The sequence below is a fragment of the Clavibacter sp. A6099 genome, from assembly GCF_021919125.1.
Classification (GTDB): domain Bacteria; phylum Actinomycetota; class Actinomycetes; order Actinomycetales; family Microbacteriaceae; genus Clavibacter; species Clavibacter seminis.
Genome location: NZ_CP083439.1, coordinates 782109 through 839239 on the forward strand (window position 1 = coordinate 782109; position 57131 = coordinate 839239).

Here is a 57131-nt window from a genome sequence, read left to right on the forward strand (position 1 = left end):
GGCGATCCTGATCGTCTACATCATCATGGTGGCGACGTTCCGGAGCCTCATCCAGCCGCTCGTGCTCCTCGTCTCGGTGCCGTTCGCGGCGACGGGCGCGGTGCTCCTGCAGGTCGTGACGGGGATCCCGCTGGGCGTCGCGTCGATCATCGGCCTGCTGATGCTCGTGGGCATCGTGGTGACCAACGCGATCGTGCTCATCGACCTCGTGAACCAGTACCGGACGCGCGGCATGGCGCTCCGCGAGGCGATCCTGCAGGGCGCCGGTCGACGGCTCCGGCCCATCCTCATGACGGCGCTGGCGACGATCTTCGCGCTGCTGCCGCTCGCGATCGGGCTCACCGGGCACGGTGGGTTCATCTCGCAGCCGCTCGCGATCGTGGTGATCGGCGGCCTGCTGTCGTCGACCGTGCTGACGCTGCTGGTGCTGCCGTCGCTGTACTCGCTGGTGGAGCGCGCGGCGCTGCGGATCCGGGCGCGCGGTGAGCGGAAGCGGGCCGAGCGCGGGCTGCCGGCGGGCGGATCCGCGACGACGACCGAGGCCGGCGCCGCGGGCTGATCCGCGCCTCACGACCCCGCCCGGGGGCGCCGCGTGGCGCGCCCGGGCGGAGCGCCGCCCTGGTGCCCGGGGCGCGCGTCCGGTAGTGTGCTCCAGTCGGCTCTTGACACCGCTACCGGACCATCCATCCGGGCGGATGGATTTGTCAGTCAGGTGGGCCGGTTTCCCCCTCTCGTTCCGCAGAGGGGTACGTCACGCGATGACACGGCCCCCGGTCGACGACTGCCCGGGTTGAGAGCAGCTCTGCGCACCCTGATCCTGTAGCGCGCTGCTTCGAATGAGCATTGTCATGCACTCGAGCAGAACGAGGAATCCCTCATGCCCTACAACAACGACTCCCCGCGCGGCGCCAAGCGCGCCCCCGCCGGATCCCGCAGCCCGAACCACCGCGGCTACAACTCGGATCCCGCCCCCAAGAAGCAGCGCTGGAACGCCGACGAGCGCGCCCAGCGCTCCGGCCAGGACGACCGCCCCCAGCGCGGCGGCGCAGCCCGCCCCGCGCGCGGCGGCGACCGCCCCAACTGGGAGCCCCGCGCCGAGCGCCCCGCCGGTCGCGGCGAGCGTCCCGCGTACGGCGACCGCCCCAACCGCGCCAACGCGCGCCCCGAGCGTGGCGGCGACGCCCGACCGCAGCGCGGCGAGCGCCCCTCCTACGGCGGCGGGAACGACCGCGGCCAGCGCAGCGAGCGCCCCTCGTACGGCGCCGAGCGCGGCCAGCGCTCCGAGCGTCCGTCGTACGGGAACTCGCGTCCCGACCGTGGCGGCGAGCGCTCCGAGCGTCCGTCCTACAACGACCGCGCGCCGCGCAACGACCGTCCCTCGTACGGGAACGACCGGCCGCAGCGGTCGGAGCGTCCGGCCCACAACGACCGGAACGAGCGCCCCTCGTACGGCGATCGCGCCCAGCGTTCCGAGCGCCCGTCGTACGGCGACCGCGCCCAGCGTTCCGAGCGTCCCGCGTACAACGACCGCGCCGAGCGCCCGTCGTACGGTGACCGCGCCCAGCGTTCCGAGCGTCCCGCGTACAACGACCGCCCGGCTCGCACCGAGCGTCCGTCGTACAACGACTCGCGTCCGGCTCGCACGGAGCGCCCGTCGTACAACGACTCCCGCCCGGCGCGCACGGAGCGCCCCTCCTACGGCGACCGCGCCGAGCGCTCTGAGCGTCCCGCGTACAACGACCGTCCTGCTCGCACGGAGCGCCCGTCGTACGGCGACCGCCCGCAGCGGTCCGAGCGTCCGTCATACGGCGACCGCCCCCAGCGCAACGAGCGCCCGTCCTACGACGACGCCCGCCCCAAGCGCGACAGCGACTTCTACCCGAGCAAGGAGGGCGCCCCGCGCCACGCTCCGTCCGAGGACTTCGTGCTCGAGCGCCTCGAGGCCCAGGCCACCACGGCCAAGGACGTCGACGGCGTGACCTTCGCGGCCCTCGGCCTCGGCCAGAACATCGTCCGCGTGCTCGAGGAGCTGGGTGCGGCCAGCCCGTTCCCGATCCAGGCCGCCACGATCCCCGACGTGCTCGCCGGTCGCGACGTGCTCGGCCGCGGTCGCACCGGATCCGGCAAGACCATCGCGTTCGGCGCGCCCCTCGTGGAGCGCCTGCTCGAGAACGACGGCGCGAAGAACCGCAAGATGGGCCGCAAGCCCCGCGCGCTGATCCTCGCCCCGACGCGCGAGCTCGCCATGCAGATCGACCGCACGGTGCAGCCCATCGCCCGCTCGGTCGGCCTGTTCACCACCACGATCTTCGGCGGCGTGCCGCAGTTCAAGCAGGTCGGTGCGCTGCAGCGCGGCGTCGACATCCTCATCGCGACCCCCGGCCGCCTCGAGGACCTCATCGACCAGGGCCGCCTCGACCTCTCCGAGATCGTCGTCACGGTCCTCGACGAGGCCGACCATATGTGCGACCTCGGCTTCCTCGAGCCCGTGCAGCGGATCCTCCGCCAGGTGAAGAAGGACGGCCAGCGCCTCCTCTTCTCCGCCACGCTCGACAAGGGCGTCGCGACGCTCGTCAACGAGTTCCTGCCGAACCCCCGCGTCCACGAGGTCGCGGGCGAGGACCAGGCGTCGTCGACCATCGACCACCGCGTGCTCCTCATCGAGCAGCGCGACAAGGCCGCGATCATCGAGCAGCTCAGCTCGGGCGAGGGCAAGACGCTGATCTTCGCCCGCACCCGCGCGTTCGCCGAGCAGCTCGCCGACCAGCTCGAGGACGCCGGCATCCCGGCGACGTCGCTGCACGGCGACCTCAACCAGGCGCGCCGCACGCGCAACCTGCAGCTCCTCACGAGCGGCAAGGTCCGCGTGCTCGTGGCGACCGACGTGGCCGCCCGCGGCATCCACGTGGACGACATCGGCCTGGTCATCCAGGCCGACGCGCCCGACGAGTACAAGAGCTACCTCCACCGCGCCGGCCGCACGGGCCGCGCGGGCAAGCAGGGCACCGTCGTGACGCTGATCACGAAGGCACGCCGCCGCCGCATGGACGACCTCCTGGGTCGCGCCGAGATCAAGGCGACGACGGTCATGGCCGCCGCCGGGGACCGCGTCATCGCGGACCTCGCGCGCGTCTAGCGCTCACGCACGACCACGACGGCCGTCCCATCCCTCAGCGGGATGGGGCGGCCGTCGTCGTGCGTGGGGTGGCTCGGCGGTCTGGCATCCTCGATGCCGTGCCCGAACGGATCCGCCTGCTGACGCCCGACGACGCCCCCGCCCTGTCCGAGCTGCGCCTGCGCAGCCGCGCGTTCCTCGCGCCGTGGGAGCCGATCCGGCAGCCGGACCACGACACCCCCGCCGGTCAGCGCGCCGACCTCGAGGCGGCGCTGGCGCAGCACGCGCGCGGGCAGGGCGTGCCGCTCGCGATCCTGGACGACGACGGATCCGTCGCCGGCCGTCTCAACCTCGACGGCATCGTGCGTGGCGCCTTCGAGTCGTGCGCGATGGGGTACTGGCTCGCGGCGGATCGCACCGGCCGCGGGCTCGCGACCTCCGCGGTCGAGGCCGCGGTCGCCCTCGCGTTCGGCGAGCTCGGGCTGCACCGGGTCGAGGCCGGCACGCTCCTGCACAACGCCGCGTCGCAGGCCGTGCTCGCCCGCGCGGGCTTCACGCGGTTCGGGCTCGCTCCGCGCTACCTGCGCATCGCGGGGGAGTGGCAGGACCACGTGCTGTTCCAGCGGCTGGCGGACGACCCGGCCGTCTGACCCTGGTCGGCGGATCAGCGCGACCCGCCGTACGCCGCCGGCACCAGGTCCATGCGCGCGTCGCCGCTCGCGACGAGCGCGAGCACCGCAGGGGCGACCGTCTCCGGGGTGTCGAAGGTCGCGCCCGCGGTCATCGCCTCGGCCTCGGCGCGGCCCGCGCGGATCGAGGCCATGAACTCGGTCTCGGTCGCGAACGGGATGAGCGTCGAGACGACGATGCCCGTGCCGTCCAGCTCCGCGCGGGCGATCGCCGACAGGCGCTCCAGCGCGATCTTGGATGCGACGTAGCCGCCCGTGCCGGGCACGTCGGCGAACGTGGTGCCCGAGCTGACGTTGACGATCGCGCCGGTGCCCTGCGCGCGCATGGTCGGGATCACCGCCTGCATCGTCGCGAGGGGCGCCACGAGGTTGAGCTCGAGGACGGCGCGGAGGTCGTCGAGCGCCAGGGCCTCGACCGACGACTGGAGGCCCTGGCCGGCGTTGTTCACGAGCACGTCGATGCGACCGAAGGCGTCGAGGGCGGCCTGCGCCAGCGCGGCGACGTCGGACGCGTCGGTGACGTCGCAGCGCACGGCGATCGCGTCGCCGCCGATCTCCGCCGCCAGCTGCCGGATCCGCTCCTCCCGCCGGGCCGCGAGCACCACCCGCGCGCCAGCTGCGGCGGCCGCACGTGCCGTGGCCGCCCCGATGCCCGACGACGCTCCCGTGATGACGACGACCGCGTCCTGGATCTGCATGGCTCCTCCTCCTGCGACCGCGACGCGACCTGCGAGGAGGAACGCTACCCCCGAGTAGCGAAATGGGATGACGGGCCTATCCTGGTCGGGATGGACACGCCGGCCGCCGCACCCCGACCCCGCGTCGGCCGCCCGGTCGACCGCTCGGGCGACGCCGCGATCCTCGCCGCCGCCCTCGACCTCGTCGCCGAGCGGGACTACGACGGCATGGCCCTCGACGAGGTCGCCGCGCGCACCGGCCGCGCGAAGACCACGATCTACCGGCGCTGGGCGACGAAGGAGGATCTCGTGCTCGCCGCGATCCGCAGCGTCGGCCGCCCGCCGGAGGCCGAGGCCCTGCCCGACACCGGATCCCTGCGCGACGACCTCCTCGCCGTCGTCGACTCGGGCTGGCTCGGCGGCCCCGACCGGCGCGCGGCAGTGTTCGCCGGCCTCGCGCCCGCGATGCGCGGCTCGGAGCGCCTGGCGCGGGCGATCCGCTCCGAGGTCACGGATCCGTACGTCGAGGTCTACGGCCGCCTGCTGCGCCGCGCCGTCGAGCGGGGCGAGGCGCCCGCGCGGTCGGACGCCGCCGTCGCCGTGCTCGCCGAGGTCGTCCCCGCCATGAGCACGCAGCGCCTGGCGGCCGGGCGCGGCCCGGTGCGGCGCGCGTTCTTCGTGCAGGTGATCGACGAGGTGCTGCTCCCGGCCCTCGGCGTCCCGGATGCCGCCGGATAGCCTCGACCGCATGCAGATCCGCCCCGCGACGGACGTCGACTGGCCCCGCATCTTCCCCTTCTACCGGGCGATCGTCGACGCCGGCCGCACCTACGCGCTCCCGGCCGGGCAGTCGCTCGAGGAGGCGCGGCCGAACTGGATGGCCGAGGCGCCGGCCCGCACCCTCGTGGCGGTGGACGACGACGGCACGGTGCTCGGATCCGCCAAGGCCGGACCCAACCGCCCGGGTCGCGGTGCCCATGTCGCCACCGGGTCGTTCCTCGTGGATCCCGCGCACGGCGGCCGGGGCGTGGGTCGCGCGCTCGGCGAGCACGTGATCGCGTGGGCGCGCGCGGAGGGCTACCGGGCGATCCAGTTCAATGCGGTCGTGGAGACGAACCACGCGGCCGTGCACCTGTGGCGGTCGCTCGGCTTCCGGATCGTCGGCACCGTGCCCGCGGCCTTCGACCACGCGGATCACGGGCTCGTCGGCCTGCACGTGATGCACCTGCCGCTCGACTGAGCGGACCGGATCCGGCGTGCGGGACGATGTGCACATGTCAGAACATAGGCTACGTTGGACGGGCATCCGAACCGCCCCCGCCGAAGAGAAAGCAGCGCCGACATGAGCTCTGCCGAGAACGCAGCCTCTGCCGAGAACGCAGCCTCTGCCCCGACCCCGACGCACGACGTGATCACCATCGGCCGCGTCGGCGTCGACCTCTACCCGCTCCAGGACGGCGTGGGCCTCGAGGACGTCGAGACCTTCGGCAAGTACCTCGGCGGGAGCGCGGCGAACGTCGCCGTCGCGGCGGCCCGGCACGGCAGATCCGCCGCCCTGATCTCGCGCACGGGCGACGACCCGTTCGGCCGCTACGTCACGCGCGAGCTCGAGCGCCTCGGCGTCTCCGCGGAGTTCGTGACGCCGATCGACGACCTGCCCACGCCCGTCACCTTCTGCGAGATCTTCCCGCCCGACGACTTCCCCCTCTACTTCTACCGCCGCCCGAAGGCGCCCGACCTCTGCATCGAGGCCGACGCGCTCGACCGGGCGGCGATCCAGGGCGCGCGCGTCTACTGGTCCACCGTCACGGGCCTCAGCGAGGAGCCGAGCCGATCCGCGCACCACGCCGCGTGGGCCGCCCGCGCGCGCCGGCCGCTCACGGTGCTCGACCTCGACTACCGGCCGATGTTCTGGTCGTCCCCCGCGGACGCGACCCGCGAGGTCGGCCGCGCGCTCGAGCACGTGACCGTCGCCGTCGGCAACCGCGAGGAGTGCGAGATCGCGGTGGGGGAGACGGATCCGCTCCGGGCCGCCGACGCGCTGCTCGACCGCGGCGTCGAGCTCGCGATCGTCAAGCAGGGTCCGAAGGGCGTGCTCGCGAAGACGCGCGACGAGACCGTGGAGGTGCCGCCGTACCCGGTCGAGGTCGTCAACGGGCTCGGCGCGGGCGACGGCTTCGGCGGCGCGCTCGTGCACGGGCTGCTCGCCGGCTGGGACCTCGAGCGGATCCTGCGCTTCGCCAACGTCGCGGGCGCCATCGTCGCCTCCCGCCGCGAGTGCTCCACCGCCATGCCGACGACCGCCGAGGTCGAGGCCGTGCTGGAGCGCATCCGATGACGTCGGTCGACGCGACCCGGGCGCCTGCCGAGGCGCTCCGCGCGGGTGATCTGCCGGGCGCGCTCCAGGCGCTCCGCGACGTGCGCGCCACGGATCCCGACGCCGTCGCCCGCGCGCTCGCCGGCCGCGTCCGCCGCCCGCTGATCCGCGACGACGGCCGCCTGCTCATCGTCGCCGCCGACCACCCCGCCCGTGGCGCGCTCGGCGTCGGCGACGACCCCATGGCGCTCGCCGACCGCGACGAGCTGCTCGCCGGCCTCGCCACCGCCCTCACGCGCGACGGCGTCGACGGCGTGCTCGGCACCCCGGACATCGTCGACGACCTCGCGCTCCTCGGCCTCCTCGACGACAAGGTGGTCGTCGGATCCATGAACCGCGGCGGCCTCCGCGGCGCCGTCTTCGAGATGGACGACCGCTTCACGGCCTACGACGTCGCCGGGATCATCCGCGACGGGCTCGACTTCGCGAAGACGCTCGTGCGTATCGCCCTGGGCGACGCCGGCACGGCCGCGACCCTCGAGGCCAACGCGCGCGCGGTCGACGACGCGGTGCGCGCCGGCCTGCCGATCATGCTCGAGCCGTTCATGAGCGCGTGGCAGGACGGCCGCATCGTCAACGACCTCACGCCCGACGCCGTCATCACCTCCATCGCCGTCGCGTCGGGCCTCGGCTCGTCGTCCGCGCGCACGTGGATGAAGCTGCCCGTCGTCGACGACATGGCCCGCGTCATGGCCGCGACCACCCTGCCCACGCTGCTGCTCGGCGGGGATCCGCAGGGCGCGAGCGAGGACACCTGGGCCGGCTGGGAGCACGCGCTCGACCTCCCCGGCGTCCGCGGCCTCGTCGTCGGCCGCACGCTCATCCACCCGGCCGACGGCGACGTCGCGCGCGCGGTCGACCAGGCCGTCGACCTCGTGCACGGCCGCGCCCGCCCCTGACCCCGAAGACCGACCCGACCCGTCCACCACCCGCCACCGCCACTGCCACTGCCTGAGGACACCATGACCGACACCGCCCCGCTCCCCGTCGTCCCGCACTGGATCGACGGCGCCCGCTCGCCCTCGACCTCCGGCCGCACCGCCCCGGTCTACGACCCGGCCCGCGGCGTCGTCACGAAGGAGGTCGCGCTCGCGGACGCCACGGAGATCGAGCGCGCGATCGCATCGGCCCACGCCGCGTTCCCCGCCTGGCGCGACCTCTCGCTCGCCAAGCGGCAGGCGATCCTCTTCCGCTTCCGCGAGCTGCTCGAGGCCGAGAAGGGCGAGCTGGCGGAGATCATCACGTCGGAGCACGGCAAGGTCGTGAGCGACGCGCTCGGCGAGATCACGCGCGGCCAGGAGGTCGTGGAGTTCGCGACGGGCCTCGCGCACCACCTCAAGGGCGAGTACTCGGAGCAGGTGTCCACGGGCGTCGACGTGTACTCCACGAAGCAGCCGCTCGGCGTCGTCGGGATCATCTCGCCCTTCAACTTCCCGGCGATGGTGCCGATGTGGTTCTTCCCCATCGCCATCGCGGCCGGCAACACGGTGATCCTGAAGCCGAGCGAGAAGGACCCCAGCGCGGCCATCTGGATCGCCGAGCTGTGGAAGCGCGCCGGGCTCCCCGACGGCGTCTTCACGGTGCTGAACGGCGACAAGGAGGCGGTGGACGGGCTGCTCACGCACCCGGACGTGCGCGCGATCTCGTTCGTCGGATCCACGCCCATCGCGCAGTACGTCTACGAGACGGGCACGAAGCACGGCAAGCGCGTGCAGGCCCTCGGCGGCGCCAAGAACCACATGCTCGTGCTGCCCGACGCCGACCTCGACCTCGTCGCCGACTCCGCCGTCAACGCGGGCTTCGGCTCGGCGGGCGAGCGCTGCATGGCGATCTCCGTGGTCGTCGCGGTCGAGCCCGTCGCGGACGCGCTCATCGAGCGGATCACGTCGCGCATGTCGTCCCTGCGGGTCGGCGACGGCCGCCGCGGCTGCGACATGGGGCCGCTCGTGACCGAGGCGCACCGCGACAAGGTGGCCTCCTACATCGCCATCGCGGAGGAGGACGGCGCGCGCGTCGTGGTCGACGGCCGCGGCATCGAGGTCGACGGCGAGGCCGACGGCTTCTGGCTCGGCCCGACTCTCATCGACGAGCTGCCCACGAGCTCGCGCGCCTACACGGAGGAGATCTTCGGACCCGTGCTCGGCGTCGTGCGGGTGCGCACGTACGAGGAGGGCGTCGCGCTCATCAACCAGGGCGCGTTCGGCAACGGCACCGCGATCTTCACGAACGACGGCGGAGCCGCGCGCCGCTTCCAGAACGAGGTCCAGGTCGGCATGATCGGGATCAACGTCCCCATCCCCGTGCCCGTCGCCACGTTCTCGTTCGGCGGCTGGCGCTCGAGCCTCTTCGGCGACACCAAGGCCCACGGCGCCGAGGGCGTGCGGTTCTTCACGCAAGCCAAGGCCATCACCAGCCGCTGGCTCGACCCGTCGCACGGCGGCGTCGACCTCGGCTTCCCGCAGAACTGATCCGCACCCACCCCGCCCGGCCGACCGGGCACCCGACGACGACGACGGAGACGCGCATGACGACGAACGAGTGGCTGCACCCCCGCGGGAGCCTCGGGCGGGACGGCTGGGAGACCGTGGTCGACGGATCCCTGCCCGACTGGGAGCACACGGGCCTCCGCGTCGCCGTGCTCGGCGACGGCGAGGAGCTGGCGCTGCCGGCTGCGGGCGTCGAGCGGATGGTGGTGCCGCTCGCGGGATCCTTCGCCGTGCGGCACCGGGAGGCCGACGGCGAGGAGCGCGTGACCGACCTCGCGGGCCGCGAGTCGGTCTTCGCGGGACCCACGGACGTGCTCTACCTGTCGTGCGACGCGAGCGCGGTGCTCACCGGATCCGGCCGCGTGGCCGTCGCCGAGTCGCCCGCCACCCGGCCCGTGCCGAGCCGCCGCATCGCCCGCGAGGACGTGCCCGTCGAGCTGCGCGGCGCCGGCCGGTCGAGCCGCCAGGTGCACAACTTCGGGACCCCCGGCACGCCCGGATCCCTCGACGCCGAGCGCCTCATCGTCTGCGAGGTGCTGACGCCCGCCGAGAACTGGTCGAGCTACCCCGCGCACAAGCACGACGAGGAGAGGCCGGGGGAGGAGTCGGAGCTGGAGGAGATCTACTACTTCGAGACCGCCGTCGGTCGCGGGCTGGACGCTCCCGCCGACGCGGATCCGTTCGGCCTGTTCCACACGTCGTCCTCGCCCGCGGGCGAGATCGCGATCGACGCCGTGGTGCGCACGGGCGACGTCGCGCTCGTGCCCTACGGCTACCACGGGCCCGCCGTCGCGGCGCCCGGCTACGACCTCTACTACCTCAACGTCATGGCGGGCCCGGGCGCCGACCGCGCCTGGCTCATCAGCGACCACCCCGCGCACGGCTGGATCCGCGGCACGTGGGCCGGGCAGGAGATCGACCCGCGTCTGCCGTTCGCCCCCGACGCCGCCCCCACGCCCGCCGCGACCGCATCCGACCAGGGAGCCCCGACCCCATGACCGAGCCCACCACACGCATGACCGTCAGCCAGGCGCTCGTCGCGTTCCTCGCGAACCAGTGGACGGTCGACGGCGACCACCGCGAGCGCACCATCCCCGGCGTCTTCGGGATCTTCGGCCACGGCAACGTCGCCGGCATCGGCCAGGCGCTCATGCAGGCCAACGCGCAGGATCCCGACCTCATGCCGTACCACCAGGCCCGCAACGAGCAGGCGATGGTGCACCAGTCCGTCGGCTTCGCGCGCATGCACCGCCGCCTCGCCACGTACGCGAGCGCCGCGTCCGTCGGGCCGGGCGCCGCGAACATGCTCACGGGCGCGGCCCTCGCGACGGCCAACCGGCTGCCGGCGCTGCTCCTGCCGAGCGACACCTTCGCGACCCGGGTGGCGGATCCGGTGCTGCAGCAGCTCGAGCACCCGCATGACACCGGCATCTCGGTGAACGACGCCTTCCGCCCGCTGTCCCGCTTCTTCGACCGCGTGCAGCGGCCCGAGCAGCTGTACTCGATCGCGCTCGCCGCGATGCGCGTGCTCACCGACCCGGCCGAGACGGGCGCCGTCACCATCGCGCTGCCCGAGGACGTGCAGGCGGAGGCGCTCGACGTGCCGCTCGCGTTCCTCGCGCCGCGCGAGTGGCACCTGCGCCGGCCGCTACCGGAGCGCGGGCCGCTCGCGCGCGCCGTGCAGGCGATCCGCGACGCGCGCACGCCGCTGATCGTCGCGGGCGGTGGCGTGATCTACTCGGCGGCCGAGCTGGCGCTGCTGCGCTTCGCCGAGGCCACGGGAATCCCGGTCGGCACCACGCAGGCCGGCGGCGGATCCCTCGCCTGGGACCACCCGCAGTACGTCGGCGGCGTCGGCGCCACCGGATCCACCGCCGCGAACCGCCTCGCGGCCGAGGCCGACGTGGTGATCGGCATCGGCACGCGCTACTCCGACTTCACGACCGCGAGCCGCACGGCGTTCCAGCGTCCGGACGTGACCTTCGTGAACGTCAACGTCGCCGCGTTCGACGCCTACAAGCACGGCACGCAGCTGCCCGTCGTGGCCGACGCGCGCGAGACCCTCGAGGCGCTGATCGAGGCGCTCGTCGGCACGCGCGTCGACGCCGCGTACGCCGACCGCATCGCCCGCGAGAAGCGCGAGTGGGACGCCGCCGTCGACCGCGCGCTCGCCCCCACGGCCGGATCCCTGCCCGGCCAGCCCGAGATCATCGGCGCCGTGCAGGCCGCGAGCGACCCGCGCGACGTCGTCGTGCAGGCGGCCGGATCCCTGCCCGGCGACCTCCACAAGCTGTGGCGCGTGCGCGACGCCCTGGGCTACCACGTGGAGTACGCGTTCTCGTGCATGGGCTACGAGATCCCCGGCGGCCTCGGCGTGAAGCGCGGGGCGGAGGCGTACGGCGACGACCGCGACGTGATCGTCATGGTCGGCGACGGCTCCTACCTCATGCTGCACACGGAGCTCGTGACCGCGGTGGCCGAGGGCATCAAGATCATCGTCATCGTGATCCAGAACCACGGCTACGCGTCCATCGGCCACCTCTCCGAGACGGTCGGCACCGAGCGCTTCGGCACCCGCTACCGGGCGCTGGATGCGGTGACCCGCAACTTCGAGGGCCGCGAGCCGCTGCCCGTCGACCTCGCGGCGAACGCCCGCAGCTACGGCGTGGACGTGATCGAGGTCGCCCCCGGCCCGGACGCCACGACCGCGCTCGGGGCCGCCGTGCGGCGCGCGAAGGCGTCCGACCGCACCACCGTGATCCACGTCGAGTCCGACCCGCTCGTCTACGGCCCCGACGGCGAGGGCTGGTGGGACGTGCCCGTGCCCGGCGTCTCCGATATGCCGTCCACGCAGGCGGCGCACGCGGAGTACGTGGAGCGGAAGAGGGCGCAGCGGCCGCTGCTCGGCTGACGCGGTCGCGGTCGTCGCGGCCGCCCTGTCCGCGCGGATGCTATTTCCTATAGGATCTTGACCCCGGGCGTCCGGGACCCGACGACCGCGATGGAGCAGCATGCCGGACACCCCCGCGACCCACCCCGCGCCCGCCGACCGAATCGCACCGGCGTTCAGCGCCGCGGACTGGCCCATCGCCACCTGCCTGCACTCGTTCGCGACGGTCGGCCGCGACGGCACCGCCCTCCACGACGCCGACGTCGCCGTCTGGGATCGCATGTTCGCCGACATCGCGCGCGAGGGCTTCACCCTCGCCGAGCTCGCCGACAGCCACGTCCGGCCCGCCGACCTCGAGCCCGCCCGCCGCGACGAGCTCGTCTCCATCGCGCGGGACCACGGCGTCGGCATCCCGTCGGTGCACCTGCAGCGGCAGAGCGTGATCATGCCGGGCGCAGAGGCGCGCAACCTCGCCTACGCGCATCGCACCATCGACGCGATCGCCGAGATGGGCATGGAGGTCTTCTCGACCGGCCTGCACCAGCCGTTCAGCGTGGCGCAGCGGAAGGCGCTGTGGTTCTGGACCGCCGAGGGCCCGAAGGACCCCGACGATCCCGAGGTGTGGGACGCCGCCGTCACGCGCCTCCGCGAGCTCGGCCGGCACGCCGCCGACCTCGGCCTCCGCATGGCGCTCGAGATGTACGAGGACACCTACCTCGGCACGGCCGACAGCGCCGTGCGGCTCGTGGAGGAGATCGGCCTCGACAACGTGGGCCTCAACCCCGACGTCGCGAACCTCATCCGCCTGCACCGCCCGGTCGAGAGCTGGCGCGAGCTGTACGCGAAGACGCTGCCGTACGCCAACTACTGGCACGTGAAGAACTACATGCGCGACGAGGCGGCCGACGGCAGCTGGGCGACCAGCGTGCCCACGACCATGAAGGCCGGCCTCATCGACTACCGGCAGGTGATCCGCGACGCGGTCGAGCTCGGCTTCGACGGGATCATCCTCACCGAGCAGTACGGCGGCGACAGCCTCGGCGTCTGCGCGGAGAACCGCGAGTACATCCGCACGCTGCTGCCGCAGACGCGCGACGCATAGGAGAGGGCACCATGACCGACCAGCACAGCACCGCACGCAGCATCGCCATCGTCGGATCCGGGTACATGGGCGGCGGCATCGCGCAGGTGCTCGCGCTCGCAGGCGCCCGGGTGCGCATCGCCGACATCTCGGAGGAGATCGCCGTCGCCAACCACGCGCGCCTGCTGGAGGAGGCGGCGAGGTTCGTCGCCGACGGGCTGTTCCCGGCCGACGCCGTGGAGCGGATCCGCGCGGCCGTGACCCCCGCCGCGTCCATCGAGGAGGCCGTCGCCGACGCCGACTTCATCGAGGAGGCCGTGCCCGAGAAGCTCGAGATCAAGCACGCGACGCTGCGGCGGATCTCGGCGGCAGCGCGGCCCGATGCCGTCATCGGATCCAACACCTCCACAATCCTCATCGGCTCGCTCGCCGAGGCCGTCACGAACCCCGAGCGGTTCCTCGGCGTGCACTTCTCGAACCCGGCGCCGTTCATCCCGGGCGTCGAGCTGATCCCGCACGCGGGCACCGACGAGCGGGCAGTCACCATGGCCGAGGAGATCGTCGCGGCCACGGGCAAGGAGACCGCGCGCGTCACCGACTCCACGGGCTTCGTGCTCAACCGCCTGCAGTACGCGCTCTTCCACGAGGCCACGCAGATCGTGGAGGAGGGCATCGCGACCCCCGAGGACATCGACACGATCGTCCGCACGACCTTCGGCTTCCGCCTGCCGGTCTTCGGGCCGTTCGCGATCGCCGACATGGCCGGCCTCGACGTGTACGCGTTCTGCTACGCGTCGCTGCAGACCCGCTGGCCCGAGCGCTTCGCGACGCCCGCGTCGCTCCAAGAGCATGTCGACGCCGGCGAGTACGGCACCAAGACCGGATCCGGCTACCTCGACGTGCCCGCCGAGCGCACCGCGGCGCTCGTCGCGTACCGCAACAAGGCGTACGTCGCGATCAAGCAGCTGATGGACGAGCTGGGGCCGGCGCCGATCGGCTAGCTGCCGTGCGGTACCGGCCCGCGAGCGCCCGTGCCTCAGTGCGTCCGCTGCGCGAGCATCGCGAGGACGTCCGCGTGGCGGCCCTCGGCCTCGGCGTCGCGGAGGAACCGCACGCGCTGCACGAGCACCTCCTCCACGTCGCTCTGCCGCTCGAGGATCCCCATGACCTCGTCGCGGAACTCGTCGAGCGGCATCGCGGACTCCTCGTCCTGCTGCCCCATGAGGGTCGTCCGGACCGCGGGCGGCACCAGCTCGATCACCTGGAGGGGCGTGCCGGACCACTGCACGCGCAGGCTCTGCGTGAACGAGTGCACGGCGGCCTTCGTGGCCGAGTAGGTCGGCGTCGCGGGCAGGGGCACGGAGGCGAGCCCCGAGGACACGGTCATGAGCACGCCGTCGGGCTTCGCCGCGAGCCAGGGCCCGAAGGCCGCGGCCGTGCGGATCGTGCCGAGCAGGTTCGTCGTGATGGTCGCCTCCGCGACCTCGAGGTGCGCCGGGTCGCGCAGGTCCTCGGGGAGCATGACGCCGGCCATCGTGACGACCGCGTCGAGGTCGGGGTGCTCGCGGGTCACTCGTTCTGCGGCCGCGGCGATGGACGCGGGATCCGTGACGTCGAGCTCGACGGCGTGCATGCCGGGGTGCGTGGCGACGATGTCGTCGAGCAGCGCCCGGCGGCGGCCGGCGACGATGACGGTGTCGCCGCGGGCCTGCATGCGCTCGGCGAGGCCGAGGCCGATGCCCGACGTCGCTCCGGTGATCAGGACGGTGCTGCCGCTGGTCTTCATGGTGCCTCCTCCGCGGGGCCGTGCGCCCCGTCGTCGTCCAGCCTGCGTCGGACGCGGCCGGCCGGGAAGGGAGCGCGCATCGGGGGAGCGGCGGTCCCTGGATGAGCGGCGCACCAGGGGCGAGGATGGGGCCATGGACCGTCCCGCGCTCGCCGAGTTCCTCCGCGCCAGGCGCGAGGCGCTGCAGCCCTCCGACGTGGGCCTGCCCCCGGGCGCCCGTCGCCGCACCGCGGGCCTCCGCCGCGAGGAGATCTCGGCGGTCGTCGGCATGTCGGCCGACTACTGGGCGCGGCTCGAGCAGGGTCGGGGTCCGCAGCCCTCCGACCAGATGCTCACGGCCATCGCCCGCGGGCTCCGCCTCGGCCTCGACGAGCGCGACCACCTCTTCCGCCTGGCCGGCCACGGGACGCCGCGGCGGGCACGGCTGTCGCCGCACGTCAGCCCGGGCCTCATGCGCGTGCTCGACCGCCTCGACGACACCCCCGCCCTCGTGATCACCGAGCTCGGCGAGACGCTCGCGCAGAACCGCCTCGCCTCCGCCCTCTTCGGCGACGACGTGACCCGCACCGACCTCGACCGCAGCGGCGTGCACCGCTGGTTCGCCCACCCCGAGGAGCGCGGGCACTACCCGGAGCGCGACCACGAGCGGCAGGGGCGGCTCCAGGTCGCCCAGCTGCGGGTGGCGGCGTCGCAGGCGGATCCGGATCCGCTCGCCGCCGAGGTGCTCGCGAGCCTGCTCGCGACGAGCGCGGAGTTCCGCCGCTACTGGGACCTGCAGGAGGTCGGCAACCGGTTCGACGAGCGGAAGACCCTGGTGCATCCGGAGGTGGGCGAGATCGAGGTGCACTGCCAGGCGCTCTTCACGGAGGACCAGTCGCAGGTGCTGCTCGTGCTGACCCCGCTGCCGGGGTCAGGGGCGGCGGAGGCGCTCGCGCTGCTCGGCGTGGTGGGGGAGCAGCGGTTCGAGCGGTCCTAGCCCGTCGTCGTGTCGGCCGGAGGGAGGTCCGCTCCTCGGATGAGGGATGTGCGCCTCCCCGACGACGATTCTGCGCGTGCGCGGTGTCACGCTCGGACGCATGCCCCGTCGTGTCACCGTCGTCCTCCTCGCCGCGTCGGGATCGGTGCTCGCGCTGGCCGCCCTGTCCGCTGCCGTCCTCGCCGTGCACAGGGACCCGGAGCGGGTGCTCGCCGTGGGAGAGCTCGGGCCTGGGGCCCTGTGGGAGGTCACGTGGATCGGCGGCGGCCTCGCCTTCGTCGTCGCCCTCGTCGTCGGGACCTCAGCGGTCACCGCGCGTGCGCACCGCGTGATCCGCATCGGCGCGATGTCGATCGCGGTGGCGACGGCCGTCGGGGTGTCGCTCCTGCTCTGCCTCCACGTCCTGTTCTCGATGCTCGGCGCCGTCCGGTACCTCGATGTCGGCACCGTCGACGGCCAGATGGTGGCTGTGGCCGAGGGGTCGTCGCTCGCGGGGGTGTCGGTCTCCGTGGGCCGTCGGGAAGGCTGGTCCTTCGTCCCCGCGCCGTCCTCCGCTCCGGACCGATCGCCCTCCTCGATGAGCGTGGACGGCGGGCCGCCGCCGTCGAGCGACGGCGGCTACCGCGTGCGGCGTGACGGCGATGACGTGGTGGTCACGTTCTCGATCGCGGGCGAGGAGCACGAGCTCCGCGTCAGATCCGCGTCCGGGGACGACGGCGAGGAGGCGGCCCGCGCTCGATGAGGGGGCGTCACGCCGACGTCGCGTCGTCCGCGTCCCGCCGCGACCTCTCCCGCACCCGCTCGATGTGCGCCCGCATCGCAGCGGCGGCAGCCTCCGGACCCTCGGCGACCGCGGCGATGATCGCGCGGTGCTCGTGCACGGCGTCGTCCGCGTCGTGCACGCCCGTGCGCATCGTCTGGCGCATGCGGTGGACGCGGGTGGAGATCGCCTCCGACATGTCGAGGAGGAACGGGTTGCCGGTCGCCTCGAAGATCCGGTGGTGGAAGTCCCAGTCGACGACGAAGTACTCGCGGATGAGGCCGACGGGCATCTCGCCGTCGCCGGTCGCCGCGCGCACCCGTCGGGTCGTCTCCTCGTGCGCGGCGAGCGCGTCCTCGAGCGCGGGGACCAGGCGCGCCGGATCCGCGGCGGCCAGCGCCGTCGCCCCGCCCTCGAGCACGAGCCGCGCGTCGAACAGCGCCTCCAGCTGCTCCCCGGCGATCGGCGGTGCGACCCGGTAGCCCTTGTGGGCCTCGCGCGCGACGAGCCCGGTCCGCTCCAGCTGCACGAGCGCCTCGCGCACGGGCGTGGGGGAGACGTGGAGGTCGCGCGCGATCTGGTCGATGGCGAGGCGGGAGCCGGGCTCCATCGCGGATCCCATGAGCATGTCGAGCACGAGGTCGTAGACGCGGTCGCGCAGGCCCTGCCGGGCGGGCATGGAGGTCGCGTCGAGCGGGAGGCCGGTGGTCACCAGGACAGTCTGCCGTCAGCGCGCGGCGTCGGACGCCGGGCGGGCCGCGGCGCGCGCGTGCACCTCGTCGAGGATCGACGTGACCGCCCGCGGGTCGTGCGCGAACCGGCCGAGGAACAGGCCGTCGACGTCGTCGCCGATCCGCGTGAGGAGGCCGGGCCCCGCGCTGCCGCCGTAGATGACCGCGGATCCCGGGTGCGCGTCGAGCGCCCGCACGTGCGCGCGCAGCTCGCGGCAGACCCCGCGGATGTGCGCGTCGGAGGCGGGCTCCGCCGCGCCGATCGCCCACTGCGGCTCGTACGCGACGACGACCCGCCCGCCGTGCCCGGACTCCCGGGCCAGCGCGAGCGCGTCGTCGAGCTGGCGGACGCACTCGCGGGCTGCGTCGGTCGGATCCCGATGCGTCTCCTCGCCGACGCAGAGGATCGGCACGAGCCCGGAGCGCAGCGCCTGGTCCGCCTTCCGCCGCACGACCCCGTCCGTCTCGCCGAACAGGCGCCGACGCTCGGCGTGCCCGACCTCGACGAAGGCGCCGCCGAGCTCCCGGATCTGCCCGCCCGACACCTCGCCCGTGAACGCGCCGGCGTCCTCCGCCGCGAGGTCCTGCGCGCCCACGGCGGCGAGCCCGTCGAGGATCCCGACGGCGGCCGGCAGCGACAGGTACGACGGCAGCGCCACGAGCTCCGCCTCGCCGCCCGTCGTCGCCGGATGCGCGCGCGCGATCGACGCGACGGCCTCGCACCACGCGATGGTCTCGGCGTGCCCGAGGTACATCTTCAGGCTCACGCCGATCACGCCCGGCGACGCGGCCGGCCGCGGGGTCACGCGCCTACTTCGCCTCGTACGCGCGGATCTCGTCGACCTTGTCGTTCGACGGGCTCGAGCTGTCGAACTCGTACGTCAGCCACTCGCGCACGTTCCGCCGTGCGAGCTCCAGCCCCACGACCCGCTGCCCCATGCAGAGCACCTGCGCGTCGTTGGACAGCACGCTCCGCTCCACCGAGAAGCCGTCGTGCGCGGTGACGGCGCGGATCCCGGCCACCTTGTTCGCCGCGATGGCCATGCCGAGGCCCGTGCCGCAGATCAGCACCGCCCGGTCGGCCTCGCCGCGCGCGACCATCTCGGCCGCCGTGGTCGCGACGGTCGGGTAGGCGGTGTGGCCGTCGGCGTCGACGCCCACGTCCACCACCGAGACGACCAGGCCGCTCGCCTCGAGGTCGGCCTTGATCGCCTCCTTGTGGTCGTATCCCGCGTCGTCCGCGCCGACGACGATGCGCCAGGTCCTGGTCATCCGGTCCTCCTCATGGTGGTGCTGGTGGTGGTGTCGATGGATCTCACCGCTCGGCGAGCGTGCGCCCGACGGCCGCGGCGATGAGCGCGAGCGAGATCGCCCCCGGGTCGGCGGTGCCGACGGAGCGCTCGCCGTGCGACCGCGCGCGCCCGATGCCGGGCTTCATCGCGGCGGTGGCGTCGGCGGCCTCCTGCGCGGCGTCGCTCGCGGCGGCCCACGCGTCGGCGAGCGGGGCGCCGGATCCCACCCGTCCGGCCAGCGCCTCGGCGAACGGCACGAGCGCGTCGACCATGGTCTTGTCCCCGAGGGACGCCTTGCCGTGGCCCATGACGGCGTCGCGCGCGTCGCCCACGCCGCGGGCCACCGCGTCGGCGGTGACGGGATCCGCGTCCGCGTCGTCGAGCGCGTCGCCCAACGCCAGCAGGATCAGACCCCAGAGCGCGCCGGAGGTGCCGCCGCCCTTGTCCGACCACGCGTCGCCCGCGAGCCGCAGCGCGGTGCGCGCGCCGGCCCCCTGCTCCACCGCGGCGGTCGCCCGCTCGGAGGCCGCGCGGGATCCGCGGAGCATGCCGATGCCGTGGTCACCGTCGCCCGCGACCGCGTCGAGGCGGCCGAGCTCGTCGGCGTGCTCCGCGACGACCGCGTGCACGGCGTCGAGCGCCGCGGCGATGCGTCCGGCGGCTTGACGCGACGCGTCGCTCGCGTCCGGGATCGCGGCGTCGACCTCGTCGTCCTCGCGCGCGTCGACCGGCTGGAGGGCGGATCCGTCGAACGCGCCGCTGCGGAACGCCGGGGTGTCGGCGGGCGCGGTCCAGAGCCGCTCGAGCTCCTCGTCGAGCCAGAACAGCGTGAGGGACGCGCCCGCCATGTCGAAGCTGGTGCAGAACTCGCCGACCTGCGGATCCACGAGCGTGATCCCCGCCTCCTCGAGCAGGTCAGCGACGCGCGTGAAGACGACGAACAGCTCCTCGGTCTTCACGGATCCCAGGCCGTTGAGCACGGGCACGACGCGCGCGCCGCGCACCGACACGCCCTCCGGGATCTCGGCGTCGGCGAGCAGCTGCGTCACGAACAGCTCGGCCAGGCCGTCGGCTGACGGGATGTCGGTCTCGTCGATGCCGGGCTCGCCGTGGATCCCGAGGCCGATCGCCATGCGCCCCTCCGGCACCGAGAACAGCGGCTCGTCCGCGCCCGGCAGCGTGCAGCCGGTGAAGGCGACGCCCATCGACCGCGTGCGCGCGTTCGCGAGCCGGGCGACGCGCTCCGTGTCGTCGAGGTCGTAGCCCGCGGCGGATGCGGCGCCCGCCGCCTTGAACACGGTCAGGTCGCCGGCGATCCCGCGCCGCTTGGCCTGCTCGTCGGGGGAGGCGCTGAAGATGTCGTCCGTCACGACGACCGTGCGGCAGGCGATCCCGTCGCCCCGCACGCGCTCCTGCGCGTCGTCGAAGTGCAGCACGTCGCCCGCGTAGTTGCCGTAGAGGAGGAGCGCCCCGCGGCCCTGCTCGCTCGAGCGGATCACCGACTCCACCTGGTGCGCGGAGGGCGACGCGAAGAGGTTGCCCATCGCGGCGCCGTGCGCGAGACCCGGGCCGACCAGCCCGCCGAACGCGGGGTAGTGGCCGGAGCCGCCGCCGATGACGACCGCCACCTCGGGCTCGGTCGCGCGGGTGGAGCGGGAGACGCCGCCGTGCACGCGCCGGACCCACCGGCCGTTGGCGCGGACGAAGCCGTCCGTCATGTCGTCGGCGAAGTCCGCGGGGTCGTTCCAGAGCCGGGTCATCCGTGTGTCCTCCTCATCGAGCACGTGAGGAGATCCTATAGGATATTGGATCCCGTGGGGCGGGTCCCGGGACCCGCGGCTCAGTCGCGCGCCGCCCACTCCTCTGCGAGCAGCGCGTAGCCGACCCCGTCGATCCAGCCGAGGTCGCGGTGCAGCGAGTCGGCGACCGCGTACGACTCCCGCCGCATGCCGACGCGCTCGGCCAGCCGGAGCGACGGCGCGTTGTCGGCGAAGGCGCTCGCGACGACCCGGCGGACGCCGAGCCCCTCGAACGCGATCCGCAGCGCTGCCCGGACCGCCTCGGTCGCGAGGCCGCGTCCGCCGACGCCCGGATCCAGGGTCCAGCCGAGCTCCGCCTGCGTCCCGGTGGCGAGGTGCGAGACCTCGCGCTGCGCCCACGCGTCCTCGACCCGCACCATGAGGTCGCCCACGACGCGGCCGTCGAGCTCGAGCACGAGCTGGTCGCGGAGCATCCCCGCGCTACCGGCGATCCACGCGGCCTCGTCGACGGGCCGGGAGGTGACCCAGCGGGTGACCTCGTCGAGCCGCCGGTACGCCCACATCGCGGGCGCGTCGGCCGTGGTCATGCGGCGGAGGAGGAGCCGCTCGGTGCGGAGCGGCCACGTGACGCGGTCGAGCGGGGCGGCGTCGGGGTCGGCGTCGGGGATCATCCACCCATCGTGGCAGCGCACGCGTGCGACGCCGTCCGGGCGACCCGACGCGCTACCGGTCGACGAGCGTGATCTCGAACGAGTAGAGGTCGGGCCGGTAGCAGTGCTGGCCGTACTCGACGGCGCGGCCCGAGCTGTCGAACGCCGTGCGCGACATCGTCAGCACGGCGCCGCCGCGCGGCAGGTCGAGCAGGCGTGCCTCGGATGCGGTGGCCGCGCGGGCGCCGATGCGCTGCTTGGCGACCCGCATGATCACGCCGCGTCCGCGCAGCAGCTGGTACAGCCCGTGGGTGGCGAGGTCGTCGGGATCCAGGTCGACGAACGGCGCGGGGAGCACGTTGTCGAGGATCGCGAGCGGCACGCCGTCCGCCGTGCGCAGCCGCGTGAGGTGCAGCACCGGGCTGCCGACCTCGACGCCCAGCGCCTCGGCGACCTTCTCGTCGGCCTCGCCCCGGGACGACGACAGCATCTCGGTGCGCGGCGTCTGGCCCTGCCGCTCCAAGTCCTCGTAGAGGCTCGTGAGCTCGACGTTGCGGGTGACCCGCCCGTGCACGACCTGCGTGCCGATGCCGCGGCGACGCACGAGCAGGCCCTTGTCGACGAGGTCCTGGATCGCCCGCCGGATGGTCGGGCGCGAGAGCCCGAGCCGGGCGCCGAGCGCGATCTCGTTCTCGAGCCGGGCGCCCGCGGGGAGGGTTCCGTCGTGGATCGCCGTCTCCAGCAGGGTGGCCACCTGGTAGTAGAGGGGGACGGGTCCCGAGCGGTCGAGCGCGAGGAACAGGTCGGGCGGCAGGATCTGCTCCGGTTGGCTCACGTCGATCGCTCCCTCGTAGGTCAGGTCAACGCCTCATCCTGGCATGCGGCGGTTCAGCGGCCGGACGCCGGCGCTGCCTCCTCCGGGCCGGGATCACGCGCGAGCTCGTGCGCCAGCGAGTCGAGCTCGGCCCCACCCGCCATGAGGCTCGTGAGCTCGCCCAGCGTGATCTCGTCCTTCTCGAACGTGCCGAGGCTGGATCCGCGGTTCAGCAGCAGGAACCGGTCGCCCACCGGGAACGCGTGGTGCGGGTTGTGCGTGATGAAGACCACGCCGAGCCCCCTGTCGCGCGAGCGCGCGATGTACCGGAGCACGACGCCCGACTGCTTGACGCCGAGGGCCGCCGTGGGCTCGTCGAGGATCAGCACGCGCGCGCCGAAGTGCACGGCCCGGGCGATGGCGACGCACTGGCGCTCGCCGCCGGAGAGCGTCCCGATGGGCTGGTCCACGTCGCGCAGGTCGATGCCCATCTGCGCGAGCTGCTCGTGCGTGACGGCCTTCATGGCGGCCACGTCGAGCCGACGGAACGGACCCTTCCCCTTGGTGATCTCAGAGCCGAGGAAGAAGTTCCGCCACACGGGCATGAGCGGCACGACCGCGAGGTCCTGGTAGACGGTCGCGATGCCGGCCTGGAGCGCGGCGCGCGGGGATCCGAGCGTCACGGGCTCGCCGTCGAGCAGCATCGTGCCCTCGCTGGGCGCGTGCACGCCCGCGAGCATCTTGATGAAGGTCGACTTGCCGGCGCCGTTGTCGCCCAGCACGCACGTGACCTCGCCCGCGGCGACCACGGTCGAGACGCCCGTGAGCGCGTTGACCGCGCCGTAGCTCTTGCCGATGTCGCGGACCTCGAGGATGGTCGTGCCGGCGGGCGGCAGCGGGAGAGTGGGGCGTCCGCCGGCCTCCTCGGCGGCGCCGGGCACGGCGCCCGCGAGGGGCTCGGACGCGGCGCTCGCGCTCGGGGTCGTCTCCGTGCTCATCGTCCGCCTCCCGCCCGCGTGCGCACCAGGTTGTTGAGCAGCACGGCCGCGAGGAGCATCACGCCGAGGATCGTGCGGAGCCAGTTCGTGTCCCACTGGGCGAACGTGATGCCCTGGAAGACCATGCCGTAGATCAGCGCGCCGAGTGCCGCGCCGATGGCCGAGCCGAAGCCGCCCGTGAGCAGGCACCCGCCGACGACCGCGCAGATGATGTAGATGAACTCCTGGCCGACGCCCGTGTTCGCCTGCACCGTTGAGGTGCGGAACAGCGAGATCATGCCGACGAGCCAGGCCGCGCCCGCGGTGCCCATGAAGAGGCCGACCTTGGTCTTGAAGACCGGGACGCCCACCTGGCGGGCGGACTCCTTGGCGCCGCCGACCGCGAAGATCCAGTTGCCGGCGCGCGTGCGCAGGAGGATCCAGGTGGCGACCGCCGCGACCAGGAACCACCACAGCACCGAGACGTAGAAGTTGCCGCCGCCGATCTCGAGCGACGAGCCGAAGATCGGCTGTATGGCGTCGTACGACGGCACCTTCGTCATGCCCTGGATGGCGACCTGGCCGGTGATGAGCTTCGTGACGGCGAGGTCGACGCCCGCGAGCGCGAAGAACGTGCCGAGCGTGACGATGAAGCTCGGCAGTCCCGTCTTCATCACGAGGAAGCCGTTGAGCGCGCCGACCGCGAGGGCCGCGGCGAGGGAGACGAGCACCGCGACCCAGATGCTGAGTCCGTAGTGCGACGTGAGGATGCCGACCACGAGGGCCGAGAAGCCCGTCATCACGCCGGCGGAGAGGTCGAACTCGCCGCCGATCATGAGCATCGCGACGGCGACCGCCATGATCCCGAATGTCGAGGCCGACTCGAGCCACACTCCCGCGCCGGCGAGGGTGAGGAACTGCGGCGTGTAGAGGGAGAAGAACACCAGCACGGCGAGGGCGGCCACGAGGGCGCCGATCTCCGGCCGGGCGAGGATCTTGCGGATCGGCCTGTTCTCGAGGCGCGGCCTCGTGGCGATCGTCACGATGTCCGTCGTGGTCAACGCGGGCTCCTTCGGTGGGCGTCGGGCGGTGCGATGGGGTGCGGATGGGGGAGAGGGGAGGCGGCGGGCCGGGCGCTTCGGGCGCGCCCGGCCCGACCGCCTAGCGGGTGCCGTTCTTCGCGAACTCGGCGACCTGCGCCGCGTTGTCCTTCGTCACGAACGCGGGTCCGGAGTAGACGGGCTGGCCGCCGCCGATGACGTTGCCGTTGGTGGCGTAGAGGTCGAGCGCGGTGATCCCGAGGAAGCCCTGCACGTAGGGCTGCTGGTCGACCGCGAACAGGATCTTGTCGGCCTCGACCGCGCTCACGACGTCCTCCGAGAGGTCGAACGTGCCGATCTGGGCCTTGCTGCCCGACTCCTCGACGGCGCCGACCGCGTCGATCGCGTACTGGCCGCCGAGCGTGAGCACACCGTCGATGGACGGATCCGCCTGCAGCTTCGACTTGATCGTCGCCTTCACGTCGGCGTCGTTCGTGCCGTCCACCTGGAGGTTCGCCATCTGGCCGGAGAACGCGCTCGCCGCGGAGGAGCAGCGCTCCTCGAGGCCGACGTTCCCGGCCTCCTGGATCACGCAGAGCGCGTTCTTCAGGCCCGCCTCGCCGAGGCGCTTGCCGACGGCCTCGCCCGCGACGGTCTCGCTCTGGCCGATGTGGGTGAGGGCGCCGAACTCGGCCGAGCGCTCGATCCCGGAGTTGATGGTGACCACGGGGATGCCCGCGGCCACGGCCTTCTCCACGCTGTCCTTCACGCCGTCCGGGTTCGCCATCGAGACGACGATCCCGTCCACCTTCTGCGCGACGGCGTTGTCGATGAGCTGGGACTGCTTGGCGGGATCCGGGTCCGCGTTGTACGTGACGGTGGCGCCGTACTGGCCGCCGGCGGTCTCGGCGCCCGACTTCACGCGATCCCAGAATGCGTCGCCCGGGCCGGAGTGCGTGACCACCGCGAAGGTGAGGTCGCCGCCGCCGCCGTTCGCTCCGCCCGCGGTGGGCGGGGCCTCCTGGCCGGTGCCCGCGCACGAGGTGAGGAGGAACCCGGCCGCGATCGCGAGGCCGAGGGGGGCGAGGAATCTGTTCTTCATCGAATGCTCCTTGTCGGGCGGACGCCCGCGCGCGGGGTCCTGGACGTCGTCGTCGGGGCGATCTTCGTCCCGGCCGACGTGCTTTGTCAACACATGCTGACAAGACGGATCCCAGTCGTGACCCGTCGTCGTCCGGCGGGCTCCCCGACCGGTCCGACCCTCCAGTGTGCCGCCTCCTCGGGGCATCCTGCGCGCGCGACGACGCCGGCCGCGGCGCGCGCGGTCGGGCGGGTCGTGCGGGGAGCCCTCGGTCAGAGCGAGACGGGCACCGCCACGCGCTCCTCGGCCGAGCGCTGGGCCGCATCCGCGAGCACGAGCGCCGCGCGGCCGTCGGCGAAGGTCGGGCTGTCCGAGGCCTCGCCGCGGGCCAGGCGGATGAAGGCGCGCAGCTCCGCGACGTACGCGGCGGCGTAGCGCTCGAGGAAGAAGTCCTGGTACGGCGGCTTGCCCTCGACGCTCGTGGCGGTCGAGACGCTGACGAGGCTCGTGAGGGCGTTCGAGACCTGCAGGGATCCGCGCGAGCCGAAGGCCTCGATCCGCTGGTCGTAGCCGACGGCGCTGTGCCGCGAGTTCGTGATGACCACCAGCGCGCCCGTCGAGGCCCGGAGCGTCACGACCGCGGTGTCGAAGTCGCCGTGCTCGCGGGCGCCGGGGTCGAAGGTCGTGGACCCGGTCGCCTGCACCTCGACGATGTCCGGCAGGAACGCGCGCGCCATGTCGAGGTCGTGGATGGTCATGTCGCGGAAGATCCCGCCGGAGACCGCGACGTAGGCGGCGGGCGGCGCAGCGGGGTCGCGGCTGATGATCGACAGCTGCTCGAGCTCGCCGATCTCGCCCGCGGCCACGCGGGCCCGCGCCTCCGCGAAGGCCGGGTCGAAGCGGCGGTTGAAGCCGAGCGCCACGGGCACGCCGGACGACAGCACGCGGGGGAGGAGCGCATCCACCCGCGCGATGTCGAGGTCGATGGGCTTCTCGCAGAGCACCGGCAGGCCGGCGTCGATGGCGGCCGCGATGAGGTCGACGTGCGTGGGCGTGGGCGAGGCGATGAGGACCGCGTCGACGCCGCCCGACGCCATCATCTCGGCCGCGTCCTCGGTGACGCGGCCGCCGAGGCGGGCGGAGAGGGCGCGGGCGCCGTCGACGAAGGGGTCGCAGATCCACGCGAGCTCGGCGTCCGGATCCGCGGCGATGTTCGCGGCGTGGACCTGGCCGATGCGGCCGGTGCCGATCAGGCCGAAGCGCAGGGGGGTCGTGGTCATGTCGTGGGTCCTCGTGTGTCGTGGTGGTGGTGCCGGTGCGCTCGGGGTGGCGCGCCGGATCAGGCCCAGGTGCGGAGGGCCTCGCGGTTGACGCGCTGGTCCTCCGTGCGCTCGGCGCGGAAGCGGCGGATGTCGGCGTCGGGCGCGTTCAGCACGTCCTGCTCCACCACGATCCAGCCGTCGTAGCCCTGCGCCTCGATCGCGGCCATCACGCTCGTGAGGTCGACGTCGCCCCGGCCGAACGCCACGAAGGCGCCGGACGACCAGACCTCGCGCATGCCGCCGCGCGCGGCCAGCACGCGGCGGAGCTCGGCGCCGTCGACGTCCTTGAGGTGCAGGTGGGTGATTCGCCCGCCCCAGCGGGAGATCGCCGCGAGCGGGTCGCCGCCCGCGATCACGAGGTGGCCGGTGTCGAGCGTGAGGCCCACGTCGACCTGGTCGAGGAAGCGGTCGATCTCCTCGGGCGACTCCACGAACGTGCCCGCGTGGTGGTGGAAGGTCGGCTCGAAGCCCGCGGCGCGCGTGATGTCCGCGGCCCGCGCCGTGTTGCGGACGAGGCGCGACCACGCGGCGTCGTCGAGCGGGTCGGCCTCGGCGCCGCGGCCGGGGGCGGCGGCGCGGGTCGCGGATCCGGCGTCGGCGAGCGTCGGCAGCGGCAGGCGCGCGGGCCCCGCCTCGGCGGCCTCCTGGAACACGCGCAGCGAGGCGTCGAGCTCGGGGAGGGCGGCCTCGAAGGCGTCGTCGTCGGAGAGGGGGAGCTGGATCCAGCCGCCCGCGAGCTCGAGGCCCGCGCCCGCGAGCCGGTCGCGCAGCTCGCGCCCGCGGCCGAGGTAGCCGACCGGGCCGAGGTCGATGCCCGCGTACCCCGTCTCGGCGAGCGCCTCGACCATGTCGTCGGGCGTGACGACCTCGGCGCCCTCGGGCGTCAGCTCGAACACGCCGAAGCTCACGGGTGCGCCGGCGACGGTCGCCCTCACGCGGCGGCTCCCGCGGGTCGGCTCGCGCGGTCCGTCGCGGCGGCGCGGGATGCGGGGGTGGTGCGGGTCTGGACCATGCGGCGTCGCACTGCTCCTCGGGCCGTCGGGCGGATGTTTGTCCTGACGATAGTACGTGGCGGCGGTCCTCCGCCATCGTGGCCGACGCCTCCTCCGGGCGCGCCGCGACGATCGCATGACGAGCCGGTGACGAATCGGTGGCGGCCCTCCACCGGGGGTCGTGCCCGGCCTACGCTCGACGGGTGATCCCCCATGCGGGGGAACCGCGACGCCGAGGGGGACGACGCCATGACCGAGACCGACACCGCACCCGCGACCCGGGACCGCCGATCCGGCCCGGCCCGCCGCATCGCCCGCCCGCTCGCCGTCGCGACCGCCCTGGCCCTCGGCCTGTCCGCGCTCGTCGCGTCGCCCGCCGAGGCCGCGACCGTCGCCATCGCCGACGTGCAGGGCAGCGGCAGCGCGACCCCGTTCGCCGGCCGCGTCGTCACGGTCGAGGGCGTCGTCACCGCCGACTACCGCGGGGCGAGCGGGTACGCCGGCATCGTGATCCAGACCCCGGGCTCGGGCGGCACGACCGACCAGACGCCCGGCGCCTCCGACGGGATCTTCGTCTACCTCGCGAGCGCCGACCCGGCCGTCGCGATCGGCGACCTCGTCCGCGTCACGGGCACCGCCTCCGAGCGCCAGGGCCAGACCCAGCTCGCCGCGACCGCGACCGACCTCGTGCAGGGCGGCGTCGGAGTCCCCGCCGCCACCCCGCTGCCCGACACGCTCCGCGGCGCCGACCGCGAGTCGCTCGAGAGCATGCTCGTGACGCCGACGGGCGACTACCGCGTCGGATCCGCGCACCAGCTCGACACCTTCGGCACGCTCTGGCTGAGCGCCGGCGCCGACCTGCCCGTCAAGGCCACCGACGTCGTGCGGCCGGGCGCCGAGGCCGACCGGATCGCCGCCGACAACCGCGCGCGTCGGCTCCTCCTCGACGACGGCTACAACATCCAGCTCACGAACGCGGCCTACCCCGCGGGCGCGACGCAGCCCTACTACTCGGCCGACCGCGTGGTCCGCAACGGCGACGTCCCGGTCTTCCCGACCACCCCGTACGTGCTGGCCTACGGCTTCGACGACTGGCGCCTGCAGCCCACGACGCCCGTCACGTCGCTCGACGCGGCCGGCCGTGTGCCGACCTTCACGAGCGGGAACCCGCGTCCGGCCTCGTCGCCCGAGGTGGGCGGCGACGTCCGCATCGCCGGGTTCAACGTCCTCAACTACTTCACGACGCTCGGCGAGCGCGGCGCCGCCACCGCGGAGGAGTTCGCAAAGCAGCGCGCGAAGATCGTCACCGCGATCACCGGCCTCGACGCGCAGGTCGTGACGCTGATGGAGATCGAGAACTCGACGCGCTTCGGCGAGCCGGCCGACACCGCGACGGCCGACCTCGTGCGCGGCCTGAACGACGCCGCGGGCAAGCCGGTCTGGGAGTACGTGCGCACCCCCACCGCGCTGCAGTCGACGCCCACCGACGAGATCCAGAACGCGATCATCTACCGCACGGACGCCGTCACGCCCGTCGGGCAGGCGGCCACGCAGATCGACGAGACCGTGTGGAGCAACGCGCGCGAGCCGATCGCGCAGTCCTTCCGCGGCGGCGACCGCACGTTCACGGTGGTCGCGAACCACCTCAAGTCGAAGTCCGGGTCCGGCACGCAGCCCGCCGACGGCCAGGGCTTCTTCAACGCCGACCGGGTCGCGCAGGCGGAGGCCGTGGCGCGCTTCGCGGGCGAGCTGCAGGCGTCGAGCGGATCCGACCTCGTCTACCTCCTCGGCGACTTCAACGCCTACTCGGAGGAGGACCCGATCCAGGTCCTCCGCGACGCCGGCTTCGTCGACCTCGTGGCCGCGAAGGCCCCCGGCGAGCGCACGTACTCGTTCGACGGCGAGGTCGGATCCCTCGACCACGTGCTCGCCACCCGAGCGGGCGCGGCTGCGGTCACGGGCGTCGGGGTCTGGGACATCAACGCGCCGGAGTGGGCGGCGCGCGAGTACGGCGGGGCCGCCACCGACGGATCCAGCGCCTTCCGCTCGAGCGACCACGATCCCGTGAAGGTCGGCCTCGACACGATCCGCGACGCGTCGACCCTCGTCGGGTACGCCGACCGCCTGCTCGTCCGCAGCGGCCAGGCCGTGAGGTACTCCGTGAAGCTCGCCGCCGGCGCGACGGCTCCGACCGGCCGCGTGCAGATCCTCGACCGGGGCCGCGCGATCGCCACCGTCGACGTCACGGCGGCCGATGCGGGCCGCGCGACGGTCACGCTGCCGAAGCTCTCCCGCGGGATCCACCTGATCACCGCGAGCTACGCGGGCGACGGCCAGGCGAAGGGGTCGAGCACCGTCTGGCCGTCGATCGTCCTCGTCTGGTAGCCGCCCGCCGCACGCGGAATGCGCGGGCCGCGCGCCCGGTTGCACCCCGAGACCGCACGAACCGAGCACGAGAAGAGGACGCACCATGGCCACCACCGAGCTGACCGCCGAGAACTTCGAGAGCATCGTCGACTCCAACGGCATCGTCGTCGTCGACTTCTGGGCCGACTGGTGCGGTCCCTGCAAGCAGTTCGCGCCCGTCTTCGACAAGTCGAGCGAGAAGCACGCCGACATCGTCCACGGCAAGGTCGACACCGAGGCGCAGCAGTTCCTCGCGCAGCAGGCGAACATCTCCGCCATCCCGACGCTGATGATCTTCAAGGACCAGACGCTCATCTTCAGCCAGGCGGGCGCGCTGCCCGCCCCGGCGCTCGAGTCGCTCATCGAGGAGGTGCGCGCCGTCGACGTGGCCGCCCTGAAGGAGCAGGCCGCCGCCGAGGCGGCGCAGGCCACGCCCGGCGCGAGCGCCGACCCCACCGCGATCTGACCCGCGCCTGATCCGCGCCTGATCCGCGACGACGGCCCCTCCCCAGCCGGGAGGGGCCGTCGGCATTCCCGCCACCGCCCTCCCCGCCGTCAGCCGACCGGCCCCCGGATACGATTGCCCCGATGACCTCCACCCCTCCCGCTCCTGCCGGATCCGCCGCGTCCGGCACCGCCCTGGCCCCCGCCCTCGAGCGCCTCGGCACGGTCTTCGGGTACGACGCCTTCCGCGGCGACCAGCAGGAGATCGTCGAGCACGTCATCGGCGGCGGCGACGCGCTCGTGCTCATGCCCACGGGTGGCGGCAAGTCGCTCTGCTACCAGATCCCGAGCCTCGTCCGCGAGGGCACGGGCGTCGTCATCTCCCCGCTCATCGCGCTCATGCAGGACCAGGTCGACGCGCTGCGCGCCGTGGGCGTGCGCGCCGCGTTCCTCAACTCCACCCAGGACCTCGAGACCAGCCGCGAGGTCGAGCGCGCCCTGCTCGACGGCGACCTCGACCTGCTCTACCTCGCGCCCGAGCGCCTCATCCTCGACCGGATGGGCCGGCTGCTCGACGAGGCGCGCGTCGCCCTGTTCGCCATCGACGAGGCGCACTGCGTCTCCCAGTGGGGCCATGACTTCCGCAAGGACTACCTCGCGCTGTCGATGCTGCAGGAGCGCTGGCCCGAGGTGCCGCGCATCGCGCTCACCGCCACCGCCAACGAGGCCACGCACGCCGACATCACGGCGCGCCTGGGCCTCCAGGACGCGCGCCACTTCGTCTCGTCGTTCGACCGGCCGAACATCCGCTACCGCATCGTGCCCAAGGCGGAGCCGCGCAAGCAGCTGGTCGACCTCATCAAGAACGAGCACGCGGGCGACGCCGGCATCGTCTACTGCCTGAGCCGCAAGACCGTCGAGCAGACGGCCGAGGCGCTGAACAAGCAGGGGATCACCGCGCTGCCGTACCACGCGGGCCTCGACGCCGCGGTGCGCCAGCGCAACCAGGCGCGCTTCCTCCGCGAGGACGGCATCGTGATGTGCGCCACCATCGCGTTCGGCATGGGCATCGACAAGCCCGACGTGCGCTTCGTCGCCCACATCGACCTGCCCAAGTCCATCGAGGGCTACTACCAGGAGACGGGTCGCGCGGGCCGCGACGGCCTGCCCTCCACCGCATGGCTCGCCTACGGCCTGCAGGACGTCGTGCAGCAGCGCCGCATGATCGACCAGTCCGAGGGCGACGCGCAGCACCGACGCCGGCTGTCGCAGCACCTCGACGCCATGCTCGCGCTGTGCGAGACGGTCGGCTGCCGCCGTGTGCAGCTCCTCCGCTACTTCGGCGAGGAGACGGGTCCATGCGGCAACTGCGACACGTGCCTCGAGCCCGTCGAGACGTGGGACGCGACGGTGCCGTCGCAGAAGCTGCTGTCCACCATCGTCCGGCTGCAGCGCGAACGGAACCAGCGCTTCGGGGCGGCGCACCTCATCGACATCCTGCTCGGCAACGAGACCGACCGCGTCCGCCAGCAGGGTCACGACCAGCTGGCCACGTTCGGCATCGGCGGCGAGCTCACCGACGTGCAGTGGCGCGGCGTCGTCCGCCAGCTCCTCGCCCAGGGACTGCTCGGCGTGAGCGACGACGGATACGGCACGCTCGTCATCACCGCGGGCAGCGGCGACGTGCTCAGCGGATCCCGGCAGGTGCCCATGCGGCAGGAGCCGGAGCGCATCGTGCGCGGCCGCGGCACCCGCACCACCCGGGCGAAGGGCGGCCAGGTGGTCGACCTCCCCGAGGAGGCGCAGGGCCTGTTCGAGGCGCTCCGGGCATGGCGCTCGGAGCAGGCGAAGGAGCAGGGCGTGCCCGCGTACGTCGTGTTCGCCGACGTCACCCTGCGCGAGGTCGCGACCGTGCGCCCGGCTGATCTGGGGCAGCTCGCCGGCATCACGGGCGTCGGGCAGAAGAAGCTCGACACCTACGGCGAGGGACTGCTCGCGGTCGTCGCCGGATCCGCCGCGGCCGACTAGAGCGCCCGCCCAGCAGGGCCTCCGCGATCGGGAACGCCGGCCGGCCGGAGCGGTGGAGGGGGAGAGGGACCCGGTCCCGAGCCTCGAGGGCTGCGGGACCGAGCCGCGCACACGGCCGACTTTTACCCGAAGACCGGCCCGGCGCTGGCGGGACAGCTCACCCGAAGAGCTGTCGCCGTTGCCCACGATCGTACTGGTCCGGCCGTGCGCCCTCTGCGGGCTGTGGGGAGCGGGCGGGGCGTGGTCTCGGTCGGGCCCGGCGACGGCCGCGCCATCGGGGCCGCATGTAAACAGCGTGTAACGGGAGGCCGCAAACGCTTCATCGGGATTGCCAACACCGTATGGCGTATTTGTAATATGTCACCTACCACCGGCTGCCCGAGGCCGGACGAGGGAGCGCCATGGCAGTGACCGGAGCAGATGCGGATGCTATCCGCGTGGGCGCACGTCGCGCCGCCGTCCTCCCCACCACCGGATCCCGGCGCCCGCTGGGCACCGACGCCGTCGCCCTCGAGGGCGGCCTGCTCGCCGCCTGGCAGGAGCGCAACCGGGCCCGCACCATCCCCCACGCCATCGCCTCCATGGCCACGGCGGGCAACCTCGACGACCTCCGCGCGGCGGTCGACGGGCCGGGGGAGCGGCCCGTCCCGCGTTACCCGTTCCTCGACACCGACGTCTACAAGACCCTCGAGGGCGTGGCCTACGAGATCGGCCGGGGCACCGCGACAGCGGAGATGCGGGCCTTCGTCGACGAGGCGACGGATGTGCTCGAGCGCGTGCAGGCGGCCGACGGCTACATCGGCTCGTACGCGCAGCGGCTCGGATCCGACCGCGAGCCCTGGTCCGACCTCGCGTGGGGCCACGAGCTCTACAACCTCGGGCACCTGATCCAGGCCGCGGTCGCCGACTCCCGCCAGGGCGGCGACGGACGCCTCCTGGCCGTGGCCCGCCGCTTCGCCGACGCCGCGGTCCGCGAGTTCGGCCCGGGCGGACGCGAGGAGGTCTGCGGGCATCCCGAGGTCGAGATGGCGCTCGTCGAGCTGCACCGCGAGACGGGGGAGCGCGCCTACCTCGACCTCGCCTCCGCGTTCGTCGAGCGGCGTGGCCACGGCACCGTGGCGACGCGGATCTTCCCGGCCGAGTACTTCCAGGACGCGCACCCCTTCCGCGAGATGCCGGCCGTCACGGGCCACGCCGTCCGCATGGCGTACCTCGCCGCGGGTGCCACGGACGTGGCGACGGAGACGGGCGACGCGGATCTGCTCGCCGCCTCCGTCCGCCTGTTCGACGACGCCGTGCGCACCCGCCTCTACGTGACCGGCGGGCTCGGCAGCCGCCACTCCGACGAGGCCATCGGCGACGCGTACGAGCTGCCGAGCGAGCGCTCCTACAGCGAGACCTGCGCGGCCATCGCCGTGATGCAGTGGGCCTGGCGCCTCTTCCTCGCCACCGGCGAGCCCCGATTCCTCGACACGCACGAGACCGTGCTCTTCAACGCCTACGCCGTGGGGCTCTCCGCCGACGGCACGGGCTTCTTCTACGACAACCCGCTGCAGCGCCGGCCCGACCACCACGCGCAGTCGGGCGCCGAGACCGAGGGCGAGCTGATGCGCCGCCCGTGGTTCACCTGCCCGTGCTGCCCGCCGAACATCGTCCGCTGGATGAGCGAGCTGCAGGACCACGTGTCCGTCCAGGACGGCGACGACCTCGTGATCGCCCACCCGGCCGGGTGCGTCATCCGCACCGACGCGATCGACGTCCGCGTGACGACCGACTACCCGTGGGACGGCGCCGTGCGTGTCGAGGTGCTGCGCGCATCGGGCGCCGAGAGCGGCATCGTGATCCGCCGTCCGGGCTGGTGCCACTCCGCGACCGCGGTCCTGCAGGGTGCCGACGGGTCGAGCGCCGAGGTGGGCGCCGAAGCCGACGACCGGTGGATCCGCGCCACCCGCGCCTGGGCCGCCGGCGACGCGCTCGTGGTCGAGCTGGACATGCCGGTGCGCGCCCTCGGATCCCACCCGCACCTCGACGCCACCCGCGGAGCCCTCGCGGTGGTGCGCGGACCGGTCGTGTTCGCCCTCGAGCAGGAGGACGCCGGCGCACCCGTCGACGACCTGCTCCTCGACCCGCGCGACCTGGCGGAGGCACGGACCGTGCCGCTCCCGCTCGCCGCGCCGTGGGGCCCGGCGTCTGGCGCCGCCGATCCCGCGTCGGGCGTCGCGCTCGCCGTGCGGCTCCGCCGCGCGCTCCCCGCTCCGGACGAGCTCTACCCCGAGGTCGTCCCCGGCACCACCGCACCCGCCGCGTCGGCCGACCCCGTCGACGCCGTGCTCGTGCCGTACGCCCTCTGGGGCAACCGGTCGCCCGCCGCCATGCGGGTCTGGATCCGCGCCGCCGACACCGGCTGAGCCGTCCCGCGCGCGCACGCCACTCGGATCCACCCGATCCGGGGCGGTCGCGCGCACCTCCACTTCCTCCCCATCCCTCCCATCGCACGACCCCGTCCGTCACTCCCCACCCGGCGCGCCCCGGCCGCCATCCACGAAACGAGAGTCCGATGAACAGACGAATCACCGCAGTCGGGCTGGCTGTCGCCGCCAGCCTCGCCCTCACGTCCTGCGCCGGCGCAGGCGGCAAGGCCGCCGCCGACATCACCGGCCCCGCCGACACGGGCGGCACCATGCACGTCCTGCAGGTGTCGGACTTCCCGCACCTGGATCCCGCGATGGGCTACGAGACCGACCTCGCGGACGTCTACCGGCTCATCTACCGCACGCTCACCACGACCACGGGCAAGGACGGCGCCACGATCGCGCCCGACCTCGCCACCGACACCGGCACCCCCAACGACGACGACACCGTCTGGACGTTCACGCTCAAGGACGGCCTGAAGTTCGAGGACGGCTCCCCGATCACGAGCCAGTCGATGAAGTTCGGCGTGGAGCGCTCGTTCGACAAGGCGCTCGCGATCGGCTCGCCGTACGCCCGCATGTACCTCCAGGGCGGCGACAGCTACCAGGGCCCGTACGTGTCGGGCGACCTGTCCTCCATCGAGACCCCCGACGAGAAGACCATCGTCTTCCACCTCAACCGCTCCGTGCCCGAGTTCGCGAGCGTCACCGCGCAGAGCACGTTCGTGCCGTTCCCCGTGGACAAGGACCGCGTCACCGTCACGAGCGTGGACCAGCAGCCCATCTCCTCCGGCCCGTACAAGGTGAGCGCCCGGACGCCCGGCCAGTCGCTCACGCTCGTGCGCAACCCCGAGTGGGACGCGTCCACCGACGAGGTCCGGACCGCGAAGCCCGACGAGTGGGACTTCACGATGGGGCTCGACCAGGCCACCATCGACGAGCGCATGATCGCCGGCCAGGGCGACGACGCGAACGCGATCGCCTACGGGATCACCGCGGCGTCGGTGTCCCGCATCCAGACGCCGCAGATCAAGGCGCGCACCGTCTCGGGCGACAGCGGCTGCACCACGTACCTCGCGCTCAACACGACGAAGCCGCACCTCGGCGACGTGCGCGTGCGCCAGGCCATCGCCTACGCCGTGGACAAGAAGTCGCTCGCCGACGTGGCGGGCGGCCCCATGATCGCCGAGCCCGCGTCGACGATCCTCACCCGCAGCGTCCCCGGTCACAAGGACTTCGACCTCTACCCCAGCACCGACAGCTCGGGTGACGTCGACAAGGCGAAGGCGCTCCTCGCCGAGGCGGGCCTGCAGGACGGCTTCTCGATCACCCTCGACGTGGCCAGCGTTCCGACGTCGCAGAAGGCCGCGGAGGCGCTCCAGCAGTCCCTCGCCCGCGTCGGCATCACCGTGGTGATCAACCTCCTCGACACGGCGACCTACAACGAGACCATCGCCACCACCTCGCAGCAGCACGACGCGGCCGAGGCCGGCTGGTGCCCGGACTGGAACTCCGCCAGCACGGTGCTGCCGATCCTCTTCGACGGACGCCAGATCCCCGAGAAGGGCAACAGCAACCTGTCGCAGATCAACGACCCCGCCATCAACGCGAAGATCGACGAGGTCTCGGCCATGACCGACCTCCAGGCCGCGGACACCGCCTGGGGCGACCTCGACGAGCAGGTCCAGCAGCTCGCACCCGTGGTGCCGCTCCTCTACGGCCAGGCCGTGCTCGTGCTGGGGCAGAACGTGCGCAACGCGTACTCGAGCCCGATCTTCAACGGGGCCCCCGACTTCGCCACCATCGGCCTCCACACGGGGAAGTAGGCGGTGACCGCCACCCTGCAGGGCGCCTCAGCGCCCGACTCCGCCTCTCCGTACCCGACGGGCCGGCCGCCCGCCGTCACGCCGGCCAAGCGCGTGGTCGCGGCCCTCCGGTCGAAGCCGTCCGTCATCGCCAGCGTCGTGTTCGTGGTGCTGGTCACCGTGCTCGCGGTCTTCGCGCCGCTCCTGTCCGGGATCACCGGATGGGGTCCCACGACCTTCGACGCGACGGCCGTGGATCCCGTCCTCGGCGGTCTCCCCATCGGCCCGTTCGGCGGCGTCAGCGCCTCGCACTGGTTCGGCGTGGAGCCGCAGAACGGGCGCGACATCTTCGCCCGCATCGCGTACGGCGCGCGGGTGTCGATGCTCATCGCGGTCTCCGCCACGGTCGTCACCACGACGATCGGCGTGGTCGCGGGCATGGTCGCGGGGTACTTCGGGGGGATCGTCGATCAGATCGTCTCCCGGGTCATGGACTTCCTCATGGCCTTCCCGGCGTTGATCTTCATGATCGCCATCCTCTCGGCGCTGCCCGCCGGCAACCGGCCGGAGCTGCTCGTCCTCACGCTCGGCATCTTCGGCTGGCCGTACACGGCGCGCATCGTGCGCGGCCAGACCATGACGATCCGCACGCGTGACTTCGTGGAGGCGGCCCGGGCATCCGGCGCCTCGTCGATGGGCGTGATCTTCCGGGAGGTGCTGCCGAACCTGCGCGGCACCGTGATCGTGCTCGCGACGCTCGCGGTGCCGGGCTACATCGGCACCGAGGCGGCCCTGTCCTTCCTCGGCGTGGGAGTGCTGCCGCCGACGCCGTCGTGGGGCCAGATGATCGCCGACTCGGTGAACTGGTACACGGTCGACCCGGCGTACTTCGTCGTCCCGGGTTCGTTCCTCTTCCTCACGGTGCTGGCGTTCACGGTCTTCGGCGACCACCTCCGCACCGCGCTCGAGCAGGGGGAGGCGGCATGATCGGCTATCTCCTCCGCCGCGCCGGATCCGCGCTGATCGTGCTCGCGCTCATCAGCCTGTTCACCTACATGATCTTCTTCCTGCTCCAGCCGGACCCCGCCGTCACCATCTGCGGCAAGACCTGCACGCCGGACAAGATCGACTCCATCCGCCAGCTCCTCGGCCTCGACCGGCCGTTCTGGGCGCAGTACGGCGACTTCGTGACGGGCATCTTCACGGGCCGCACCTACGGGGACGGCCCGACCGCGATCCAGTGCTCCGCGCCCTGCCTGGGCTTCAGCTTCCAGACGCAGCAGCCCGTGCTCGACCTGCTGCTGTCCCGCCTGCCCGTGAGCGTCACCATCGCGGTCGGCGCGGCGGTCCTCTGGGTCGTCTTCGGCGTGGCCGGCGGCCTCGTCAGCGCGATCAAGCAGGGCAGCGTGTGGGACCGGACCGCCATGGCGGCGGCGCTCGTCGGGATCAGCGTGCCGACGACATTCGCCGCGCTGCTCCTGCAGTACGTGCTCGTCGTGCAGCTGCAGATCCTGCCGTTCCCGCAGTCCGTGGAGTTCGGCGACGACCCCGTCCTGTGGTTCGATTCGTACCTCATGCCGTGGATCGTGGTCGCGCTCGGCTACGCCTCCGTGTACGCGCGGATCGTGCGGGCCAACGTGCTCGACACGCTCCAGGAGGACTACCTGCGGACCGCGCGGGCCAAGGGCCTGTCGGCGGCGCTCGTGATCCGCCGCCACGCGCTCCGGCCGTCGCTCACGCCCGTCGTCACGCTGTTCGGCATGGACTTCGCGGGCCTGCTCGGCGGCGCCCTGATCGCCGAGAGCATCTTCGGCCTCAACGGCGCAGGCAAGCTCGCCGCGGACTCCATCGCCAAGAACGACCAGCCCGTCATCATGGGCGTCACGCTCCTCGCCGCGGCATTCGTGGTCGTCGGGAACGTGGTCGTCGACGTGCTGTACACCGTGCTCGACCCCCGAGTGAGGATCACCTCGTGACCGCCACCGCACCGCACCAGCCGCCCGCCCGCGCCGTCCCCGGGACGCCGCTCCTCGAGGTCGCGAACCTGACGATCGCGTTCCCCACCTCCCGGGGGCCGGTGGAGGTGGTGAAGGACCTCTCCTTCCGGGTGGAGCCGGACAGCACCCTCGGCATCGTGGGGGAGTCCGGATCCGGCAAGTCGATGACCTCGCTCGCCGTGATGGGCCTCGTGCCGCGCGGCGGGAAGGTCACCGGCAGCATCAAGCTGGCGGGCGAGGAGCTCGTCGGCCGGAGCGACAGGGAGCTGCGGGCCATGCGGGGCGACCGCATGGCGATGGTCTTCCAGGATCCGCTCTCCTCGCTCAACCCCTACTACACGGTGGGGCTGCAGATCGAGGAGGCCTACCGGTCGCATCGCTCGGGATCCCGGAAGGCCGTGCGGTCCACCGTGGTGGCGGCGCTCGAGCGGGTCGGGATCAAGGAGGCCTCGACGCGCGTCGACCACTACCCGCACCAGTTCTCGGGCGGCATGCGGCAGCGCATCATGATCGCGATGGCGCTGTGCCTCGAGCCCGAGCTGCTCATCGCCGACGAGCCCACCACCGCGCTCGACGTGACGGTGCAGGCGCAGATCCTCGACCTCATGCGCTCCATCCGCGCGGAGACGGGGATGGGGATGCTCGTCATCACCCACGACCTCGCCGTCGTGTCCTCCCTCGCCGACGAGGTGCTCGTCATGCAGGGCGGGCACCGCGTCGAGAGCGGCACCACCGAGCGCGTGTTCACCGCGCCGGAGGATCCGTACACGCACGCCCTGCTCGAGGCGATCCCCCGCATCGACGCCGCCTACGACCGCCAGACGACGGGACCCGCATCATGAGCCGCCACGACGCCTCCGCGCCCGCACCCACCTCGCCCGCGCCCGCCGCGGCGACGCCCGAGCCCTTCCTCTCCGCACGCGACCTCACGAAGGAGTACGTGACGCGCGGCGGCCGGGGGCTCCGACCGCCCGTTCGCCGCTTCCTCGCGGTCGACGGCGTGAGCCTCGACGTGCCGACCGGGCAGACGCTCTCGATCGTGGGGGAGTCCGGATCCGGCAAGTCGACGACCGCGCGCATCATCGCGCACCTGCTCGACCCGACCTCCGGCACGTTCGCGCTCAAGGGCGAGGACATGACGCACGCGAAGGGCGCCGCCCTCCGCGAGTTCCGGCGGCAGGTGCAGGTGGTGTTCCAGGATCCGGCGTCGTCGCTCAATCCGCGGCACACGGTGGAGCAGATCATCAGCGCGCCGCTGCGGTACCAGGGCATCACGACGCCGGGCGGGCAAGCGCAGCTCGTGCGCGACCTGCTCGACCGGGTGGGGCTGAACCCCGACCACGCGCAGCGCTACCCCGCGCAGTTCTCGGGCGGGCAGTGCCAGCGCATCGGGATCGCGCGGGCGCTCGCCGTGAGCCCGGGCCTCATCGTGTGCGACGAGGCGGTCTCCGCGCTCGACGTGACGGTGCAGGCGCGCGTCATCGCGCTGCTCCGCGACCTCCAGCGGGAGCGCGGGCTCAGCTACGTCTTCATCGCGCACGACCTCGCCGTCGTGCGCCAGCTCTCCGACCGCGTCGCCGTCATGAGCGCGGGCAAGGTCGTGGAGGAGGGGACGCGCGACGACGTGTTCGAGCGCCCGCAGCACCCGTACACGCGCGCGCTGCTCGACGCCGTGCCGCGCATCGACCCCGAGTGGGACCGCAAGCGGCAGGCCGCGCGCGTCGCGGCCGGGCTCGACACCACCGCCATCGAGACGGCGGGCGGGTCGGCCGCGTGATCGTCGGATCCGCGACCGTCCCCGGCGTCCACGTCACCGACCACGAGATCGAGGTCCCGCTCGACTGGGCCGCGGCGCGCGCCGGCGAGCCCACCGCGACGATCACGGTGTTCGCCCGCGAGCTCGTCGCGCCCGACCGCCGCGGCGACGACCTGCCCGCGCTCCTCTACCTCCAGGGCGGCCCGGGCGGGAAGTCGCCGCGCGTGCTCGACGACGGCGGGTGGATCGGCCACGCCCTCCGCACGCACCGCGTCGTGCTCCTCGACCAGCGCGGCACCGGGCGGAGCACGCCCGTGACCGCGCGCACGATGATCCGGTTCGGCGACGACCACGCGTCCGCCGCCCGGTACCTCGCGCTCTTCCGCGCCGACGCGATCGTGCAGGACGCCGAGGCGCTGCGGCAGCACCTCGAGGGCGGGCGCCGCTGGTCGACGCTCGGCCAGAGCTACGGCGGGTTCCTCACGCTCACCTACCTGTCGCTCGCGCCCGAGGCCCTGTCGGCCTGCTACGTGACGGGCGGTCTCGCGTCGCTCGATCCCGACGCCGAGGAGGTCTACCGCCGGACCTACCCGCGCACGGTCCGGAAGAACGCCGGGTACCACGCGCGCTACCCGGGCGACGTGGGGATCCTGTCCCGCCTCGCGGACCGTCTCCAGGTCGGCGACGTCACGCTGCCCGACGGCGACGTGCTCACCGTGAAGCGCCTGCAGACCATCGGCATCGACCTCGGCATGGCGCCCGGGCGCGAGCGGATCCACGCCCTCCTCGACGAGGCGCTCGACGAGCGCGGCGAGCCCACCGACGTGCTGCTCGCCGAGGCGCTGCGCCTCACCTCGTACGCGGCGAACCCGCTGTTCGCGGCGATGCAGGAGAGCATCTACGCGTCCGGCACCCGGCCCGCGACCGCGTGGGCCGCCGAGCGGGAGCGCGGTCGGCACCCGGCGTTCGCGCCGACCGCCCGGCCGCTGCTGCTCACCGGCGAGATGATGTACCCCTGGATGTTCGAGGAGATCCGGCTGCTGCGCCCGTTCCGCGGCGCGGTCGAGGAGATGGCCCGCCGCGACGACTGGCCGGAGCTCTACGACCCGGCCCGCCTCGCGGCCAACGAGGTGCCGCTGGCCGCCGCGATCTACCACGACGACATGTACGTGGACGCGGGCCTGCAGCAGGACACGGTCGCGCGCGTGGGGAACGCCCGCGCGTGGATCACGAACGAGCACGAGCACGACGGCCTCGGAGCGCCTGGCGTGCTCGGGCGGCTTATGGACACGATCGCCCGCGACGGAGGAGCCCTGCCCCGATGACCGACACGACCCACGACACGACCCACGACACGACGCCCGCCACGGACCCCGGCGCGCCGCGCGCCCCCTTCACCTCCGAGGAGCGCCGCCCGCCGCGCCTCGCGGAGCTGCCCGCCTTCCAGGACCTGATGGCCGGCGGCTGGATCACGCCCGACCGCACGCCGACCACCGTGCCCGGCGCGGTCGAGGCCGCTGCCGCGCACCGCGAACGGCTGAGCGCCGCGATGCCCGGCGTCACCCTCGCGGTGGCGAGCGGGTACGCGCCCACGCGCAACGACGACTGCCGCTACGCGTTCCGCGCCGACAGCGACTTCGTGTGGCTCACCGGCGTGCAGATCGAGGGCGCGGTGCTCGTGATGCACGCGGTGCCGGGCGGCCACGACGCCGTCCTGCACGTGCCGGCGCCCGCGCACCCCGGGGATCCGCGCTTCTACTCCGACGCCGACCACGGCGAGCTGTGGGTCGGCCCCGCGCCCGCGCACGCCGACTGGCAGCGGGTGCTCGGGATCCCCGTGCGCGACCCCGACCGCATCGCGCCGGACCTCGTGGGCGTCCGCGACGTCCGCCGCGCGGGCGCCGTCACCGGCGTGCCGTCCGCCCTCGCCGACGTCCGGCGCGACCCGGCGCTCGTGGCGACGCTCGGCGAGCTGCGCGTCATCAAGGACGCGTGGGAGATCGAGGAGCTGCGGCGCGCGGTCGACGACACCGTCGAGGGCTTCGCCGAGGTCGTGCGCGCCATCCCGCGGGCGCGCGCGCACGGCGGGGAGCGCTGGCTGCAGGGCACATTCGACCGGCACGCGCGGACGGTCGGCAACGGCCCCGGCTACGCCACCATCGTGGGCGGCGGCGGGCACGCGACGACGCTGCACTGGGTGCGCTGCGACGGCCCGCTCCGCGACGGCGAGCTCGTGCTGCTCGACATGGGCGTGGAGGCACGCAGCCTCTACACCGCCGACGTCACCCGCACGATCCCCGTCGACGGCACGTTCACGCCCGAGCAGCGGCTCGTGCACGACATCGTGGAGCGCAGCCACCGCGCGGGCCTCGAGGCCGTGGCACCCGGTCGGCCGCTCGTCGACTTCCACCACGCGTCCATGGAGGTCATCGCCCAGGGGCTGCACGACCTGGGGATCCTGCCGGTCTCGGTCGACGAGGCGCTCTCGCCCGCAGGCCAGCACCACCGGCGCTGGCTGGTGTGCGGCATCGGCCACCACCTCGGGCTCGACGTGCACGACTGCTCGGGCGCCGGGGTCGCGGGCTACGACCGCGCGGTCGAGGCGGGCATGGTGCTGACGGTCGAGCCCGGTCTCTACTTCGCGCCGGACGACGGGATGGTACCGCCCGAGCTCCGGGGCATCGGCGTGCGGATCGAAGACGATATCGTGGTGACGCAGACGGGGTCCGACGTGCTGTCGGATGCGCTGCCGATCGACGCACGGGGCCTGGAGTCCTGGATGCGGGAGCAGCGGTCCCCGTCCTGACACAGAGGAGGACCCGCGTGAGCCTCTCCGCACTGCGTCCCGCACCCCCGCGCGAGAGCCTGCGCGAGCACGTGCACCAGGCCCTGTCCGCGGCCATCGTCTCGGGCGAGCTGGAGCCGGGCACGCTCATCACCGTGCCCACGCTCGCGGTGCGCTTCGACGTCTCGGCCACGCCCGTCCGCGAGGCGGTGCTCGAGCTCGAGAAGCGCGGCTTCGTGGAGACCGTCCGCAACAAGGGCTTCCGCGTCACCGCCGTGAGCGACGAGGAGCTCGGCCACCTGGTGCAGGTGCGCCAGCTCCTCGAGGCGCCGGCCATGGAGCGGCTCGCCGGGCACCTGCCCGAGGGCGCGCTGCCCGGCCTCGAGGCGCTCGCCGACCGCATCGAGCAGGGCGCGCGCGAGGGCGACCTCCGCGCGTACCTCGAGGCCGACCAGGAGTTCCACCTCTCGCTGACGCGCATCCTCGGCAACCCCGTGCTCACGGAGGCCATCGCGGACCTCCGCTCGCGCACGCGCCTCGTCGGACTCGCGTCGATGAAGGAGAGCTCCATGCTCGACGCGTCGGCGGCCGAGCACCACGAGCTGCTGCGCGCGCTGGTCGCCGGCGACGGACCCGGGTCGCACGAGGTGATGGTGCGTCACATCCGGCACGCCACCGGCTGGTGGGCGGGGCACGGTGAGGACGAGGCCGCGGGGGATGCGGACGCCTCCCGGGCCGATCAGGACGCCTGATCCGCTCGGCGCCGCCTCGCTTCCCCTGCGCCACGATGTGTGACATATTACTGTCACCGCCGTTCGCCACCCCGCCTCCCCGAGGCGCATCCACCCGTGAGAGCAGGGACACCATGACGCGTCACGTGGTCGTCGTGGGCGGGGGCATCGTCGGGGCCGCGTGCGCCCGGTCGCTCGCCCGCGCGGGGATCCGCGTCACGGTCGTCGAGCGCGCCGCGGTCGCCTCCGGCACGAGCGCGCAGGGCGAGGGCAACATCCTCGTGTCCGACAAGGGCCCGGGCGCCGAGCTCGAGCTCGCCCAGCTGGCCGCCCGCCGCTGGCCCGAGGTGGCCGCCGAGCTCGCGGACGAGCTGGGCTACGCGCTGCCCTCCATCGAGTACGAGCCCAAGGGCGGGCTCGTCGTCACGACCACCGACGAGGGCGCGGATCCGCTCCTCGCCTTCGCCGCCACCCAGCGCTCCGCGGGCGTCGACGCCGTGCCCGTCGACCGGCGCCGGGCGCTCGAGCTCGAGCCGTGGCTGAACCCGGCGATCACCGCGGCCGTGCACTACCCCGAGGACGCGCAGGTGCAGCCCGCCATCGCGACCGAGGCGCTCGCCGCGTCGGCCAGGCGGGCGGGCGCGGTCGTGCGCACCGGGGTCGAGGTCATCGGGCCGCTGCTCGACGCGGACGGCGCGCTCCGCGGGGTGCGGACGAGCGCGGGCGACATCCCCGCGGACGACGTGCTGATCGCCGCAGGGCCGTGGTCGGGCGAGGTGGCGCGGACCCTCGGCGTCGAGCTGCCCGTGCTGCCGCGCCGAGGCGTCGTCCTCGTGACCACGCGCATGCCGCACCGCATCCGGCACAAGGTCTACGACGGCGACTACGTGGGCGCGGTCGGATCCGGCGACGGCGCGCTGCAGACCTCGGGCGTCGTGGAGTCGACGCCGTCGGGGACGGTGCTCATCGGATCCAGCCGCGAGCGCGTCGGCTTCGACGCGTCGCTGCGCGTGGCCGTGCTCGAGGAGCTCGCCGCGAAGGCCGTGCGCCTCTTCCCCTTCCTCGTCGAGGCGAACGCGATGCGCTCCTACGGCGGGTTCCGGCCCTACCTGCCCGACCACCTGCCCGTCGTCGGACCCGACCCGCGGCTGCCCGGCCTCTGGCATGCGAGCGGCCACGAGGGCGCCGGGATCGGCCTGTCGGTCGCGACCGCGGACCTCATCGTGGCGCAGATGATGGGTGTCGCGACGCCGCTCGACGTGCGGCCCTTCTCGGTCGCGCGCGCCTCGCTCGGGCTGCTGATGCCCGGGGCCGCCGCGCCCGGCGTCGCGCTGCCGACCGACGCGGCCGGAGCGCGCGCATGACGCCGCGGCGCGTGGATCCGGCGCGCGACCCGATCCGCCCGGAGCCGGCCGCTGCCGTCCGCTTCACCGTGGACGGGGATCCCGTCGAGGGCGTCAGCGGCCAGACCATCGCGGGCGCGCTGCTCGCCTCCGGCACGCTCGCCTGGCGGACGACCGCGAGCGCGGGCCGTCCCCGCGGGGTCTTCTGCGGGATCGGCGTGTGCTTCGACTGCACCGTGACCGTGAACGGGCTGCCCGACGTGCGCGCCTGCCAGCGGCGCGCGGTCGAGGGCGACGTGGTCGAGACCGGGCCGGGCGCGACCGTGCCCGACGCGCGCGCGGGGGAGGCGTCGTGAGCGGCGCGGACGACCGGCGGCACGTCGTCGTGATCGGCGCGGGACCGGCCGGGCTGGCCGCCGCGGTCGCCGCGCGAGGTCGCGGGGCGCGCGTCACGCTGCTCGACGCGTCCGACGAGCTCGGCGGCCAGTACTGGCGGCACCTCCCGGCGACGCGGCCCGCCGCGCGCGAGCGGATCCTGCACCACGGCTGGGACGCGTTCACGGCGCTCCGCGGGCGGCTCGCGGCCGACGACGGCTGCGAGATCGTGACGGGCGCGCAGGTGTGGGCGATCGAGCGGCCGGATCCGGACGCGACCGGGCCCGCTGACGCGCCCGCGCCGCCCGCCGCCGTCGTGCACGTGCTGGTCGGCCAGGTCGACGGATCCCGCCGCGAGCCCCTGACCCTCCGCCCGGACGCGCTCGTGCTCGCGACCGGCGCGCACGACCGCACGCTGCCCTTCCCCGGCTGGGACCTGCCGGGCGTCTTCAGCGCGGGCGCCGCGCAGGCCCTCGCGAAGGGCGAGCGCGTGCGCGTAGGCGACCGCGTGATCGTCGCGGGCGCCGGCCCCTTCCTCCTGCCCGTCGCCGTGTCGCTCGTGCAGGCGGGGGCGCGCGTCGTCGGGATCCACGAGGCCGCGCGCGTGCCCGGTCTCGCCCGCGGCTGGCTGCGCAGTCCGCTCGGCCTCGCCCGCGCCCCGCACAAGGCCGCCGAGCTCGCCGGGTACGTCTCCGTGCTGGCGCGGGAGCGCGTCGGCTACTCCACGGGCAGCGCGGTGGTCGCGGCGCACGGCACCGACCGCGTCGAGGCCGTGACCGTGCAGCGGCTCGACGCGTCGTGGGCGCCGATCCCGGGCACCGAGCGGCGGATCGCCGTGGACGCCGTGTGCGTCGGCCACGGGTTCACGCCCCGGCTCGAGCTGCCGATCGCCGCGGGCTGCCGCATCGGCGCCGACCGCTTCGTCGAGGTCGACGCGTCCCAGGGCGCCGGGCCCGCCGGCGTGCACGCGGCGGGCGAGATCACGGGCATCGGGGGAGTGGATCAGGCACTCGCGGAGGGCGAGGTCGCGGGGCACTGCGCCGCGGGCGGATCCCCGTCGGACGCCGCCGTCGCTGCCGCCGTCCGCCGCCGCGCCGTCGCGCACGACGTGGCCGTCCGCATCGAGGCCGCGCACGGGATCCGCCCCGGCTGGACCGGCTGGCTCCGCGACGACACGCTCGCGTGCCGCTGCGAGGAGGTGCCCGTCGGCCGGATCCGCGCGACCGCCCGCGCCGCGCGCTCCACCGACCTGCGATCCATGAAGCTCGCCACGCGCGCCGGCCTCGGCATCTGCCAGGGCCGCGTCTGCGGGCGCACCGTCGAGCAGCTGCTCGAGGCCGAGGCGCCGAGTTGCGGGGGTTCCGCCGCGACCGCTCCCGCGACCGTCGCCCCTGCCGGCCCCGGATCCGACCGCCGCCCCATCGCCTCGCCCGTGCGCCTCGGCGAGCTCGCCGCCGCGTACGAGCGCCGCGACGCCGGACCCCCCTCCCTCGCCGCGGCCGCGCCCGGCGTCGACGACCCGCCCGCCGGCGTCGCGGATCCGCCGCCCGCCGCCGATCCGCCGCGCGACACCGCGCCCCCGACCACCCCCGCACCTCCCCGCACCACCGACCGGAAGGACACCCCTTGACCGCACCCGCCCTGGACCTCGGAGGCGTCGTCGTCGCCACCACGCTGCCGTTCCGCGAGGACGCGTCGGCCCCCGCCGGCCTGGCCGTCGACTACGACGCGTACGCCCGGCACTGCGACTGGCTCATGTCGAACGGCTGCCGCGGCGTCGGCCCGAACGGATCGCTGGGCGAGTACTCCTCGCTCACGGACGAGGAGCGCCGCAAGGTCGTGCAGGTCGCGGTCGAGACCGTCGGCGACCGCGGGATCGTCGTGGCCGGCGTGCACGGCGTCGGCTGGCACCAGGCCAAGAAGTGGGCCGAGATCGCGGCCGAGGACGGCGCGGACGGCGTGCTGCTCCTGCCGCCCACCATCTACCGGGCGAGCGACGACGAGGTCGTCGAGCACTACGCGCGCGTCGACGAGGTGGGCCTGCCGATCATGGCGTACAACAACCCGTTCGACACCAAGGTCGACCTCACGCCGCAGCTCCTGCAGCGCCTCGACGCCCTCGAGAACGTCGTGGCGATCAAGGAGTTCTCGGGCGACATCCGGCGGGTGACGGAGATCCAGGACCTCACGGGCCTCGACGTCATCGCGGGCGCCGACGACCTGCTGCTCGAGTCGCTCATCATGGGCGCCGTCGGCTGGTTCGCGGGCTACCCGAACGCGTTCCCGCGCGAGGCCGTCGAGCTGTACGGGCTCGCGACCAGCGGCCGCATCGAGGAGGCCAAGGAGCTGTACCGCCACCTCGTGCCGGTGTTCCGCTGGGACTCGCGCACCGAGTTCGTGCAGGCCATCAAGCTGTCGATCGACGTGGCAGGCGAGAGCACGGGCGGCCCGACGCGTCCGCCGCGCGCGCCCCTGCCCGCCGCGGTCGCCGCCGAGGTCACGCGCGACACGCGCCGCGCGCTCGACCACCTCGCCGGGCGATGATCGAGGGATGAGGTCCTCCCGCGTCTTCCACGCCGTCGACTCGCACACGGAGGGCATGCCGACCCGCGTCGTCACGAGCGGGTTCGGCGTGATCCCCGGCTCCACCATGAACGAGCGCCGACTGCACCTGATCGAGCACCTCGACCACCTGCGGCTCCTGCTCATGACGGAGCCGCGCGGCCACGCGGCCATGAGCGGCGCGATCCTGCAGCCGCCCACGCGCGACGACTGCGACTGGGGCGTCCTCTACATAGAGGTGTCCGGCTGCCTGCCGATGTGCGGCCACGGCACCATCGGCGTCGCGACCGTGCTCGTGGAGACCGGGCTCGTGGAGGTGCAGGAGCCGGTCACCACGATCCGGCTCGACACCCCCGCCGGCCTCGTGATCGCGCGCGTCGACGTCGAGGACGGGCGTGCCGCGTCCGTCACGATCGAGAACGTGCCCTCCTACGTGGAGCGGCTCGACGCGGTCGTCGATGTGCCGGGCTACGGCGCCGTCCCGTACAGCCTCGCGTTCGGCGGCAACTTCTACGCGGTCGTCGAGCTCGACGCGCTGGGGCTGCCGTTCGACCGCGAGCGGCAGCAGGAGATCCTCGCCGCCGGGCTCGCGATCATGGGCGCCATCAACGAGCAGGACGCGCCGTCGCACCCGGAGATCTCCGGCGTCGACCACTGCCACCACGTGGAGTTCCTCGCGCCCGGATCGGACGCCAGGCTCTCGCGGCACGCCATGGCGATCCATCCCGGCTGGTTCGACCGGTCGCCGTGCGGCACCGGCACGTCCGCGCGCATGGCCGAGCTGTGGGCGCGCGGCGAGCTGGCGGTCGGCGACGAGTTCGTCAACGAGTCGTTCATCGGCAGCCGCTTCACCGGGCGGATCCTGCGGGAGACGACCGTCGCCGGCCGGCCCGCCATCGTCCCCGCCATCACCGGGCGCGCGTGGATCACCGGCATGGGACAGTACCTGCTGGACCCCACCGACCCGTTCCCGAGCGGCTTCCGGTTCTGAACCGGCGCCCCCACCGAGGAGAGACATGACCCCGCACGAGACCGACACGACCATCGACCCGACCGTGGATCCCGCAGTCGCCGCGACCGTCGACGCCGTCGCCGCGCGCGCCGCCCTGGCCGCCGCGCCGCTCGCCGCCCTGGCGCCCGCCGCCCGTGCCCGCGCGCTCGACGCCGTCGCCGACGCGCTCGAGGCGATCCGCCCCGAGCTGCTGCCGGTGGCCGAGCGGGAGACCGCGCTCGCGCCCGGCCGCCTCGCCGGCGAGCTGACGCGCACGACCGTGCAGCTGCGGATCCTCGCGGCCGCCGTGCGCGACGGCCGCTACCTCGACGCCCGCATCGACCACGCGGACGCCGATGCGGCGCCCGCCCCGCGCCCCGACATCCGCCGGTACCTCGTGCCGGTGGGTCCGGTGCTCAACTTCGCGGCGTCGAACTTCCCGTTCGCGTTCTCCGTCGCGGGCGGAGACACGGCGTCGGCGCTCGCTGTCGGCTGCCCGGTGGTCGTGAAGGCGCACCCGGGTCACCCCGAGCTGTCGCGCCGGGTCGCCGAGGCCGCGTCCGCCGCGCTCGTGGCGGCGGGCCTCCCCGAGGGCACGCTCCAGCTCGTCGAGGGCGAGGAGGCGGGGCTCGCCGTGCTGCGCGACCCGCGCATCCGCGCCGCCACCTTCACGGGATCGCTCCGCGCCGGCCGCTTCCTCGCCGACGTCGCCGCCGCCCGCCCCGACCCGATCCCGTTCTTCGGCGAGCTCGGCAGCGTCAACCCCGTCGTCATCACCGAGCGCGCCGCCGCCGAGCGCGGCGAGGACATCGCGTCGGCACTCGTGGCGAGCGCCGCCGGATCCGCCGGGCAGCTCTGCACCGCGCCCGGCATCGTGCTGATCCCCGCGGGCCACGGCCTCGACCCCGTCCTCGCGGAGGAGGCCGGCGCCGTCGCGCCGCACGGGATGCTCAACCCGAGGATCGCCGAGGGCTACGCGGGCGGCCGTGCCGCCGCGATCGCGGTCGACGGCGTGCGCCTCGTCGCGGAGGGCCGCGCGCCCGCGGGCGACGACGGATCCGTGACCCCCACCGTGGCCGCCGTCTCGCTCGCCGACTTCGAGGCCGCGGCCGACGTGCTGCGCCACGAGGTCTTCGGGCCGTTCGCGCTCCTCGTCGAGTACCCCGCGGGCACCGACCTCGCCGCGCTCGCCGCCTGCACGTTCCAGGGCGAGCTGACCGCGAGCGTCCACCTCGGCGCCGAGGAGGCCGATCCGGCCGCGGCCGAGCTGATCCGCGTGCTCGCCGCCCGCGCCGGCCGCGTGCTCGTCGACGCCTGGCCCACGGGCGTCTCCGTCACCGACGCGCAGCAGCACGGCGGACCCTGGCCCGCCACCACGCTCGACCGCGGCACGAGCGTCGGCACCGCGTCGCTCGACCGGCTGCTCCGCGGCGTCGCGTTCCAGGGCGTGCCCGACGCCCTGCTGCCGGAGCCGCTGCGCACCGCGAACCCGTGGGGCGTGCCCCAGCGGGTGAGCGCGCGCGGCGCCCGCGCCTGACCCGCGCCGTCGCCGATCGGGTCGCCGGGTCGGCCCGTCGCTGAGGGTTCCCACAACCCGCGACCGCCTGCCGCGGGAGCGCGTTGGAGGCCCGCGACGTGTTTTTCGGCAGGTGGAGGATCCGTGCATAGCGTGGCGAGTGCCGGCAGGGATGCCGGCGCAGGCGACGGCACGGAGGATCCATGGTCGACACGGCGGCACGAGGACGCACCACCCGCGGCACGAGGGGACGAGGCCCCGCCGCGGGTGCGCAGGACGGGGCTCGTGAGGCGGTGCTCCCCGAGGGCGCGCTCCGCGAGGCGGGCGTCCCGGTCGCGGGGGATGTCGACGCCGAGGTCGCGCTCGAGCTCGACCGCGCAGACGGCGATGCGGGGACCGACTCCGGCCCCCGCGTCGACGTCGAGGGCCTCGGTCGCGTGCTCCTCGGGCGCTGGGCGGACGTCCGCCGCTCGTCGCGCGAGCTGACCAGCCGCCCCGAGCTGCACCGCATCGAGGGCCTCGACATGCACCAGCACCGGGCGCGCGTGAGCGAGCAGCTGAAGATCCTCGTCGAGCACGGCGGCGTGCACCGCGCCTACCCGATGTCCGTCGGCGGGCTCGAGGACCACGGCGGCAACATCGCGGGCTTCGAGGAGCTCGTGGCGGCGGATCCGTCGCTCCAGATCAAGGCCGGCGTGCAGTGGGGCCTGTTCGGCTCCGCGGTGATGCACCTCGGCACGGAGCGCCACCACCGCGAGCTGCTGCCGGGGATCATGACGCTCGCGACGCCCGGCGCGTTCGCGATGACCGAGACCGGCCACGGTTCCGACGTCGCGAGCATCGGCACGACCGCGACCTACGACCCCGAGACGGGCGAGTTCGACCTGCACACCCCGTTCCGCGCCGCGTGGAAGGACTACCTCGGCAACGCGGCCGTCGACGGCCGCGCGGCGACCGTGTTCGCGCAGCTCGTGACCCAGGGCGTCAACCACGGCGTGCACTGCTTCTTCGTGCCGCTGCGCGACGAGACGGGCGCGTTCCTGCCCGGCGTCGGCGGCGAGGACGACGGCCTCAAGGGCGGGCTCAACGGGATCGACAACGGCCGCCTCCACTTCGACCACGTGCGCGTGCCGCGCGCGAACCTCCTCAACCGCTACGGCGACGTGGCCGAGGACGGCGCCTACACGTCGGAGATCGCGAGCCCCGGCCGCCGCTTCTTCACGATGCTCGGCACGCTCGTGCAGGGCCGCGTCTCGCTCGACGGCGCGGCGACCAGCGCCGCGAAGATCGCGCTGCAGATCGCGATCACCTACGGCAACCAGCGTCGCCAGTTCGTCGCGGGCGGCACCGACGAGGAGGTGCTGCTCGACTACCAGCGCCACCAGCGCCGGCTGATACCGCGCATCGCCACCACCTACGCCGCGTCCTTCGCGCACGAGAAGCTGCTCGTGCAGTTCGACTCGGTGTTCAGCGGGAAGACCGACACCGACCAGGACCGGCAGGACCTCGAGACCCTCGCCGCCGCGTTCAAGCCCCTCAGCACGTGGCACGCGCTCGACACGATCCAGGAGGCGCGCGAGGCGTGCGGCGGCCAGGGCTTCCTCGCCGAGAACCGGCTCGTCGGGCTCCGCGCCGACCTCGACGTCTACGCGACCTTCGAGGGCGACAACACCGTGCTCCTGCAGCTCGTCGCGAAGCGCCTGCTCACCGACGTCAACCGCCGGTTCGCGAAGGCCGACTTCGGGGTGCTCGCGCGGTACGCCGTGGAGCAGGCCGCGGATCGGACGCTCCGGTCGACGGGCCTCCGGACGCTCGGGCAGGCGCTCGCGGACCGCGGATCCACCGCCCGCTCCGTCGGGCAGCTCCGCGAGCCGGACACCCAGCGCGCGCTCCTGACGGGCCGGGTCGAGACCATGGTCGGCGAGATCGCGACCGCGCTCCGGGCCACCCGCAAGATGCCGCCGGCCGAGGCCGCGGCGCTGTTCAACCGGCACCAGGACGCGCTCATCGACGCCGCCCGCGCGCACGCGCAGCTGCTGCAGTGGGAGGCCTTCACCGAGGCGCTGGATCCCGCGTCGGAGACCGGCCGGGCGATGGACGACGGCACGCGCCGCATCCTCACCTGGACCCGCGACCTGTTCGGCCTCCGCCTCATCGAGGACGACCTGGCCTGGTACCTGATCCACGGCCGCATCAGCTCTGCGCGCGCCCGCGCCGTCAGGGCGTACGTCGACCGGCTCGTCGCGCGCCTCCGCCCGCACGCGCAGGACCTCGTCGACTCCTTCGGCTACTCGGCGGCGCACGTCCGGGCTCCCGTCGCCTCCGGGGAGGAGCGCGACCGCCAGGACGAGGCCCGCGCCTACCGCGACGCCCGTATCGCCGACGGCACGGCGCCGCGCATGGAGAAGAGCGAGAGGAAGGCGGCGAAGGGGTAGCCCGGGGCGCGCCGGCGCGTGCGGCGCCGCCTCCGCTTCGCCCACGACGACCGTGCGCGACAGGCAGGCATCACACGGCGAGGAGGAGCCGCACCGCGGCCGACACCTCCGCCATGAGGTAGCCGGGGAGGTGGCCCACGGGGTGGGGCTCGATGGACTCGCGACTGACCGGCCCGATCTGAGGGACTACCGCCACCGAGTCCTTGTCCAGGCCTGACGCGGCCGCCGGGATGAACACGTTCCCCGGGAAGGCCTGGAGTCGCACCTGCGAGGTGAACGGGATCAGCACGATCGTGGCGACGCCGCTCTCGTTGAGCCAGTCGTCCTGGATGACGAGGGACGGCCGGATCTTCGCCGGCTCCGACCCTCTCGGAGCTCCGAAGTCGACCCACACGACGTCCCCGCGGGAGATCACCACTCCGAACCGGTCCGCGCGATGCGCTCCGACTCGCGCAGGAATTCCCCGCCCGCAGTGGGTTGTCCGACCTCGGCGATGGCAGCGTCCGCGAGGCGCGTCAGCTCCGCCTTGCCGGCTCCCTCCAGCTCATCGGCGAGCTTCTGTCCGGCGACGCGGTAGAACTCGGAGCGGGTCATCCCGAAGCGCTTGGCGACGCGATCGAATCTCTCGAAGTCGACGTCCGGGACGGAGATGGCGGTCTTCATGGCCGCGAGTATAACCGGTCATACCCCGCTCGTCGGATCCTCCATCGGCCGTGGCCGTGGCCGTGGCCGGAGCCCGGGTCCCCGTCAGCGGGAGACGGGACGCGCGTCGCCCAGGAACGGCATGACCGCCTCGGCCCAGTGCGCGTGCATCACGCGGTAGGAGAAGCGGTCGCGGACGTGCAGGCGCGTGCCGGAGATGTCGGGATAGGGCGCGTGGATGACGCCGCGCTCGGGGTCGTCGAGGAGCGCCGTCGCCCCGTTCAGCCGGGAGACCTGGGCCTGGAGGAGCTTCCGGGCGACCATCGGGATCGGCTGGAAGCGATCCATGGGCGGGATGCCCGTGAGGACGATCCGGCACGCGTCGCCCGCCTGCGCGCGGATGCAGCCGACGATGACGGTCAGCCGGTCGAGCCACTCCTCGACCGACGTGGCGACGAGCACGTCGGGGATGCCGAGGGCCACCACCGCGAGATCCAGGGGCGCCGCGGTGCGGCCGGCGACGGCTGTGGCGGCCTTGCGCGCCGTCATGTCGTACGCCGCGATGCTCTCCCACTCCACGCCACGGCCCGTCTGCGCCGCGCGCCGGGCGGCGATCTGCGCGGGCATGGCCATCCCGGCGAGGAGCACGCCGTACCCGGCGACGCCGATGTCGCCGATGAACAGGACGCGCTCGGGATCCGGGCCCGGGGCCGTGGAGACGGCGTCGTGCTGCGGGAAGATCCCGGCCTCCATCTCGCGCATGTAGAGGAGGAGGTGCAGGCGCAGGGTGGGCCGCGCCACAGCGGCCACGGCGCCGTGGGCCAGCGGCGTCAGCGGCCGTAGCGCGGCGCGGGCGACGGTCCGTGGAGAGGGACGCCTCACGGGCAGGGCGGGCAATGGGTCCTCGTCTCAGGGCGGGGATGCGGTGGGTTCCCTCGCAGGGTACGCGGAGCGGGCCGCAGCGCCCACCCGACCCGCGGATCGACGGGGCGGTCGGGGGTGCGCGGACACCGCCGCCCGGTGGGTGCGGCGTCGCTCGGCGGGCCCCGCGTCGCCCGCCCGTAGGCTCGTCGCATGCAGAGCCTCTTCCCCGAGATCGACCCGCACGACACCGGCATGCTCGACGTTGGGGACGGCCAGCTCCTCCACTGGGAGGTCTCGGGGAACCCGGACGGGATCCCCGTCGTCTTCCTGCACGGCGGTCCCGGTGGCGGCACGAGCCCGACCCACCGGCGCCTCTTCGACCCGGCCCGCTACCGCATCGTCCTCGTCGACCAGCGGGGCTGCGGCCGGAGCACGCCGCACGTGTCGACCCCGGAGGCGGACCTCTCCGTCAACACCACGTGGCACCTCGTGGCCGACCTCGAGCGGCTGCGCGAGCACCTGGGTGTGGAGCGCTGGCTGGTGTTCGGCGGATCCTGGGGCTCGACCCTGGCTCTCGCCTACGCCGAGACGCACCCGGCCCGCGTGACCGGCCTCATCCTCCGCGGCATCTTCACCCTCCGCGCGACCGAGCTCGACTGGTTCTACGAGGGGCCGGCCGGCATGGTCTACCCCGACGGCTGGGAGGCGTTCACGGCGCCCGTCCCCGGGGTGGAGCGCGGCGGGATCATCGCGGCGTACTCGCGGCTGCTCGCGGATCCCGACCCCGAGGTCCACGGGCCGGCGGCCGTCGCGTGGAGCACGTGGGAGGCGTCGGGCATCACGCTGCTGCCGAAGCCCGAGGTGGTCGCGCGGTTCGCCGAGCCGACGTACGCGCTGGCGTTCGCGCGCATCGAGAACCACTACTTCATGCACGGCGGCTGGATGGAGGACGGGCAGCTGATCCGCGACGCGCACCGCATCGCCGGCATCCCGACCGAGATCGTGCAGGGCCGCTACGACATGTGCACGCCGGCCGTCACCGCGTGGGACCTCCACCGGGCGCTGCCGGACGCGCGCTTCACGATGGTGCCCGACGCCGGGCACGCGTTCGACGAGCCGGGCATCCTCGACGCGCTCATCGCGGCGACCGAGCGCGCGGCGGACCGGCTGGCGGGCTAGCCGCGCATCCGCCCGGCCGCTAGCGGCCGACGAGCGCGGGGGAGCCGTGCGCGGCGGGCTGGGCCAGCGTCGCCGCGGGAGCCGCCGCGGGCGCGCCCACGCCGCTCAGGATGTCGAGCGCGCGCCGCAGCCGGGTGCTCGAGGTGTGCATCGTGTACGGGAAGTACACGACCTCCACGCCGACGGCCGCGAACTCGGCCTCGAGGCGCTCGCCCTTCGGGGTGCCGCGCCAGTCGTCGCCCTTGAAGAAGACGTCGAAGCCGACCTCGCGCCAGGTGTCGACCTTGTCCGGCAGCGTCTCCGCGCGGGCCTGGTCGACGTAGCTGATGTGGCTCACGATCTCGAGGCGCTCGGCGAGCGGCACCACGGGCGTGATGCCCTTGTTGAGCTCGAGCATCTCGTCGGAGACGACGCCCGCGATGAGGAAGTCGCAGCGGCTCTTGGCGTGCTTGAGGATGTTGAGGTGTCCGACGTGGAAGAGGTCGAAGGCACCGGCGGCGTAGCCGATTCGGGTCATGGCACACGTGTCTCGGGTCGTCCGCCGTCCGGGCGCGGGTACGCGCGGATGCGGGATCGGGTGCAGCCCGGTGCGGGTACGCCGGGCGGGGGCCTCCTGCTCCTCACGACGCGGGTACGTCGGCCGCCCTGGGTGGGGGTGACGGGAGCGGGTGGACCTCCGGCGATCTTACGGGCGACCCGGCCGACCGCGGAAGCGGGATACCCGAACGGGGGGCATCCCGGTGATCCCGGGGGCGCGCCCCCGTCGCGGCGGCCATGACCTCCATTCGGGGGACACAACAGGCTGTTTCTGGGTTACATTCAACGAACCCCACCCGTCTGGTGGGTTTTCATCAGCCCGTCTGACGGACCGATCCGAGCGAGGACCCGCCCGCATGCGCCACCGCACCCCACCCACCCGATCGATCCCCACCCGAACCGCCCGGCACGCCGCACCCGCATCCCGCCCCCGCCCCGCCCGCCACCTGATCGCGCTCGCCGTCGCCGTCGGCCTCGCCGTCCCGGCCGCGCTCGTCGCCCCGCAGACCGCGGGCGCCGCGACCGGGCAGGACCTCACCGCGGGCACCCCCGTCTTCTCCGACTCCTTCACCCGCAGCGCGACCGGGGGATGGGGCGCCGCCTCGGGCACCGGGGCGTACTCCTACGACGGCGTCTCCGCGTTCCGCGCGAACGGCGCCCAGGGCGTCATCGACCTCACCCGGGCGGGCACCGCCGCGTCGGCCGCCGTGCCGGTGGCGGCCCCCTTCGACAGCGAGACCACCGTGCGCGTGCTGATCCCGCGCGTCCCCGCGCAGGGCAACGGCGTCTACGCGGGCGTCCAGCAGCGCGTGACGGGCTCCTCCTACT

General features: G+C 73.9%; 52 protein-coding genes (2 of these 52 cut by a window edge). 35 read left to right on the forward strand and 17 right to left on the reverse strand.

The window, feature by feature from the left end; translation table 11 throughout:
• The 3 genes from KYT88_RS03815 to KYT88_RS03825 all read left to right on the forward strand — a co-directional run.
• A protein-coding gene (locus tag KYT88_RS03815) for an efflux RND transporter permease subunit (protein ID WP_043585750.1) crosses the window boundary here: on the forward strand, positions 1 to 559 show its end. Its footprint begins 2708 nt before the window's first position; the window shows 559 of its 3267 coding nt (coding positions 2709–3267); the start codon falls outside the window, past its left edge; it ends in the stop codon at positions 557 to 559.
• A gap of 318 nt (positions 560 to 877) precedes the next feature.
• Positions 878 to 3136: a DEAD/DEAH box helicase gene (locus KYT88_RS03820; RefSeq protein ID WP_237583773.1), complete on the forward strand. Its 2259-nt coding sequence runs from the start codon at positions 878 to 880 to the stop codon at positions 3134 to 3136.
• Between the two features lie 98 nt (positions 3137 to 3234).
• Complete coding sequence (locus tag KYT88_RS03825; RefSeq protein ID WP_237583774.1) at positions 3235 to 3765, forward strand: GNAT family N-acetyltransferase; 531 nt, start codon at positions 3235 to 3237, stop codon at positions 3763 to 3765.
• A 14-nt stretch (positions 3766 to 3779) separates the two neighbouring features.
• On the opposite strand, the gene KYT88_RS03830 is transcribed toward KYT88_RS03825, so the two are convergent.
• Entirely contained in the window at positions 3780 to 4502 is a 723-nt protein-coding gene (locus KYT88_RS03830; protein WP_043584966.1) for an SDR family oxidoreductase, read from the reverse strand.
• A 90-nt stretch (positions 4503 to 4592) separates the two neighbouring features.
• On the opposite strand from KYT88_RS03830, the gene KYT88_RS03835 reads away from it, so the two are divergent.
• The 9 genes from KYT88_RS03835 (at position 4593) to KYT88_RS03875 (ending at position 14316) form a co-directional block, all read left to right on the forward strand.
• Entirely contained in the window at positions 4593 to 5219 is a 627-nt protein-coding gene (locus KYT88_RS03835) for a TetR/AcrR family transcriptional regulator (protein ID WP_043584964.1), read from the forward strand.
• Positions 5220 to 5229: 10 nt separating this feature from the next.
• Positions 5230 to 5721 (forward strand): GNAT family N-acetyltransferase, encoded by a 492-nt coding sequence (locus KYT88_RS03840; RefSeq protein ID WP_043585746.1) that lies wholly within the window; start codon positions 5230 to 5232, stop codon positions 5719 to 5721.
• A gap of 102 nt (positions 5722 to 5823) precedes the next feature.
• Positions 5824 to 6819, forward strand: coding sequence for a 5-dehydro-2-deoxygluconokinase (gene iolC, locus KYT88_RS03845; protein ID WP_043584962.1), 996 nt, complete (start codon positions 5824 to 5826; stop codon positions 6817 to 6819).
• Positions 6816 to 7757 carry a class I fructose-bisphosphate aldolase gene (locus KYT88_RS03850; RefSeq protein ID WP_043584961.1) on the forward strand — a complete coding sequence of 314 codons (942 nt, stop codon included), beginning with the start codon at positions 6816 to 6818 and terminating at the stop codon, positions 7755 to 7757. Before iolC ends, KYT88_RS03850 begins: the two co-directional genes overlap by 4 nt.
• Before the next feature lie 63 nt (positions 7758 to 7820).
• Positions 7821 to 9326: a CoA-acylating methylmalonate-semialdehyde dehydrogenase gene (locus KYT88_RS03855; protein ID WP_043584959.1), complete on the forward strand. Its 1506-nt coding sequence runs from the start codon at positions 7821 to 7823 to the stop codon at positions 9324 to 9326.
• Between the two features lie 56 nt (positions 9327 to 9382).
• Complete coding sequence (gene iolB, locus KYT88_RS03860; protein WP_043584957.1) at positions 9383 to 10342, forward strand: 5-deoxy-glucuronate isomerase; 960 nt, start codon at positions 9383 to 9385, stop codon at positions 10340 to 10342.
• Positions 10339 to 12255: a 3D-(3,5/4)-trihydroxycyclohexane-1,2-dione acylhydrolase (decyclizing) gene (iolD, locus tag KYT88_RS03865; RefSeq protein ID WP_043584955.1), complete on the forward strand. Its 1917-nt coding sequence runs from the start codon at positions 10339 to 10341 to the stop codon at positions 12253 to 12255. The genes iolB and iolD overlap by 4 nt, the downstream gene beginning before the upstream one ends.
• Before the next feature lie 100 nt (positions 12256 to 12355).
• Complete coding sequence (locus KYT88_RS03870) at positions 12356 to 13336, forward strand: sugar phosphate isomerase/epimerase family protein (protein WP_051629277.1); 981 nt, start codon at positions 12356 to 12358, stop codon at positions 13334 to 13336.
• A gap of 11 nt (positions 13337 to 13347) precedes the next feature.
• Positions 13348 to 14316: a 3-hydroxyacyl-CoA dehydrogenase family protein gene (locus KYT88_RS03875; protein ID WP_043584954.1), complete on the forward strand. Its 969-nt coding sequence runs from the start codon at positions 13348 to 13350 to the stop codon at positions 14314 to 14316.
• Positions 14317 to 14351: 35 nt separating this feature from the next.
• Here the strand turns inward: KYT88_RS03875 and KYT88_RS03880 are convergent, their stop codons facing one another.
• Positions 14352 to 15101, reverse strand: a complete 750-nt coding sequence (locus KYT88_RS03880) for an SDR family oxidoreductase (RefSeq protein WP_043584953.1) — start codon at positions 15099 to 15101, stop codon at positions 14352 to 14354.
• Between the two features lie 133 nt (positions 15102 to 15234).
• Here KYT88_RS03880 and KYT88_RS03885 point away from each other — a divergent pair, with 133 nt between their 5' ends.
• Both KYT88_RS03885 and KYT88_RS03890 read left to right on the forward strand, forming a co-directional pair.
• Positions 15235 to 16077, forward strand: coding sequence for a helix-turn-helix transcriptional regulator (locus tag KYT88_RS03885; protein ID WP_043584951.1), 843 nt, complete (start codon positions 15235 to 15237; stop codon positions 16075 to 16077).
• Between the two features lie 100 nt (positions 16078 to 16177).
• Positions 16178 to 16819, forward strand: coding sequence for a hypothetical protein (locus tag KYT88_RS03890; RefSeq protein WP_147362369.1), 642 nt, complete (start codon positions 16178 to 16180; stop codon positions 16817 to 16819).
• Positions 16820 to 16826: 7 nt separating this feature from the next.
• On the opposite strand, the gene KYT88_RS03895 is transcribed toward KYT88_RS03890, so the two are convergent.
• The 11 genes from KYT88_RS03895 to KYT88_RS03945 form a co-directional block, all read right to left on the reverse strand.
• Positions 16827 to 17549 carry a GntR family transcriptional regulator gene (locus KYT88_RS03895; RefSeq protein ID WP_237583775.1) on the reverse strand — a complete coding sequence of 241 codons (723 nt, stop codon included), beginning with the start codon at positions 17547 to 17549 and terminating at the stop codon, positions 16827 to 16829.
• A 15-nt stretch (positions 17550 to 17564) separates the two neighbouring features.
• Positions 17565 to 18374, reverse strand: coding sequence for a triose-phosphate isomerase family protein (locus tag KYT88_RS03900; RefSeq protein ID WP_043584947.1), 810 nt, complete (start codon positions 18372 to 18374; stop codon positions 17565 to 17567).
• A gap of 4 nt (positions 18375 to 18378) precedes the next feature.
• Positions 18379 to 18840: a ribose-5-phosphate isomerase gene (locus KYT88_RS03905; RefSeq protein WP_043584945.1), complete on the reverse strand. Its 462-nt coding sequence runs from the start codon at positions 18838 to 18840 to the stop codon at positions 18379 to 18381.
• A gap of 43 nt (positions 18841 to 18883) precedes the next feature.
• Positions 18884 to 20620 (reverse strand): dihydroxyacetone kinase family protein, encoded by a 1737-nt coding sequence (locus tag KYT88_RS03910; protein WP_043585740.1) that lies wholly within the window; start codon positions 20618 to 20620, stop codon positions 18884 to 18886.
• Positions 20621 to 20700: 80 nt separating this feature from the next.
• Positions 20701 to 21291, reverse strand: a complete 591-nt coding sequence (locus KYT88_RS03915; RefSeq protein ID WP_043584943.1) for a GNAT family N-acetyltransferase — start codon at positions 21289 to 21291, stop codon at positions 20701 to 20703.
• A gap of 52 nt (positions 21292 to 21343) precedes the next feature.
• On the reverse strand, positions 21344 to 22105 hold the full coding sequence (locus tag KYT88_RS03920; protein WP_043584941.1) for a GntR family transcriptional regulator: 762 nt from the start codon (positions 22103 to 22105) through the stop codon (positions 21344 to 21346).
• 53 nt (positions 22106 to 22158) lie between these two features.
• Complete coding sequence (locus tag KYT88_RS03925; protein ID WP_043584939.1) at positions 22159 to 23082, reverse strand: ATP-binding cassette domain-containing protein; 924 nt, start codon at positions 23080 to 23082, stop codon at positions 22159 to 22161.
• Positions 23079 to 24122, reverse strand: coding sequence for an ABC transporter permease (locus tag KYT88_RS03930; RefSeq protein WP_043584937.1), 1044 nt, complete (start codon positions 24120 to 24122; stop codon positions 23079 to 23081). The genes KYT88_RS03925 and KYT88_RS03930 overlap by 4 nt, the downstream gene beginning before the upstream one ends.
• Positions 24123 to 24222: 100 nt before the next feature.
• Positions 24223 to 25203, reverse strand: a complete 981-nt coding sequence (locus KYT88_RS03935; RefSeq protein WP_043584935.1) for a sugar ABC transporter substrate-binding protein — start codon at positions 25201 to 25203, stop codon at positions 24223 to 24225.
• 251 nt (positions 25204 to 25454) lie between these two features.
• Positions 25455 to 26462 carry an inositol 2-dehydrogenase gene (gene iolG / locus KYT88_RS03940; protein ID WP_043584933.1) on the reverse strand — a complete coding sequence of 336 codons (1008 nt, stop codon included), beginning with the start codon at positions 26460 to 26462 and terminating at the stop codon, positions 25455 to 25457.
• A gap of 59 nt (positions 26463 to 26521) precedes the next feature.
• Positions 26522 to 27439: a sugar phosphate isomerase/epimerase family protein gene (locus tag KYT88_RS03945; protein WP_043584930.1), complete on the reverse strand. Its 918-nt coding sequence runs from the start codon at positions 27437 to 27439 to the stop codon at positions 26522 to 26524.
• Positions 27440 to 27745: 306 nt separating this feature from the next.
• Here KYT88_RS03945 and KYT88_RS03950 point away from each other — a divergent pair, with 306 nt between their 5' ends.
• From KYT88_RS03950 to KYT88_RS04040, 19 genes are all read left to right on the forward strand, one after another.
• Positions 27746 to 29881 (forward strand): ExeM/NucH family extracellular endonuclease, encoded by a 2136-nt coding sequence (locus KYT88_RS03950; RefSeq protein ID WP_043585738.1) that lies wholly within the window; start codon positions 27746 to 27748, stop codon positions 29879 to 29881.
• A gap of 85 nt (positions 29882 to 29966) precedes the next feature.
• Complete coding sequence (gene trxA / locus KYT88_RS03955) at positions 29967 to 30368, forward strand: thioredoxin (RefSeq protein ID WP_012037481.1); 402 nt, start codon at positions 29967 to 29969, stop codon at positions 30366 to 30368.
• 122 nt (positions 30369 to 30490) lie between these two features.
• Complete coding sequence (gene recQ, locus KYT88_RS03960) at positions 30491 to 32374, forward strand: DNA helicase RecQ (protein WP_043584927.1); 1884 nt, start codon at positions 30491 to 30493, stop codon at positions 32372 to 32374.
• A 437-nt stretch (positions 32375 to 32811) separates the two neighbouring features.
• Entirely contained in the window at positions 32812 to 34782 is a 1971-nt protein-coding gene (locus KYT88_RS03965; RefSeq protein ID WP_237583776.1) for a glycoside hydrolase family 127 protein, read from the forward strand.
• Between the two features lie 149 nt (positions 34783 to 34931).
• Complete coding sequence (locus KYT88_RS03970; protein WP_043584925.1) at positions 34932 to 36611, forward strand: ABC transporter substrate-binding protein; 1680 nt, start codon at positions 34932 to 34934, stop codon at positions 36609 to 36611.
• 3 nt (positions 36612 to 36614) lie between these two features.
• Positions 36615 to 37577, forward strand: a complete 963-nt coding sequence (locus KYT88_RS03975) for an ABC transporter permease (protein ID WP_043584923.1) — start codon at positions 36615 to 36617, stop codon at positions 37575 to 37577.
• Positions 37574 to 38566, forward strand: a complete 993-nt coding sequence (locus tag KYT88_RS03980; protein WP_043584921.1) for an ABC transporter permease — start codon at positions 37574 to 37576, stop codon at positions 38564 to 38566. The genes KYT88_RS03975 and KYT88_RS03980 overlap by 4 nt, the downstream gene beginning before the upstream one ends.
• On the forward strand, positions 38563 to 39429 hold the full coding sequence (locus KYT88_RS03985) for an ABC transporter ATP-binding protein (protein WP_051629276.1): 867 nt from the start codon (positions 38563 to 38565) through the stop codon (positions 39427 to 39429). Before KYT88_RS03980 ends, KYT88_RS03985 begins: the two co-directional genes overlap by 4 nt.
• Complete coding sequence (locus tag KYT88_RS03990) at positions 39426 to 40364, forward strand: ABC transporter ATP-binding protein (protein ID WP_043584919.1); 939 nt, start codon at positions 39426 to 39428, stop codon at positions 40362 to 40364. The genes KYT88_RS03985 and KYT88_RS03990 overlap by 4 nt, the downstream gene beginning before the upstream one ends.
• On the forward strand, positions 40361 to 41668 hold the full coding sequence (locus KYT88_RS03995) for an alpha/beta fold hydrolase (RefSeq protein WP_043584917.1): 1308 nt from the start codon (positions 40361 to 40363) through the stop codon (positions 41666 to 41668). The genes KYT88_RS03990 and KYT88_RS03995 overlap by 4 nt, the downstream gene beginning before the upstream one ends.
• Positions 41665 to 43149, forward strand: a complete 1485-nt coding sequence (locus KYT88_RS04000; protein ID WP_043584915.1) for an aminopeptidase P family protein — start codon at positions 41665 to 41667, stop codon at positions 43147 to 43149. The genes KYT88_RS03995 and KYT88_RS04000 overlap by 4 nt, the downstream gene beginning before the upstream one ends.
• A 17-nt stretch (positions 43150 to 43166) precedes the next feature.
• Complete coding sequence (locus KYT88_RS04005; RefSeq protein WP_043584913.1) at positions 43167 to 43880, forward strand: GntR family transcriptional regulator; 714 nt, start codon at positions 43167 to 43169, stop codon at positions 43878 to 43880.
• Positions 43881 to 43993: 113 nt separating this feature from the next.
• Positions 43994 to 45223, forward strand: coding sequence for an NAD(P)/FAD-dependent oxidoreductase (locus KYT88_RS04010; RefSeq protein WP_043584911.1), 1230 nt, complete (start codon positions 43994 to 43996; stop codon positions 45221 to 45223).
• Positions 45220 to 45558 carry a (2Fe-2S)-binding protein gene (locus KYT88_RS04015; protein ID WP_012037493.1) on the forward strand — a complete coding sequence of 113 codons (339 nt, stop codon included), beginning with the start codon at positions 45220 to 45222 and terminating at the stop codon, positions 45556 to 45558. Before KYT88_RS04010 ends, KYT88_RS04015 begins: the two co-directional genes overlap by 4 nt.
• Positions 45555 to 47207, forward strand: coding sequence for an NAD(P)/FAD-dependent oxidoreductase (locus tag KYT88_RS04020; RefSeq protein WP_237583777.1), 1653 nt, complete (start codon positions 45555 to 45557; stop codon positions 47205 to 47207). Before KYT88_RS04015 ends, KYT88_RS04020 begins: the two co-directional genes overlap by 4 nt.
• Complete coding sequence (locus KYT88_RS04025) at positions 47204 to 48121, forward strand: dihydrodipicolinate synthase family protein (protein ID WP_043584909.1); 918 nt, start codon at positions 47204 to 47206, stop codon at positions 48119 to 48121. Before KYT88_RS04020 ends, KYT88_RS04025 begins: the two co-directional genes overlap by 4 nt.
• Before the next feature lie 7 nt (positions 48122 to 48128).
• Positions 48129 to 49130 carry a proline racemase family protein gene (locus tag KYT88_RS04030; protein ID WP_043584906.1) on the forward strand — a complete coding sequence of 334 codons (1002 nt, stop codon included), beginning with the start codon at positions 48129 to 48131 and terminating at the stop codon, positions 49128 to 49130.
• Positions 49131 to 49155: 25 nt separating this feature from the next.
• On the forward strand, positions 49156 to 50667 hold the full coding sequence (locus KYT88_RS04035; protein WP_237583778.1) for an aldehyde dehydrogenase family protein: 1512 nt from the start codon (positions 49156 to 49158) through the stop codon (positions 50665 to 50667).
• Between the two features lie 182 nt (positions 50668 to 50849).
• Complete coding sequence (locus KYT88_RS04040; protein ID WP_043584745.1) at positions 50850 to 53081, forward strand: acyl-CoA dehydrogenase family protein; 2232 nt, start codon at positions 50850 to 50852, stop codon at positions 53079 to 53081.
• Between the two features lie 70 nt (positions 53082 to 53151).
• On the opposite strand, the gene KYT88_RS04045 is transcribed toward KYT88_RS04040, so the two are convergent.
• From KYT88_RS04045 to KYT88_RS04055, 3 genes are all read right to left on the reverse strand, one after another.
• Positions 53152 to 53499: a type II toxin-antitoxin system PemK/MazF family toxin gene (locus KYT88_RS04045; protein ID WP_237583779.1), complete on the reverse strand. Its 348-nt coding sequence runs from the start codon at positions 53497 to 53499 to the stop codon at positions 53152 to 53154.
• Entirely contained in the window at positions 53493 to 53744 is a 252-nt protein-coding gene (locus KYT88_RS04050; RefSeq protein ID WP_043584747.1) for a CopG family transcriptional regulator, read from the reverse strand. The genes KYT88_RS04045 and KYT88_RS04050 overlap by 7 nt, the downstream gene beginning before the upstream one ends.
• Positions 53745 to 53828: 84 nt before the next feature.
• Positions 53829 to 54524 (reverse strand): SGNH/GDSL hydrolase family protein, encoded by a 696-nt coding sequence (locus KYT88_RS04055; protein WP_237583780.1) that lies wholly within the window; start codon positions 54522 to 54524, stop codon positions 53829 to 53831.
• A gap of 273 nt (positions 54525 to 54797) precedes the next feature.
• Between KYT88_RS04055 and pip the strand changes: the two genes are divergently transcribed.
• Complete coding sequence (pip, locus tag KYT88_RS04060) at positions 54798 to 55766, forward strand: prolyl aminopeptidase (RefSeq protein ID WP_043584751.1); 969 nt, start codon at positions 54798 to 54800, stop codon at positions 55764 to 55766.
• Between the two features lie 19 nt (positions 55767 to 55785).
• On the opposite strand, the gene KYT88_RS04065 is transcribed toward pip, so the two are convergent.
• Positions 55786 to 56283 carry an FAD synthase family protein gene (locus KYT88_RS04065; protein WP_012037503.1) on the reverse strand — a complete coding sequence of 166 codons (498 nt, stop codon included), beginning with the start codon at positions 56281 to 56283 and terminating at the stop codon, positions 55786 to 55788.
• A 376-nt stretch (positions 56284 to 56659) separates the two neighbouring features.
• Between KYT88_RS04065 and KYT88_RS04070 the strand changes: the two genes are divergently transcribed.
• On the forward strand, positions 56660 to 57131 hold the beginning of the coding sequence (locus tag KYT88_RS04070; protein ID WP_051629268.1) for a right-handed parallel beta-helix repeat-containing protein. Its footprint extends 2159 nt past the window's final position; 472 of the gene's 2631 nt are visible here — the first part of the coding sequence; it begins with the start codon at positions 56660 to 56662; the stop codon falls past the right edge of the window.

What these genes read in the sequence shown, in the direction of transcription:
- KYT88_RS03820 (WP_237583773.1), top strand. Translation starts at nt 878, where the DNA reads ATGCCCTACAACAACGACTCCCCGCGCGGCGCCAAGCGCGCCCCCGCC.
- KYT88_RS03830 (WP_043584966.1), bottom strand. Translation starts at nt 4,502, where the DNA reads ATGCAGATCCAGGACGCGGTCGTCGTCATCACGGGAGCGTCGTCGGGC.
- KYT88_RS03835 (WP_043584964.1), top strand. Translation starts at nt 4,593, where the DNA reads ATGGACACGCCGGCCGCCGCACCCCGACCCCGCGTCGGCCGCCCGGTC.
- KYT88_RS03840 (WP_043585746.1), top strand. Translation starts at nt 5,230, where the DNA reads ATGCAGATCCGCCCCGCGACGGACGTCGACTGGCCCCGCATCTTCCCC.
- iolC (WP_043584962.1), top strand. Translation starts at nt 5,824, where the DNA reads ATGAGCTCTGCCGAGAACGCAGCCTCTGCCGAGAACGCAGCCTCTGCC.
- KYT88_RS03850 (WP_043584961.1), top strand. Translation starts at nt 6,816, where the DNA reads ATGACGTCGGTCGACGCGACCCGGGCGCCTGCCGAGGCGCTCCGCGCG.
- KYT88_RS03855 (WP_043584959.1), top strand. Translation starts at nt 7,821, where the DNA reads ATGACCGACACCGCCCCGCTCCCCGTCGTCCCGCACTGGATCGACGGC.
- iolB (WP_043584957.1), top strand. Translation starts at nt 9,383, where the DNA reads ATGACGACGAACGAGTGGCTGCACCCCCGCGGGAGCCTCGGGCGGGAC.
- iolD (WP_043584955.1), top strand. Translation starts at nt 10,339, where the DNA reads ATGACCGAGCCCACCACACGCATGACCGTCAGCCAGGCGCTCGTCGCG.
- KYT88_RS03870 (WP_051629277.1), top strand. Translation starts at nt 12,356, where the DNA reads ATGCCGGACACCCCCGCGACCCACCCCGCGCCCGCCGACCGAATCGCA.
- KYT88_RS03875 (WP_043584954.1), top strand. Translation starts at nt 13,348, where the DNA reads ATGACCGACCAGCACAGCACCGCACGCAGCATCGCCATCGTCGGATCC.
- KYT88_RS03880 (WP_043584953.1), bottom strand. Translation starts at nt 15,101, where the DNA reads ATGAAGACCAGCGGCAGCACCGTCCTGATCACCGGAGCGACGTCGGGC.
- KYT88_RS03885 (WP_043584951.1), top strand. Translation starts at nt 15,235, where the DNA reads ATGGACCGTCCCGCGCTCGCCGAGTTCCTCCGCGCCAGGCGCGAGGCG.
- KYT88_RS03890 (WP_147362369.1), top strand. Translation starts at nt 16,178, where the DNA reads ATGCCCCGTCGTGTCACCGTCGTCCTCCTCGCCGCGTCGGGATCGGTG.
- KYT88_RS03905 (WP_043584945.1), bottom strand. Translation starts at nt 18,840, where the DNA reads ATGACCAGGACCTGGCGCATCGTCGTCGGCGCGGACGACGCGGGATAC.
- KYT88_RS03910 (WP_043585740.1), bottom strand. Translation starts at nt 20,620, where the DNA reads ATGACCCGGCTCTGGAACGACCCCGCGGACTTCGCCGACGACATGACG.
- KYT88_RS03915 (WP_043584943.1), bottom strand. Translation starts at nt 21,291, where the DNA reads ATGATCCCCGACGCCGACCCCGACGCCGCCCCGCTCGACCGCGTCACG.
- KYT88_RS03925 (WP_043584939.1), bottom strand. Translation starts at nt 23,082, where the DNA reads ATGAGCACGGAGACGACCCCGAGCGCGAGCGCCGCGTCCGAGCCCCTC.
- KYT88_RS03935 (WP_043584935.1), bottom strand. Translation starts at nt 25,203, where the DNA reads ATGAAGAACAGATTCCTCGCCCCCCTCGGCCTCGCGATCGCGGCCGGG.
- iolG (WP_043584933.1), bottom strand. Translation starts at nt 26,462, where the DNA reads ATGACCACGACCCCCCTGCGCTTCGGCCTGATCGGCACCGGCCGCATC.
- KYT88_RS03950 (WP_043585738.1), top strand. Translation starts at nt 27,746, where the DNA reads ATGACCGAGACCGACACCGCACCCGCGACCCGGGACCGCCGATCCGGC.
- trxA (WP_012037481.1), top strand. Translation starts at nt 29,967, where the DNA reads ATGGCCACCACCGAGCTGACCGCCGAGAACTTCGAGAGCATCGTCGAC.
- recQ (WP_043584927.1), top strand. Translation starts at nt 30,491, where the DNA reads ATGACCTCCACCCCTCCCGCTCCTGCCGGATCCGCCGCGTCCGGCACC.
- KYT88_RS03970 (WP_043584925.1), top strand. Translation starts at nt 34,932, where the DNA reads ATGAACAGACGAATCACCGCAGTCGGGCTGGCTGTCGCCGCCAGCCTC.
- KYT88_RS03980 (WP_043584921.1), top strand. Translation starts at nt 37,574, where the DNA reads ATGATCGGCTATCTCCTCCGCCGCGCCGGATCCGCGCTGATCGTGCTC.
- KYT88_RS03990 (WP_043584919.1), top strand. Translation starts at nt 39,426, where the DNA reads ATGAGCCGCCACGACGCCTCCGCGCCCGCACCCACCTCGCCCGCGCCC.
- KYT88_RS04000 (WP_043584915.1), top strand. Translation starts at nt 41,665, where the DNA reads ATGACCGACACGACCCACGACACGACCCACGACACGACGCCCGCCACG.
- KYT88_RS04010 (WP_043584911.1), top strand. Translation starts at nt 43,994, where the DNA reads ATGACGCGTCACGTGGTCGTCGTGGGCGGGGGCATCGTCGGGGCCGCG.
- KYT88_RS04015 (WP_012037493.1), top strand. Translation starts at nt 45,220, where the DNA reads ATGACGCCGCGGCGCGTGGATCCGGCGCGCGACCCGATCCGCCCGGAG.
- KYT88_RS04030 (WP_043584906.1), top strand. Translation starts at nt 48,129, where the DNA reads ATGAGGTCCTCCCGCGTCTTCCACGCCGTCGACTCGCACACGGAGGGC.
- KYT88_RS04035 (WP_237583778.1), top strand. Translation starts at nt 49,156, where the DNA reads ATGACCCCGCACGAGACCGACACGACCATCGACCCGACCGTGGATCCC.
- KYT88_RS04040 (WP_043584745.1), top strand. Translation starts at nt 50,850, where the DNA reads ATGGTCGACACGGCGGCACGAGGACGCACCACCCGCGGCACGAGGGGA.
- KYT88_RS04050 (WP_043584747.1), bottom strand. Translation starts at nt 53,744, where the DNA reads ATGAAGACCGCCATCTCCGTCCCGGACGTCGACTTCGAGAGATTCGAT.
- pip (WP_043584751.1), top strand. Translation starts at nt 54,798, where the DNA reads ATGCAGAGCCTCTTCCCCGAGATCGACCCGCACGACACCGGCATGCTC.
- KYT88_RS04065 (WP_012037503.1), bottom strand. Translation starts at nt 56,283, where the DNA reads ATGACCCGAATCGGCTACGCCGCCGGTGCCTTCGACCTCTTCCACGTC.